Origin of the sequence: Rhodococcus sp. A14 (assembly GCF_011603105.1) — a bacterium.
GTDB lineage: Bacteria > Actinomycetota > Actinomycetes > Mycobacteriales > Mycobacteriaceae > Rhodococcus_F > Rhodococcus_F opacus.
On record NZ_JAAOQS010000047.1, the window covers coordinates 1 to 57,671 of the forward strand.

General features: G+C 64.0%; 40 protein-coding genes (1 of these 40 running past the window's edge). 22 read left to right on the forward strand and 18 right to left on the reverse strand.

Annotated elements, in window-relative coordinates:
- Positions 1 to 273: 273 nt before the first annotated feature.
- Positions 274 to 777, forward strand: coding sequence for a hypothetical protein (locus G9373_RS23330; protein ID WP_167116970.1), 504 nt, complete (start codon positions 274 to 276; stop codon positions 775 to 777).
- Here G9373_RS23330 and G9373_RS23335 read toward each other — a convergent pair.
- Positions 761 to 1,159 (reverse strand): hypothetical protein, encoded by a 399-nt coding sequence (locus tag G9373_RS23335; protein WP_167116973.1) that lies wholly within the window; start codon positions 1,157 to 1,159, stop codon positions 761 to 763. The genes G9373_RS23330 and G9373_RS23335 overlap by 17 nt on opposite strands.
- 350 nt (positions 1,160 to 1,509) lie before the next feature.
- On the opposite strand from G9373_RS23335, the gene G9373_RS23340 reads away from it, so the two are divergent.
- Positions 1,510 to 3,318: an MFS transporter gene (locus tag G9373_RS23340; protein ID WP_167116976.1), complete on the forward strand. Its 1,809-nt coding sequence runs from the start codon at positions 1,510 to 1,512 to the stop codon at positions 3,316 to 3,318.
- Positions 3,319 to 3,425: 107 nt separating this feature from the next.
- Here the strand turns inward: G9373_RS23340 and G9373_RS23345 are convergent, their stop codons facing one another.
- Genes G9373_RS23345 through G9373_RS23355 form a run of 3 tightly spaced genes read right to left on the reverse strand, consistent with a single transcriptional unit; the run spans position 3,426 to position 5,779 of the window.
- Positions 3,426 to 4,175 (reverse strand): glucose 1-dehydrogenase, encoded by a 750-nt coding sequence (locus tag G9373_RS23345; RefSeq protein ID WP_037243440.1) that lies wholly within the window; start codon positions 4,173 to 4,175, stop codon positions 3,426 to 3,428.
- A 26-nt stretch (positions 4,176 to 4,201) separates the two neighbouring features.
- On the reverse strand, positions 4,202 to 5,317 hold the full coding sequence (locus G9373_RS23350) for an LLM class flavin-dependent oxidoreductase (protein WP_011597602.1): 1,116 nt from the start codon (positions 5,315 to 5,317) through the stop codon (positions 4,202 to 4,204).
- A 60-nt stretch (positions 5,318 to 5,377) separates the two neighbouring features.
- Positions 5,378 to 5,779 carry a nuclear transport factor 2 family protein gene (locus tag G9373_RS23355; RefSeq protein ID WP_073363781.1) on the reverse strand — a complete coding sequence of 134 codons (402 nt, stop codon included), beginning with the start codon at positions 5,777 to 5,779 and terminating at the stop codon, positions 5,378 to 5,380.
- A 231-nt stretch (positions 5,780 to 6,010) separates the two neighbouring features.
- Between G9373_RS23355 and G9373_RS23360 the strand changes: the two genes are divergently transcribed.
- Positions 6,011 to 8,680 carry a LuxR C-terminal-related transcriptional regulator gene (locus G9373_RS23360; protein ID WP_167116979.1) on the forward strand — a complete coding sequence of 890 codons (2,670 nt, stop codon included), beginning with the start codon at positions 6,011 to 6,013 and terminating at the stop codon, positions 8,678 to 8,680.
- A 113-nt stretch (positions 8,681 to 8,793) separates the two neighbouring features.
- Entirely contained in the window at positions 8,794 to 10,239 is a 1,446-nt protein-coding gene (locus G9373_RS23365; RefSeq protein ID WP_277346614.1) for a 3,4-dihydroxy-2-butanone-4-phosphate synthase, read from the forward strand.
- Between the two features lie 63 nt (positions 10,240 to 10,302).
- Here the strand turns inward: G9373_RS23365 and G9373_RS23370 are convergent, their stop codons facing one another.
- Both G9373_RS23370 and G9373_RS23375 read right to left on the reverse strand, forming a co-directional pair.
- Positions 10,303 to 11,055, reverse strand: coding sequence for a carboxymuconolactone decarboxylase family protein (locus G9373_RS23370; protein WP_346842846.1), 753 nt, complete (start codon positions 11,053 to 11,055; stop codon positions 10,303 to 10,305).
- Positions 10,968 to 12,626 carry a class I adenylate-forming enzyme family protein gene (locus tag G9373_RS23375; protein ID WP_167116988.1) on the reverse strand — a complete coding sequence of 553 codons (1,659 nt, stop codon included), beginning with the start codon at positions 12,624 to 12,626 and terminating at the stop codon, positions 10,968 to 10,970. Before G9373_RS23375 ends, G9373_RS23370 begins: the two co-directional genes overlap by 88 nt.
- A gap of 411 nt (positions 12,627 to 13,037) precedes the next feature.
- On the opposite strand from G9373_RS23375, the gene G9373_RS23380 reads away from it, so the two are divergent.
- Positions 13,038 to 14,204 (forward strand): LLM class flavin-dependent oxidoreductase, encoded by a 1,167-nt coding sequence (locus G9373_RS23380; RefSeq protein ID WP_120659541.1) that lies wholly within the window; start codon positions 13,038 to 13,040, stop codon positions 14,202 to 14,204.
- A 146-nt stretch (positions 14,205 to 14,350) separates the two neighbouring features.
- Positions 14,351 to 15,028, forward strand: a complete 678-nt coding sequence (locus tag G9373_RS23385) for a TetR/AcrR family transcriptional regulator (protein WP_240960685.1) — start codon at positions 14,351 to 14,353, stop codon at positions 15,026 to 15,028.
- 60 nt (positions 15,029 to 15,088) lie between these two features.
- Here the strand turns inward: G9373_RS23385 and G9373_RS23390 are convergent, their stop codons facing one another.
- The 5 genes from G9373_RS23390 to G9373_RS23410 form a co-directional block, all read right to left on the reverse strand.
- A complete protein-coding gene (locus tag G9373_RS23390) occupies positions 15,089 to 15,865 on the reverse strand; it encodes an SDR family oxidoreductase (protein WP_164062771.1) in 777 nt (258 codons plus the stop codon).
- 154 nt (positions 15,866 to 16,019) lie between these two features.
- Positions 16,020 to 16,796, reverse strand: a complete 777-nt coding sequence (locus G9373_RS23395; RefSeq protein ID WP_167116991.1) for an enoyl-CoA hydratase-related protein — start codon at positions 16,794 to 16,796, stop codon at positions 16,020 to 16,022.
- A 13-nt stretch (positions 16,797 to 16,809) separates the two neighbouring features.
- Positions 16,810 to 17,673: an enoyl-CoA hydratase-related protein gene (locus G9373_RS23400; RefSeq protein ID WP_120659544.1), complete on the reverse strand. Its 864-nt coding sequence runs from the start codon at positions 17,671 to 17,673 to the stop codon at positions 16,810 to 16,812.
- The gene (locus tag G9373_RS23405) at positions 17,670 to 18,152 is read right to left on the reverse strand and encodes a nuclear transport factor 2 family protein (RefSeq protein ID WP_120659545.1); all 483 of its coding nucleotides are present in this window, start codon (positions 18,150 to 18,152) and stop codon (positions 17,670 to 17,672) included. Before G9373_RS23405 ends, G9373_RS23400 begins: the two co-directional genes overlap by 4 nt.
- Positions 18,153 to 18,280: 128 nt before the next feature.
- Positions 18,281 to 18,862: a nuclear transport factor 2 family protein gene (locus tag G9373_RS23410; protein WP_235214507.1), complete on the reverse strand. Its 582-nt coding sequence runs from the start codon at positions 18,860 to 18,862 to the stop codon at positions 18,281 to 18,283.
- Positions 18,863 to 19,078: 216 nt separating this feature from the next.
- Between G9373_RS23410 and G9373_RS23415 the strand changes: the two genes are divergently transcribed.
- Both G9373_RS23415 and G9373_RS23420 read left to right on the forward strand, forming a co-directional pair.
- Positions 19,079 to 19,660, forward strand: a complete 582-nt coding sequence (locus G9373_RS23415; protein WP_167116994.1) for a flavin reductase family protein — start codon at positions 19,079 to 19,081, stop codon at positions 19,658 to 19,660.
- Positions 19,657 to 22,839, forward strand: coding sequence for a carboxyl transferase domain-containing protein (locus G9373_RS23420; RefSeq protein WP_167116997.1), 3,183 nt, complete (start codon positions 19,657 to 19,659; stop codon positions 22,837 to 22,839). Before G9373_RS23415 ends, G9373_RS23420 begins: the two co-directional genes overlap by 4 nt.
- A 63-nt stretch (positions 22,840 to 22,902) precedes the next feature.
- Here the strand turns inward: G9373_RS23420 and G9373_RS23425 are convergent, their stop codons facing one another.
- The gene (locus tag G9373_RS23425; RefSeq protein WP_011597586.1) at positions 22,903 to 24,861 is read right to left on the reverse strand and encodes an NAD(P)/FAD-dependent oxidoreductase; all 1,959 of its coding nucleotides are present in this window, start codon (positions 24,859 to 24,861) and stop codon (positions 22,903 to 22,905) included.
- Positions 24,862 to 25,146: 285 nt separating this feature from the next.
- On the opposite strand from G9373_RS23425, the gene G9373_RS23430 reads away from it, so the two are divergent.
- Positions 25,147 to 26,472, forward strand: coding sequence for an MFS transporter (locus tag G9373_RS23430; protein WP_063711561.1), 1,326 nt, complete (start codon positions 25,147 to 25,149; stop codon positions 26,470 to 26,472).
- Between the two features lie 51 nt (positions 26,473 to 26,523).
- Here G9373_RS23430 and G9373_RS23435 read toward each other — a convergent pair whose 3' ends face one another.
- Positions 26,524 to 27,369 (reverse strand): SDR family oxidoreductase, encoded by an 846-nt coding sequence (locus tag G9373_RS23435; protein WP_346842847.1) that lies wholly within the window; start codon positions 27,367 to 27,369, stop codon positions 26,524 to 26,526.
- Positions 27,370 to 27,482: 113 nt separating this feature from the next.
- On the opposite strand from G9373_RS23435, the gene G9373_RS23440 reads away from it, so the two are divergent.
- From G9373_RS23440 to G9373_RS23485, 10 genes are all read left to right on the forward strand, one after another.
- The gene (locus G9373_RS23440) at positions 27,483 to 28,418 is read left to right on the forward strand and encodes a zinc-binding dehydrogenase (RefSeq protein WP_120659549.1); all 936 of its coding nucleotides are present in this window, start codon (positions 27,483 to 27,485) and stop codon (positions 28,416 to 28,418) included.
- 342 nt (positions 28,419 to 28,760) lie between these two features.
- Complete coding sequence (locus G9373_RS23445; protein ID WP_167117000.1) at positions 28,761 to 29,192, forward strand: nitroreductase/quinone reductase family protein; 432 nt, start codon at positions 28,761 to 28,763, stop codon at positions 29,190 to 29,192.
- A 123-nt stretch (positions 29,193 to 29,315) separates the two neighbouring features.
- Positions 29,316 to 30,755, forward strand: a complete 1,440-nt coding sequence (locus G9373_RS23450; protein ID WP_167117002.1) for a family 43 glycosylhydrolase — start codon at positions 29,316 to 29,318, stop codon at positions 30,753 to 30,755.
- 176 nt (positions 30,756 to 30,931) lie between these two features.
- On the forward strand, positions 30,932 to 32,356 hold the full coding sequence (locus G9373_RS23455; protein WP_167117005.1) for an FAD-dependent oxidoreductase: 1,425 nt from the start codon (positions 30,932 to 30,934) through the stop codon (positions 32,354 to 32,356).
- Positions 32,353 to 32,733 (forward strand): cupin domain-containing protein, encoded by a 381-nt coding sequence (locus G9373_RS23460; protein WP_167117007.1) that lies wholly within the window; start codon positions 32,353 to 32,355, stop codon positions 32,731 to 32,733. Before G9373_RS23455 ends, G9373_RS23460 begins: the two co-directional genes overlap by 4 nt.
- Positions 32,734 to 32,811: 78 nt before the next feature.
- Positions 32,812 to 34,347 (forward strand): APC family permease, encoded by a 1,536-nt coding sequence (locus G9373_RS23465; RefSeq protein WP_206032528.1) that lies wholly within the window; start codon positions 32,812 to 32,814, stop codon positions 34,345 to 34,347.
- An 86-nt stretch (positions 34,348 to 34,433) separates the two neighbouring features.
- The gene (locus tag G9373_RS23470; protein WP_005264039.1) at positions 34,434 to 34,895 is read left to right on the forward strand and encodes an Lrp/AsnC family transcriptional regulator; all 462 of its coding nucleotides are present in this window, start codon (positions 34,434 to 34,436) and stop codon (positions 34,893 to 34,895) included.
- Positions 34,892 to 36,277: an aspartate aminotransferase family protein gene (locus tag G9373_RS23475; protein ID WP_054245803.1), complete on the forward strand. Its 1,386-nt coding sequence runs from the start codon at positions 34,892 to 34,894 to the stop codon at positions 36,275 to 36,277. The genes G9373_RS23470 and G9373_RS23475 overlap by 4 nt, the downstream gene beginning before the upstream one ends.
- Positions 36,274 to 37,767: a gamma-aminobutyraldehyde dehydrogenase gene (locus G9373_RS23480; RefSeq protein ID WP_054245802.1), complete on the forward strand. Its 1,494-nt coding sequence runs from the start codon at positions 36,274 to 36,276 to the stop codon at positions 37,765 to 37,767. Before G9373_RS23475 ends, G9373_RS23480 begins: the two co-directional genes overlap by 4 nt.
- A gap of 124 nt (positions 37,768 to 37,891) precedes the next feature.
- Positions 37,892 to 39,082, forward strand: coding sequence for a TerC family protein (locus tag G9373_RS23485; protein ID WP_054245801.1), 1,191 nt, complete (start codon positions 37,892 to 37,894; stop codon positions 39,080 to 39,082).
- 78 nt (positions 39,083 to 39,160) lie between these two features.
- On the opposite strand, the gene G9373_RS23490 is transcribed toward G9373_RS23485, so the two are convergent.
- A complete protein-coding gene (locus G9373_RS23490; RefSeq protein ID WP_011597573.1) occupies positions 39,161 to 39,604 on the reverse strand; it encodes an SPW repeat protein in 444 nt (147 codons plus the stop codon).
- Positions 39,605 to 39,979: 375 nt separating this feature from the next.
- On the opposite strand from G9373_RS23490, the gene G9373_RS23495 reads away from it, so the two are divergent.
- Positions 39,980 to 40,291, forward strand: a complete 312-nt coding sequence (locus G9373_RS23495; RefSeq protein ID WP_005563197.1) for a hypothetical protein — start codon at positions 39,980 to 39,982, stop codon at positions 40,289 to 40,291.
- A gap of 6 nt (positions 40,292 to 40,297) precedes the next feature.
- Here the strand turns inward: G9373_RS23495 and G9373_RS23500 are convergent, their stop codons facing one another.
- Positions 40,298 to 51,082 carry a non-ribosomal peptide synthetase gene (locus G9373_RS23500; RefSeq protein ID WP_167117010.1) on the reverse strand — a complete coding sequence of 3,595 codons (10,785 nt, stop codon included), beginning with the start codon at positions 51,080 to 51,082 and terminating at the stop codon, positions 40,298 to 40,300.
- A 411-nt stretch (positions 51,083 to 51,493) separates the two neighbouring features.
- Between G9373_RS23500 and G9373_RS23505 the strand changes: the two genes are divergently transcribed.
- Together G9373_RS23505 and G9373_RS23510 are read left to right on the forward strand one after the other, a co-directional pair.
- Positions 51,494 to 53,326 carry a DUF4012 domain-containing protein gene (locus G9373_RS23505; protein WP_005561286.1) on the forward strand — a complete coding sequence of 611 codons (1,833 nt, stop codon included), beginning with the start codon at positions 51,494 to 51,496 and terminating at the stop codon, positions 53,324 to 53,326.
- A gap of 57 nt (positions 53,327 to 53,383) precedes the next feature.
- A complete protein-coding gene (locus G9373_RS23510) occupies positions 53,384 to 54,508 on the forward strand; it encodes a glycosyltransferase (protein ID WP_005561284.1) in 1,125 nt (374 codons plus the stop codon).
- Here the strand turns inward: G9373_RS23510 and G9373_RS23515 are convergent.
- The 3 genes in view from G9373_RS23515 to G9373_RS23525 are tightly spaced (at most 56 nt apart) and all read right to left on the reverse strand, a layout consistent with a single transcriptional unit that may run on beyond the window.
- Positions 54,491 to 55,711, reverse strand: coding sequence for a hypothetical protein (locus G9373_RS23515; protein ID WP_005561282.1), 1,221 nt, complete (start codon positions 55,709 to 55,711; stop codon positions 54,491 to 54,493). The two genes, G9373_RS23510 and G9373_RS23515, sit on opposite strands and share 18 nt — an antisense overlap.
- Before the next feature lie 22 nt (positions 55,712 to 55,733).
- Positions 55,734 to 56,774, reverse strand: coding sequence for a hypothetical protein (locus G9373_RS23520; protein WP_155756057.1), 1,041 nt, complete (start codon positions 56,772 to 56,774; stop codon positions 55,734 to 55,736).
- Positions 56,775 to 56,830: 56 nt separating this feature from the next.
- A protein-coding gene (locus G9373_RS23525; RefSeq protein ID WP_269591388.1) for a hypothetical protein crosses the window boundary here: on the reverse strand, positions 56,831 to 57,671 show its 3' portion. The gene runs 506 nt beyond the window's last position; the window shows 841 of its 1,347 coding nt (coding positions 507-1,347); its start codon lies off the right edge, out of view; the stop codon is at positions 56,831 to 56,833.

Sequence of the window (57,671 nt, forward strand, 5' to 3'; positions counted from 1 at the left end):
AGCTCGGTACGGACACCCGCGCAACCTGCGCTCATCCCGAACCAATCTGCCCACCCACCGCCGGCCCAATCGACTCCGGCGCACCCTGGCAACGATCCCGATTGGCAATACAGACCCACGCTCCTAGCTTCATCGCACTAGAAGTCCATCAATTTTCACGGCGCGCCGATCGTCGGCGTAGGGTGCGGCCAGAGGATGCGCGATCGTCATGGACCGAGCCCCTCCTCACCGAATTCCAGATAGACCACCCGCGTCAATGGCACGATTGACGCCGTGACCAGTCGCCCGCTCGATAGCGCAACCCACCGCAGTCGCTGGCACCGTCTGCGTGCCGCGTGGCGGAGGAAGCTCGATCCGAGTGAGCAGTCGGCGGTGGTGTCGTGGGGTGCGTTCACGCTGACGTTCGCGGGGGTGCGGGCGTTGACTCACTGGATCAGGCGTGGACACGGGCCGGCCGGGGGCGGGTTGAGTCTCCACGGCCGCCATTTCCACCATTACAACCTCGGCATCGCGGCACTGGCCGGGGTCGGGGCCGTGGCGGTACGCGGCTCCGAAAAGCAACGCCACCATCCGACCGTGCCCATCTCATACGGCGTCGGCACCGCACTCATCGTCGACGAACTGGCGTTGCTGCTGGACTTGCAAGACGTCTACTGGGCGAAGGAGGGGCGGACCAGCGTCGACGCCGCGGTGATCATCATCGGGCTCGGCGGACTGATGACCGCAGGTTTCGAATTCTGGCCCGCAGCCCAACGCGCGCTCACGGAGCCGACGTAGGCGGAAGCGCACCGGGCAACCGGGCCGTCCCCCACGGCTCGATGTCGTAAACGGGGATGCAGTCCAGGCCGCGGGCGCGCACACGCTGCACGACCGCCGCATCCGCCGACGCACCGGTCCCGTCGGCGACAGCCTCGGTGACGATCGCGCACAGCACGTCACCCTGGAGTTCGCGTACGGGTTTCAGCCCCTGCTCCACCGTCCAGTGCCGCACGGCGGCCCAGTGCGTCACTTCGGTGACGGTGGACGGGTTGCCGATGAACAGCACGCTGCGCGTGACATTACGCCCGCCCGCGACGGCCGATGACTGCACCTGAATCTCCGCCTCGGTGCACCACTCGGACGCCACCTCGGCCAACGTGGTGCTCGCAATCGTCGACATCTACCTCGTCCTGTTCCTGCGTCCGACTCGCATGAGAGTCATCCTGTCGCGAATCGGGCGCGGCGACTGTCCCCCGATCGGGCCTTGAATGGGATGATTCGGCTGCCCCCCGATCGGGCCGCAGCGCCTGGGGTGCGGGGTGGAACGAGACGTCGTATCATCACAAACCTGATCGACCGTCTCGACGGAACCGATTGAGCGACAGCGACATAACGGACAAACCAGGCATTTCCATTCAGGGGATGCCGCGGTCAGCCGATTGCCCACCACAAAAAACACGGAACAACCGAACACTTTGCCTTCCGATTACTTACTTTTGAAAACTATGAAAACCCGAGAGGTGAAATCCCTTGGTCTCCCACACGAAAGCACCTTCCGCCCCGATCGGTGACGACACCCGGACACTCGACGAACTCGGCCCCCACTACAAGTGGATTGCGTTGTCGAACACCACCCTCGGCATGTTGGTGGCGACGATCAACTCGTCGATCGTGCTGATCGCGCTCCCCGACATCTTCAAGGGCATCCACCTCAACCCACTCGAACCCGGCAACACGAGCTACCTGCTGTGGATGATGATGGGCTTCCTCGTCGTCACGGCGGTGCTGGTCGTCAGTTTCGGACGGCTCGGCGACATGTTCGGCCGCGCCCGGATGTACAACATGGGCTTCGCGGTGTTCACGATCGCCTCGATCTTCCTGGCAGTGACGTGGTTCGACGGGACCGAGGCGGCACTGTGGCTCATCGGGTGGCGGGTCGTCCAGGGGGTCGGCGGAGCCTTCCTGATGGCGAACTCGTCGGCGATCCTCACCGACGCCTTCCCCGCCGATCAGCGTGGGCTGGCGCTCGGGATCAACGGTGTCGCCGCGATCGCCGGATCGTTCCTCGGCCTGCTCATCGGCGGCATCCTCGCGCCGATCCACTGGAATCTGATCTTCCTCGTCTCGGTTCCCTTCGGCGTGGTCGGGACGATCTGGGCCTCTCTCAAACTCCGCGACACCGGCGTCCGTCGGCACGCCGACATCGACTGGTGGGGCAACATCACGTTCGCCGTCGGATTGATCGCCGTGCTGGTCGGCATCACCTACGGCATCCCGCCGTACGGCTCCTCGTCGATGGGCTGGGGCAGCCCGCTGGTGCTCTGGTGCCTCGTCGGCGGCCTCGCCGTCCTCGCAGTCTTCTGCGTCATCGAGACCAGGGTCGCGAATCCCCTCTTCAATCTGCACCTGTTTCAGATCAAGTCGTTCACCTGGGGCAACATCGCCAACCTGGTGGCATCACTCGGCCGCGGCGGACTGCAGTTCATCCTGATCATCTGGCTCCAGGGCATCTGGCTGCCGCAGCACGGTTACGACTACAGCCGCACCCCGCTGTGGGCGGGCATCTACATGCTGCCGATGACCATCGGGTTCCTGCTGTCGGCGCCGGTGTCCGGAGTCATCTCCGACCGGTTCGGCACCAAGTGGTTCACCAGCACCGGCATGTTCATCACCGCGGGCACGTTCGGTCTGCTGATCGCCCTGCCGGTCGACTTCGACTACTGGGCATTCGCGGTGACACTGTTGATCAACGGCATCGGAATGGGGATGTTCTCCGCGCCGAACCGGGCGGAGGTGATGAACAGCCTGCCCGCCGACGCGCGCGGCGTTGGCGCGGGCATGATGACGACGTTCCAGAACGCGGCGATGGTGCTGTCGATCGGATTCTTCTTCAGCCTGATGATCGCCGGCCTCAGCTCCAATCTTCCGGCCGCGATGAGCGACGGACTGATGGCGAACGGGGTGCCCGCGGCGCAGGCCACCCAGATCGCGAATCTCCCCGCCGTCGCCGTGCTGGTCGCGGCGTTCCTCGGCGTCAACCCGATCCAGGAACTGCTCGGACCCCAGCTGTCCTCGCTCACCGAGCAGCAACAGGCGCACCTCACCGGCCTGGACTTCTTCCCCCAGCTGATTTCCGGCCCGTTCGCCGACGGTCTGGCCATGGCGTTCGCCTTCGCGATCGTCGCGTGCGTGATCGGCGGAATCGCCTCGCTGCTCACCGGCCCGCAGAAGAAGGCGACCGCCGACGAGCCGCACGAGTCGGTCGGCGCGGAACTCGCCGGAATCGCCGGCGAAGCCGGAATCGGCCCGAGCGAACTCGTCCACGACCGGACGAACTGACCAGACCTGGACGTGGATTCACCGAACCTCACATGGCCGCCGAATCGGATTGCCACCAGGTTGTGGAAGGTCCCGTTGAAGACCTTCCACAACCTTGGGCTCAGCGCCTACTGAGCGAGCATGCCCGCGTCGACCAGATGCTCCGATCCGGTGATGTAGGAGGATTCGTCCGACGCGAGGAACAGAACGAGGTTGGACACCTCCTGCGGATCTGCGATGCGACCGAGGGGAATCTGAGCCAAGGCGTCGCCGCCCTCTTCGTTGGTGGCCTCCACCATCATCGGAGTCTGGATGAACCCCGGGTGCACGGAATTGACGCGAATGTTCTTGGGTCCGTATTCGACGGCTGTCGCTTTCGTCATGCCGCGGACTGCGAACTTGCTTGCGACGTACGCCAAACTGGGGAACCCGTAGTTCGCGGCCATGCCGGCGATCGACGAGATGTTGACGATGGAGCCGATACCGGCTCGTTCCATGGAGGGCAGAACGGCTTTCATCCCGAAGAACACACCGTCCTGGTTGATACTGCACACCTTCCGGTAGTCGTCCTCGGTAAGCTCTGCCGTCGTGGCCAGCGGGCCGAGAACCCCTGCATTGTTCACCAGCACATTGATCTCGCCGAACGCCTTCACACTCTGTTCGACGGCATTTGTCCATGAATCGAGTTGCGTGACGTCGTGATGCACGAATAGTGCATTCGAACCCAATTCCTTGGCGAGCAACTCCCCTGCGTGGTCCGTCACATCCGCCAGTACGACCTTCGCCCCGTGCTCGACGAATGCCTTCGCGTGCGACTCGCCCATGCCCCGAGATGCGCCGGTGATGAGGGCCACTTTGCCCTCCAACCGCTTTGTCATTTCTGTCCCTTCGTTCGATCCGAGTACTACGACGTCACCGACACAGGAAGCGAGATCTTGGGAGCCACTTCCTTCTGGATCATGGCCAGCGAATTGAACCAGGGCGCGGGATCGTCGTAGTAGTCGTGCGATTCGACCTGCAGGGTGCCCCAACCGCCGCTGGCCTCGAACAAAGTATTGATCTTGTCCACCACGGTGTCCGGTGAGCCCACACAGAACACGTTGTCGACGACCCACTCGAGGTCGACGTCGGCCCTGTCCGCGCCGGCGTCCTTGATGAATCCATCCATCATCCCGAACCGCCACCAGATGGGAATGAGGTAGCGCTCGAAGCAGTATCCGATAGGCCCCTCCATCACGAGCCGCTTCGCCTCTTTGTCCGTGTCGGCGACGAACACTGTCTGGGACACGTGGTAGCGCGCGCGATCCGCGACGTGCCCATTGGCCTCCGCAGCCGTAGAGTAGGTCTCCCAGTGCGTCTTCAGAGCGTCCAGACCGGAGAAGATCGACATCGGTCGGAATCCGCGCTCGCCCGCAAACTTCATCGACGGCGACTTGGCACTGAATCCGGTCACCGCGATCTCCGGTGCACCACCCCACGGGCTGAGGTCCGCGAGCATGTGCTGGTCGTCGCCCTCTTCGCCGTGCAACTCTTCGGGGTAGCCCGCATTCCAAAAACGGCCCTCGTAGAAGAACGGTTCACGCTTCCAGATCTTCTCCATGATCTCGAGCGATTCGCGGACCATCTCGTTGGTGAATTGCGTGTCTTCACCGTTCTTGATGCCGTGGATGTACGTGGACTGCGGGTACGCACCCGCACCGACGCCGAGGAAATACCGACCCTCGAGAATCTGCGAGAGCCAGCCGACCATGATCGCGAGCTTCGCCGGATTGTGATGGGGAAGGATGTGAGCCATCGGCGCGAACTTGATCCGCTCGGTCTGGCGTGCGGCTGCTGCGATAATCAGCTCCGGGTTGGGGATGTTCTCCCAACGCTGTGAAGCGTGTTCGGAGAACATGATCGAGTCGAAGCCGATCTTATCGGCCTCGACGGCCTGCTGCACGCACCAGTCGAATGTCTGGCGCGCGGTCCGCTCAGGGCGCATGTACGGGTGGACGATGAGTCCGGTTTCCATTGCCATCGTGAACTGCCTTTCAACTAACTTGTGGTCGATTACCCAGTGGCGGTACGAAACCCCTTGTCAGGCATAGAAGATGTCGTATGCGTGCTGGGTATCCATGTACTCCTTGACGGACAGGATCTTGCCGTCGCGAAACTCGAACAGGAAGTGGTACGCGTTCTGATAGACCTTGCCGTTCTTCAACTTCGCGTACGACGTCGCCTCGACAGCCACCTTGTCGCCTTGCGCGATTGCCGAAGTCGGGGTGATTTCGAGCGCGCCGTTCTCGTACACGGAGGTGACCCCGCCGAGCAACGCGCCGAGACCTTCCTTGTCATAGCTGCCCGACATCCCGTCGATCCGCCCCGAGACCCAGTAGGTCGCCTCGGGATGGAGAGTGTCGAGAATCTGTTCCACGTCGCCCGTGGAGAAGACCTTTGCGAAGTTGTCGGCCAAGTCGATGTTCTGTTCCGGCGTAGTCATGGATGCTCCGTTTCTTTCCTCTATGACTTGGATCACTGTCCGCTGGCGGCGCTCGAGGCGAAACCGTAGTAATACTCGATTCCCCACCCCTCCCGAATCTGCCGGCATCCGACCAGCTCAGAGCCGATATGCACGCCGAGGCACGCCGCTGCAATCGGTCAATACGCGTGTTGTCAGATCTTGACCACGCGGTCAGGGCGCGACATGATCGAACAGTGACACCGCTCACAGATGCCCGCGTGCAACAGAGAGGACACCGTGAACGCTGACGAGTGGCGCGAGATAGTCGAGCTTCGACAATCCGGTGAATCGATCTCGGGCATCGCGACGCGATTGAAGATTTCGCGCAACACGGTGCGCCGCGCCCTCGAATTTGAGACACCACCCCAGGACCACCGGCCACGGTCAGGATCGTCGGCCGATGCCCTCCGACCCCGGATCGCCGCGGCGCTCGACGCAGACCCCGACGTCACGGTGGCCCAGCTGCATCGGGAACTGGAATGGAGCGGATCGCGGAATACTCTGGCGAGCGCGGTCCGCCGCATCAAGGAGGAGCGTTCGCCGCGAACGTCCGGCACGCGCACGTCGAGCACCCGCATGTCCAGTGCAACCGATATTCCACTCTTCTCGACGAGTTTCGTCGGCCGCAGCGAAGAACTCCACAGAATCCGGGTGCTGCTCGGCGACAGCCGCCTCGTCACCGTCACCGGCCCCGGTGGCATCGGCAAGACCCGACTCGCAGCAGAGGCCGCAACCGCGTACCGGCGGGCATTTGCCGATGGAATCCGCTTCGTGGAGCTGGCGTCACTGCGAAGCGAAACCCTGCTCCCCCAGACCATTCTGGACGTCCTGGGGTTCGACGAGCGGGACGCACCGGAACGAAGTGCAACCGAATCGCTCCTCGAATCGCTCCGCGACAAGCACCTGTTGCTGGTGCTGGACAATTGCGAGCATCTCGTCAGGGCATGCGCCGAATTGGTCGCGCTGATTCTACGAAACACCGAACACGTGAAGATCCTGGTCACGAGTCGTGAAGTGCTGTCGATTCCGGACGAGCACGTGCACGTCCTCGAGCCGCTGTCCACGACGGACCCCCGCGACCCGGACATGCCCGGTGCCGCCATCGAGTTGTTCGAGAACCGCGCATCGGCGGCACTGTCCGGATTCTCGATCACGGATTCGAGCCGGGACGCTGTGCGCCGGGTGTGCACGCAGCTGGATGGCATGCCGCTGGCCATCGAACTGGCGTGTGCGCGTTTGACCGCGCTGTCCGTAGACGATCTCGCAGAACGTCTCGACGACCGGCTGGCGTTGTTGACGACGGGTAATCGTGGCGGGCCGAGCAGACATCGAAGCCTGCATGCGACGGTCGAGTGGAGCTACGACCTCTGCACTACTCAGGAGCAGGTGCTGTGGGCGAGATTGTCCATCTTCTCCGAAGGCTTCGATCTCGCCATGGCCGAGAGCATCTGCGCTGGAGCCCCTGTCGACGCCGCGAGCATTCTGGATACCATCGCCGGTCTGATCGGGAAGTCGGTCTTACAACGCACCACCGGCGAAGGACATGTCCGGTTCAAGATGCTCGAAACGATCCGGCACTTCGGTGCGAGCAAACTGTCCGACAACGAGAAGGCCGAGCTACGGGTGGCACACCTCCGTTGGTGCGCCGAGCTGGTACGTACCGCCCGTCGGTCATGGACCGGGGCCGAGCAGGAGAGTGCGAGCAACCGGCTTCGGGAGAACCGCGCCAACCTGCGGTCCGCACTGCAGACGGCGCTGACGGGCCAGAACCACGAGATGCTGCACCTTGCCTCTGGCCTCGTCGCGACGTGGTTTCTGTGGTCGTCGGCCTTTTCGGTACGAGAACACCGCATGTGGGTGACGGAGTTCCTCGCGCTCTCCGACCTGGCCGAAGACGTCGTACCCCAGCTCTACGCCACCCTGGGCGTGCTGCAGACGATGCAGGGTGACCGGGTCGAGGCAGTTCGGACACTCGACACTGCCGCGCATGGCGCACGCGAACTCGGTGACGATGCGACCCTCGCGTTCGCTCTGCAGACGCAAGGCCTCAACACCTATCTCGGCGGTGATTTCGAGGCCGGCGAACACAACCTGTCGGAGGCGTTGGCACTATACGAGCGCCTGCCCGGCATCACCGATCTCATGTGGACCGCCCACATCGAGATGGGAATGCTGTGCAGCTCGAACGGAGAGAGCGACCGCGCTGCCGAACATTTCGAGTTCGTTCACACCCAGGCATCGGCCACGGGAGAGAAATGGATGTTGTCGTATGCCGTGTACGGACTGGGCTTGGTAGCGCTGATGCGCGGCCGTCACGACGAGGCGATCACCCTTGCGATCGACGCCCTCGCACTCAAACGCGCCTTCGACGACACGGTCGGAGCCACACTGGTCACAGACCTTCTCGCGTGGGCCGAAGCCGCGGCCGGTTCCGGCGAACGTGCAGCCGTACTTCTCGGCGCAGCATCGTCCATGTGGGATTCGTTCGGCATGCAATTATACGGATCCCAGCACTGGGTCCAACGACGAGAAGTGTACGAATCGCGCGCGCGGACTTCGCTCGGCGACACGGTCTACTCCGCATCCCATCGTCGCGGCTCCACGTTGTCGATGGCCGAACTCATCGCCTACGCCCTGGACGAGGAGTTCTCCGACAGCCCCGTGCCGTCGTCGTACCCAGCAGTCGGGCTCTCCCCTCGCGAGTTGGACATTGCACAGTGCGTTGCGGACGGGCTCACCAACAAGGAGATCGCGGATCGGCTGGTCCTGTCGGTCAGAACCGTCGAGGGGCACGTCGCGCACGTGCTCCGAAAGCTGGGTGTCCCCCGCCGCCACCAGGTGGCTGCCGCGCTCGCAAATCCTTCATCCCGCAGGGTGTAGAGCGTCGAAGGCCGTTTTCAATGTCTACGTTGATGTTGACACGGTGAGCACAATTTGCGACGCTCGTCACAGTGCAGACGTCAGTCGTCCATATCGAAGCGAGGTTCCCCACAATGGATGGTCCAACAACCCGCGTGCAACGAGCGCTCTCGGACATGAGCGCCGGACGTCCAGTCGTGCTGACCGGCAACTCCCCCACCAGCGACGCCCACATCCTGATCCCGGCCGAGAAGGCAACCGTGGAATCGATCGCATTTCTTGTTCGCCACAGTTCGGGGCTGGTCTGCGCCGCCATGGTCGGCGCGGACTGCGACCGCCTCGGGCTCCCGAACATGGTCGGCGCGGACAGAGATCATGCCGGAACGGAGTTCACGGTCAGCATCGATGCAATCGGACCCGGCACCGGAATTTCGGCGTCCGACAGGGCGGACACACTGCGCTTACTCGCCGACTCGGCGAGCACCCCCGACGCGTTCACCCGGCCCGGGCACGTGCTTCCGGCACGGTCCGTACCCGGCGGCGTGCTCGAGTTCCGCGGACCAGCGGAAGCTGCCGTGGATCTCATGTCCGTCGCAGGTTTGCATCGGACCTGCGCCTACAGCGCCCTCGTCTCCGAGCTGGATCCGACAGCTATCGCCAACTCCGCTGAAGCCGAAACATTCGCTCGTGCACACGAACTCGGACACCTGTCCATCGATGACGTCGCGACGTATCGGCGAATGGCCGAACCGCACATGCTGACGCAGTTCACCTTCGAGCGCGACAGCGTCCACGGCCCAGTTCGCTGCGTCGGCTACCGCAGTGACGTCACGGGCTCGGAGTATCTCACCTACTCCATCGGACCGGCAGTCGCCGGCACAACCCCGCTCGTCTGCTTCCAGCAAGAGAGCGATCCCGCACCGCATCTGTGTCAGGACGGCCCGATCGGCGTGGCACTGGCGCAGGTGGCCGAACACGGCTACGGAGCCGTGGTGGTGGCGAGATACGCCCCGAACAACTACATCTCGGCCGACACGCACGGCGACCTCGCCGAGGTGGTGCGCGAGTGCGGCTACCACTCCCCCTCGCTGAGCAATTTTCCACCCGAGTCGCGGACGATGATGTGGCACATCGGATTGAGCATCAGCGCCGGAGGCTCTGCGTCGCTCGCTCGTGGTAACGCTCCGGCGCCGTTCGGATTCGAGAATCCTTCCATCGTCGGCACGGTCGTTCACGGCGATCAACGCGGACGAGAGCTTGGCTTCCGAACTGCGAATCTGGAGCTGGAAGATTCGAATTCGGTCGCCGACGGTGTGTGGGCAGGCCGGTGCACACTCCCCGACGGCTCGACCGCGATCGCTGCGGTATCGATAGGCCGGCGCCCGACGTTCTACGGCAGGTCCGGAGTTCGACTGCTCGAGGCACACTTGCTTGACTTCGATGGTGATCTTTACGACGCAACTCTCGAGGTGAGCCTCCACCAGTGGATGCGCGGACAGGTGACCTTTGCGTCGAAGGAAGAACTGGTCGCCGCCCTCGCCGCCGACGTGGTGCGGACACGATCGCTGATCGCCGGCTGAACGATACGGATCGGCCCCGATACGAAAGTTCGTATCGGGGCCGATCCTGTGCAAAGAGAAAAGTCAGCAGACACCGTGGTGCTCAGGAGCAGCTGCCGCGATATCGAGAACTTCGCGGATGCTGCGGGCGCCTGCTCCGAGGTCGAGGGCGTTCTTCAGGTGTAACAGGAACCCGGGCTTGTATCGGTGGGTGGGAGTGGAATCGGCAGCGAGAGAGATCAATTCCTTGGTCACGGCCCGTAATGCCCGACTCTTCCACGGCACCGCGCAGTAGTCGAAGAACGCGACGAACGTTTCTGGTGACATCCGCAGCAGTGCATCGAAGAATCCCGGAAGCTCGTCCTCCATCCGCTGCCAGTACGGATCGGTACCGATGTGGCGGTCCCACAAGTCCTGCTGCGAAGCATCGAGCGGTTCGGCCTCGCCACCGCCTCTGCGCAGAACGGCACTCGACAACTGCCTGGACGCCTCGAACAGCGTGTGCACACCGAGGCCCGAGACCACCGTCAACGCCTCCTGGATCTGCGTGGCGTCGAGACCCAGATCGAGCGCCTCCTCGATATAGCGGCCGGTACCCGCCACATCCATCGTCGTGGCCGCTGAACACACCGCGATGTGGGTGAGCACACGCGTCTGCTCATCGAGGGCTGGGCCCTCGTCCACGTCTTTCAAAATCCCTTCGGCCAACACACGAAGATCTCCGATGTCGAACTCGACTGTCATGGAGGTCATCCGGCTGCACTCAGCGAGCTGGCCAGCGTCGCCAGTTGCGCTTTGAGTCCGCGCTTGTTTATCTTCGTCGCCGACATCGGCCACTCGCCGGGCTCGACGAAGAACACTGCGCGCGGGACCTTGTACCGGCCGATCTTGCCGTCACAGAATTCGATCAGTTCCGCTTCTGTCAGCTGATGTCCTTCTCGGACCTCGACGAATGCCACGGGCACTTCGTCGAGCCGGTCGTCCGGGCGGCCGATGACGGCGGCCGTCAACACAGCAGGGTGCTCACAAAGGAAGGACTCGACTTCGATGGCCGCGACGTTCTCACCACCGACCTTGAGCATGTCCTTGAGCCGTCCGTGGAACACCAGGCACCCCGACTCGGTTCGGCTGTAGAGGTCGCCGGTCCGCAACCAGCCGTCGGAATCGATCGTCTCGGCGGTCTTTGCGGGATCCTTGTAGTACCCCTCGGTCACGCAGTAACCGCGAATCAAGATCTCACCGGGAACTCCGGCCGGCTGCTCGGCACCGCTGAACGGATCGACGATTCGAATCTCGATGCCGGGTACGGCCTTTCCTTGGGCACCGCTTCGATCCTCGAACGACTCATCCGGCTCGCTGAGGGCATAGATGCCGGTCGTTTCCGTCATTCCGCATGCGGCCATGAGCTCGGCGGCCGGGAACAGATTCTGAACCTCTTCGATGAGGACGCGGGGACCGATCAGGAACACGTACCGAATCGAGTCGAACTCCGCTGCGTCGAAGTTCGGGTGCGCCATCATCATCTGCATCGGTGCGGGGAACCAGGGCCAGACGCAGGTGGGCCGTTCGGCCCTGATCAGCTCGATGGCGCGGCCAGGTTCGAAGAACGTGTCGGTCAGGAACGTTCCCCCGGCACCGATTGCGCCGATGAGGGGGGCCAGCGCAGCGATGTGGAACAGTGGTCCGCCGGCCCAGCTGATGTGGCGCTCTCCTGCCGAGAGGCGGCCGGTCGCGCGCTCCACCGGGCCACGCGTCATCGATTCGTGGGTGAGCAGGCACCCACGGGGGTTGGCGGTGGTCCCCGACGTGTACAGGATCGCGGCGATGTCCCTCGTCCGCACCCGGCGGCGATGACGATGCACGAGAGTCGCGTCGACGGTCTCTGCTGCCGCATCCAGGTCCGCCCTGGACGTGAAACCGGGCCGTTCGGTTCCTTTCAGCAATACGGCTCGACGCAGCCGCGGTGCTTCGGGAAGATCGAGATCACCTGAGCCCGCCGCGGCCAAGGAGGGCAGCGCTTCGTGCAGCACCTGCACGAAGTCCACGTAGTCGTCGGGACCGGACACCGTCAGCAACGCGGTGATGTCCGCGTTCTCGATGATGTAGCCGAGCTCCTTCGCTTTGTGCCGCGCGTTGAGCGGTACGACTACCGCCCCGATCAAGGCCGATCCGAAGAGCCCCTCGACGAACTCGATACCGTTCGGCGCCAGGAGCGCGACGTGATCACCGGACCCGACGCCCATGGCCAATAGACCTCGCGCGACCGCGACCGCGCCGTCGAGCACCTGGGCATACGTGAACCGCGCCTCGGGAAATACGATCAAGTCGCGGTCAGGGCACAGGTGCGCACCGCGCACCAGCAGGTCGCCGAGTGGGGTTACGTTGCACCAGTCGCCGATGTCAGTCATCTCGTCCTCAATCATCGATCGTCGGCAGCGGATGCGCCACCGAAGTTGTCTTGATCAGCGGCGCTTGATCCGCGCGCACCAGGGGAACGTGTCGACGTAGACGCTAAGCGACTCACGTCACACTGTCAACGCTGAAGTTGATTTACATGAGTGTTGATTAAGCCCCACTTCAACGTCAACGTTGCAGTTGACAAAGTGATCCGGATCACCCTACGTTGGGAATGCGCCAATGCGAGCATTCGCCTGGCGGACCGCCACGACATGTGACGGATCGATCGGACAGAACAGCTCTGCACGCACGTTCCACGCACCCACCCTCGCTTTCCAGGGGCTGTCCACCACCACCGTCAGGCTCGTGCCGGACACCGCAGCAGAGTGCATTCACAACGACCAGAAGCTGGAGATTCACAAATGGAATGCGGCGTTTTCCACACCCCGTACATGCGTCCCGGTCGCAAGGACAAGGACACCTTCGAATACTCACTCTTGCTTGCAGCAGCATGTGACAAGTTCGGCTACCGCGATTTCATGGTCGGCGAGCACGGCATGCAGGCCTGGGAGAATATTCCGAATCCCGAGTTGCTGATCGTCGCGGCAGCACAGATCACCGAGCGCATGCGCTTCGCGCCCATGGCGCACATCGTGCCCCTGCACAACCCTTCCACGCTCGCCATTCAGATCGGCTACACCTCGCAGTTGCTCGAGGACAGGTACTTCCTCGGGGTCGGAGCCGGATCGTGGGAGAACGAGGCAGTGCTTCGCGGCCAGCCCGGCGACCTGTCCGAAGCTCACCCCCGCCTGATGGAGGGACTGGAGGTGATGGACAAAGTGTGGCGCCAGGAGCCATTCGACTTCGAAGGCAAGTACTACAAGGCCGCCCGCCTCGACGGACAGATCGATCCCGGTAGTGTCGCGTCCCATGGAGAGTTCAAGGTCAAGGAAGGCGAGGAGTACCACCTGACCGCGGATCACTCACCCCATGGTGGCGCGGACGGCCTCGAAATCGCTGTCACAGGCCTGAGCAAGAACTCGCCGTCGCATCGCCTCGCAGGCGAACGAGGCTGGACCCCGATCTCGTTCTACGGTGGTTCGGCCTTGCTGAGATCGCAGTGGGACACATATTCGGAGGCGGTCAAGTCCATCGGCGGAACCCCGCAGGGATCTCGATTCAAGATCGCACGAGATGTGTTCGTGGCGAAGACCGACGAAGAGGCCAAGGAGAAGGCAAAGAACGGTGCACTGGGACTCGCCTGGCAGAAGTACCTGATGCCGGTCTACCAGAAGTACCGGATCCTTCAGGGCTTCATCGACGACGCCGACCACAAGGTCGACATCGACGACGTCGATCTCGACTACCTGGCCGACAACGTGTGGCTTTGCGGAAGCCCGGACACCGTCATCGAGAAGATCGAGAAGACCTTCGACCTGGCCGGCTTCAGGTACGGACAGCTTGCCGTCAACACTCACGACGCCATGGACGATCCCGAGCCGTGGATCGAATCCCTCCGCCTTTTCGCCACCGAGGTCGTACCGAACGTTCCGGTCGAAGGAACACACGAAACCGTCGCAGTGGGCTGACCCCACCGATAACAGGGCCCCGGGAAGTTGTCGACAAACAGCGACTTCCCGGGGCCTTACCCGTCCCCACCTCGACCTCGATCGACGCCGAGGTCGATCGACGTCAACGTTGATCAATGCCCTCGATCCGGAGGTATCATCCGACAATGCCAACTTCGACCGCAGCCAACAGCGGCATGAGCCGACGCCGTCGCAGCGCTCAGAACGACAGCAGCCCCAACTACCAGGCCAAGCGCCAGGAACTGTTGCGGACAGCAGCTGATGTCTTCAAGGAGAAGGGCTTCGAAGGAGCGACCCTCAACGATATCGCCGAGCGGTTCGGGACCGACCGAGCGTCGATCTATTACTACTTCGCGAGCAAGAAGGAACTGTTCCAGGCTCTTTTCCACGACGTTCTCGTCGATGTTCTGGATCAGAACATCGCCGTCGCAGAGGAGATCCTCGCCGGCGACGACGACGCACCCGCGAAGCTTCGCCGCCTCGTCGAGCAACAGATGAACTCATACGAGAAGAACTACCCCTTCGTCTACCTCTACATCCAGGAAGACATGGCGCAGCTACAGCTGGACACCACGTCCTGGGGCAAGGACATGGCACGAAAGACCAAACGCTTCGAAACCATTGTCCTCGACGTGCTGCAGCAGGGAGTCGACGACGGAACTCTACGCAGCGACGTGTCGGTGCAGTTGATGTCCAAGGCACTGTTCGGCATGGTCAACTGGACGCATCGGTGGCTCAAGCCGGGAATGCGCAGCGTGGACGCCAAGCAGACCACCGAAGCCTTCTGCACTCTGTTCTTCGACGGTGCGCGGACGCAGAACTGACAGTGTGCTGGGCCGCGACGCGAGGTCGGACCCAGCACACAGCGCCCTGTCACCGCACTTTTACCGTCCCGAGATCAGCCCTCCGTCGACAGGGAACATTTGTCCAGTGATGAAGTGTGAAGCATCGCTGGCGAGGAAAACCATGACCGGAGCCAAGTCCCGGTCGGCTCGACCGAAAGCCCCACCGAGAGGTATGTCTGCAGCGGTTTGGTCGTCGTGCGCTTTCAGCTCTTCGGGAGACAAGGCGGCGCGAAACTCGTCGTACATCTTTGTCCACATGTACGGGAGTACGTAATTTACCCGAATCCCATCCGGCCCCCATTGACGGGCGACGTTCCGGCTCCATGTATGGACCGCACCCTTCGACGCGGCGTACAGAGCATTGTTGATCTCACCCGTCAGTCCCGACTCGGAACCGAAGTTGATGATGTTCCCGACACGATTCGATTTCATCAGGCGATGTGCGGCACCGTTGGTGTTGATTGTCCCTAACACATTGACATCGAAAATGAATCTGTAGATTTCAGTGGAGATTCCAGCGGGATCGCAGTGCTTGTGTACACCAGCCACGTTCACGACTACGTCGAGGCCTCCCAGTTGGTCAGCAGCGGTCTCGAAGACTTTCTCAACCTGGTCGCGATCACGCACGTCGCACGAGTGAAAGGTTGCTTTGCCAGGTCCGCATCGGCTCGCTTCTTGCGCTACCGCAACACCCAGCTCGTCAGCGAGATCCAGAGAGGCGACGTCAGCACCCTCCGATGTGTAGGCCCGGACGACCGACTCGCCGATGCCCATGGATCCGCCTGTGACAATGATCTTCTTTCCGTCCAGCTGCATAGCCAAGTGCTCCTTACAATCTCAGGTTGTCGGCGCCCAGGTCGGATGCTCGCCGGGGAATCACGCGGCCATCCGTTCACGGCGCCGGGTGCAAGTGCTGTGCGCTGGAACCGCGACGCGGACGCCGGGCCCAGCGCCCAGACAACAAGCAGTGTCAGCGACCGCTCCATCGCGCAGCACGCTTGTCTGCGAACGCCGCACGTCCCTCGATGCGGTCCGCGCTGTTCGCGTACGCCTCGATGGGCTCGTAGCGAGTTGCCAACGCGATATCCAGCGGCCATCCTGCACGCGACAGAACTGCGTCCTTTGCTGCTTGGACAGCAAGCGGTGACGCCGACGCGATTCGATCCGCCCACGACCACGCGGTCTCGAGCAGTTTCTCGTACGGCACGACCTCGTTGACCAGTCCGTAGCGCTCTGCCTGCTGGGCGTCGATGCGCTCTCCGGTGAGGATCAAGGCCATCGCGATGTGATGAGGCAGCTGCCGTATCGCGCGATGCATGATGCCGGCCTCGCCGATGATGCCGACCTTCGTCTCCGGAATGCCGAACTGAGCGTTGTCGGCTGCGACGATGATGTCGGCGCACATCGCCAGTTCGAATCCACCACCGATTGCGTATCCCTGCACCGCCGCGATCAAAGGCTTGCGGAGGGTCAGCATGGGGCCGCCGACGCCGGTGAGGCCGCCGCCGAGCGCCATCCTGCGGCCGTCGCCTTCGGTCCCGCCGCTCACGTTCGCACCGGCGCAGAACGCCTTCTCCCCTGCCGCACCGAGCACGGCCACCCAGATGTCCGGATTCGAGTTGATCTCGGTCCAGGCTTCGAACAGTGCCGCGTCCATCTCGGGATCGATGGAGTTCAACGCCTTGGGGCGGTCGAGTGTCACCCGCGCGATATGGTTGTCGACCTCGAACAAGATTCCGCTGCTCACGGTAGGTCCTCTCTCATAGTTGTTCTGCGACCGCATGATCGGGTAACGCCACGGGTTCGCGGTAGGCAGCGATCGCCGCCTTCAGTCCCACGTCGGCAACGAACTTGCGCACCTCGGCCACCGACGGCGACAGATGGAGCAGGGCATCCATTTCTGCACCGCCTTGGGCTGCGGTACGCACGCCCATTGCTTCCATCGTCTTGTTGATGGACAACTTCTTGATCCGCAGGATGTCCGACGGCGTGCGTGCCATACGAGCGGCAAGCGCCTCGGTCTCGGCGATCAGATCTTCCTCGGCCACCGCGTGATTGGCCCAGCCCCACTCGACCGCGGTCGTGCCGTCGATCGAGTTGCCAGGAACGAACGCCAGTTCCTTGGCACGTTTCGGGCCGACGAGGGGCGCCCACAACGGCGCGATGTACCCACCACCGAGCGGTATCGCCGGCTCACCGATTTTCGCATTGCGCGCCACAAGAGTCACGTCGGTAAAGACACACATCTGGGTGGCTCCCGCGATGCAGTATCCGTGTACTGCAGCAAGCACCGGTTTCGGGTGATCCCAGATCGCGAGAAATCGGTTGACGTTGCGAGCCAATCGCTCTCGGTCTGCAACCGGGTCCGGCTGGGCGACGACCTTTCCGACCTGACCGATGTCGTAGCCTGCCGAGAATCCCTTGCCTGCTCCACGAATTCCGATGATCGGCCCGCCGTCGGTCGCCAGGGCGGCCAACGCCGCACTGAACTCGTCCAGCATCTCGTTCGAGAGCGAGTTGGCCTTGTCCGGCCGGTTCAGCACTATCCAACTGATCGGTCCCCGGTGCTCAATGCGTAGATTTTCGTAGCGGGTCTCGGCAGGCGTGTCCGCGATCGCCGTCATGACCGCCCGATCGGGATCTGCTTCTTGACATGGAAGTCCACGACACCGGACGCGCGCAACTCGCGGCGCGAGAAGCGCCAACCGTGCTCGTCGTCCCGCACGAAATCGTCGTGATACTGGCCGAAGAAGTACCCGTCGGCCTTGCCTTCCTTGCTATAGCGATGCCATGCATACAGGACCGAACGGACCTTGGCCGACGTCAGATCATCGGAGAAGTCGACGACCATGTTGGACACGTGGTGACTGGTTGCCGTGAAAAACGTACCGATGCCGTCCAGTGTCTCGCGATAGGCGGCGCGACCCTCGGCACCGAAGTTGGGTCCATATGCGACGTAGCAGTCCTCGGTGAACAATTCGACGAGATCGTCGGGACGGTTCATGTCGAGGTTGTAGGCGTACTCGAACAGGACGCGCTCGATCTTGCCGGCCTCCACGAGCTCGGCGAGCTCTCTGGTGGATACCTCATGGGTTGTAGTCATATCGATCTCCTCCGGGTGTGAATTTCTTGATGTACGGTTCGATCACCCGCCTCGGTCACGAGACGGGAAATCAACATTGATGTAGATTCTGAGGACAGAGTGCACCCGTCGGCGACGGGCGCATTCCGTCAGACGCGCACCGCGTAGTCGGAGGACGCAGGTTCGGCACCCGGCCACCGAACAGGCAGGTCCGAGGTGAGCGACGTAGCCACTTCGTCCCACGGACCGAGATGCACGGTACGCATGTTGCGAGACGCAAATTTCCAACGTCCATCTTCGCGGACGTACTCGTCTTCGTAACGCACGGCGCCGAACACCGTCGTCCCTCCAGTTGCGATCTCGAGGTGCGCGCCCACCAACCCTGTCGCGTGATCGTCGTCCACGAAATCGATCAGGACGTAGTGCGGGGTGTGAATGGTGGTTCCGAACGCGGCACGCGCTTGGCGGATCATGTCCGCGATCCCGCTGCCGGTAATCGCGCCGGGAAATCCCCCAGCCGAGAACGTCCCGTTCTCCGCGAAGGCATCGGCAATGGCGTCGAAATCGTCGAAATCCGAAGCAAGGAAGTAGCGGACCGCAAGGTCTTCCAACTCCGCCCTGTCCTCCAGTCGACGCACCCTGCTCTCGATGTCGGACATGTGCACTCCTTTGCGCAGTGAAGGAAATCCGGTGACTCGACCAAAGGGCTGAACCCCGAAGTCCTCGATCAACGTCAGTGTAGATCGGTGTTCTCGATCATTGTGCCCTGCGCCACAGATGTCAACCTTCGACCCCGCGGCCACAACTACTGAATCTACGCCATCGTAGATTGCATCAACGACATAGTTGACAGATTTCCGGCTCCGGAGGAGGCTGCAATCAGTCTCCGCGTCGGGAGTCATATGTCCTCGATGCACGGCTCGGCTTCACGGACGAAAGGAATCACCATGGGCTTCACAATGGAGGGCAAGGTCGAGACACACGAATCCGACTCGCGCACCGCTGTCCCCGACGGCGTGATCGTCGACGACTTTCACGCGATAGACCCCTTGCGCTTCCGAAACGTTCTCGGCCACTTCCCCACCGGCGTCGTAGCTGTGACCACCATGGACGCCGAGAACAACCCGACCGGCATGGCCGTCGGGTCCTTCACCTCGGTGTCGCTCGATCCGCCACTGGTCGCGTTCCTGCCCGACAAGTCGTCGTCCACTTTTCCCAAGATCCGCACGGCCGGACGCTTCTGCGCCAACGTGCTCGGCTCCGAGCAACAACAGATCTGCCGCAGCCTCGCCCGAAAGGGAACCGGCAAGTTCGCGGACGTCGAGTGGGCCCCCACCCCCTCCGGTATGCCTCGCATCGAGGGTGCGCTGGCGTGGATCGATTGCGAGATCGATGCCGTGCACGACGCCGGCGATCACCACATCGTCGTCGGCCGTGTGCGACACCTCGAACTCGACACACCCGAGTCGCCGCTGATCTTCTTCCAGGGCGGTTACGGCGGGTTCGCCGCCGACCGGCAAGCGGTATGACGTCCATTCTGATCGCCAATCGCGGTGAAGTAGCGCTTCGAATCATCCGCACCGCCACAGCACGCGGAATCAAGACGATTGCGGTGTACAGCGAGGATGAGCACGATGCCCCGCACGTCGCTGCTGCCGACCATGCACGTCCGCTTCGAGAAGCGGGCCCCGCCGCGTATCTGGATGTCGCGGCCATTCGCGACGCGGCTCTGGCGTCGGGGGCATCGACGGTCCACCCCGGATACGGATTCCTCAGCGAGAGCGCCGAGTTGGCTGAGGCCTGCGCCGAGGCGGGGCTGACCTTCGTCGGACCCGACGCTCACACGCTGAGAACTCTCGGGGACAAGTCCGCCACACGTGAACTCGCGACCGGCTGCGGAGTACCCGTACTCACTGCCACCGCAGGTCCCACATCGAAAACCGACGCGCGTCAGTTCGCGCAGTCACTTCCTGCCGGCGCGGTAATCGTGAAGGCCACCGCAGGCGGCGGGGGTCGTGGTATGCGAATAGTAGAGGATCTCACCGAACTCGATCGTGCCATCGACAGATGCCGTTCCGAGGCGGAACGCAGTTTCGGCCTGTCCGATGTCTACGTCGAGGCCTACCTACCGCGCGCACGGCACATCGAAGTCCAGGTCGTGGGCGATGGCGTGAGCACACCGATGCATCTCTTCGACCGCGACTGCACGGCGCAACGCCGCCACCAGAAAGTCGTGGAGATCGCACCCGCGCAGAACCTTCCCGATTCCACTCGCAAGGAACTCCACTCCGCAGCACTGACGTTGGCGTCCTCAGTCGGGCTGAGGGGACTTGCCACATTCGAGTTCCTCGTGGAGTCCGACCATCTCGATCGGTGGTACTTCATCGAGGCCAATCCACGCCTCCAGGTGGAACACGGAATTACCGAGGCGATCACCGGCCTCGACCTGGTCGGTCTGCAACTCGACGTCGCACAGGGACGCACGCTCGAGGACGTACAACTCTCACCGGCAACGCTCGGCGAACCGAACGGTGTCGCGATCGAGGCGCGGGTCACCGGCAGCCCGAGACCCGATGGCTCCGACGTACTCACCGACGTTCGGTTTCCGTCCGGTTCTTCGATCCGCGTCGACTCTCACGCACACGTAGGAATGCGAGTGGGAACCGGATACGACCCACTGCTGGCAAAGGTCATCGTGCACCGGGACGACGGCCACTTCGACTCAGCCGCAGCAGAACTGATCCATGCACTCTCGGATCTGACCCTGGACGACATGGATACCGACGTCACGACGTCGGCGTGGCTGCTGGGCAGTCACGAGTTCCGGTCCGGCACGGTGACGACACGAACGATCGACGATCATCTGGCAACACTCTCGATACCCGATGCACCGGCGGAGCCGGTGACACAACTCGATCTGCGGGCCCCGTCGCCGGGCACCGTCGTCGCGACGGCCGCGGTGCCGGGACAGGTCGTGCAAAACGGCGACGCGCTGATCACGCTCGAAGCCATGAAGATGGAGACCGACGTCAGCGCGACAACAGCAGGGCGCGTCGCCGACGTGTGGATTGCGGTCGGCGATACCGTGACAGCCGGCCAGTTGCTCGTGACCCTGAGGCTCGATGTAAGTCAGGACGACGCATCGACCGAGCCCATCGGCGTGAACGTCACGGCCGAGCGCACGGACCTTGCCGAGATCGAAGCACGGCAGCGCCGAACACTGGACGAGTCGCGTCCGGCGGCGATCGAACGTCGGCACGATCGCGGCAAACGCACCGCGCGCGAAAACGTCGACCATCTCGTCGACGAAGGGAGCTTTCACGAGCACGGATCTCTGGTCGTGGCTGCGCAGCGACGACGGAGGTCTCTGGACGAACTCGAATCCGAAACGCCGGCAGACGGCCTGGTCACGGGCTTCGGAAGGGTCGCCGGACGGCCGGTGGCAGTGCTCGCGTACGACTACACGGTGCTCGCCGGAACCCAGGGCCTTCAGAGCCACAAGAAGGCCGAGCGAATGTTCGAGCTGGCAGGCCGCAGAGGAACGCCGGTAGTTCTGTTCGCCGAAGGTGGCGGGGGCCGCCCCGGCGACACCGACGACATGTCTCGGGCGACGAGGATGGATCTCGGGACATTCGTCGCACTCGGACGGCTCAACGGTTCGGTTCCGACCGTGGGGATCGCGTCCGGTCGCTGTTTCGCCGGAAATGCTGCGCTGCTGGGATCGTGCGATGTCATCGTCGCGACTCGTGATTCGTCGATCGGCCTCGGCGGGCCCGCCATGATCGAAGGGGGCGGCCTCGGAGTGTTCGCCGCGGACGACATCGGGCCGGTGTCCGTCCAGGAGGCCAACGGGGTCATCGACATCGTCGTGGCCGACGAATCGGAGGCAGTCGACGTCGCACGGCGATATCTCGGATACTTCGCCGGCCCGAAGATCGAGTGGACCGCCGCGGACCAGCGAATCTTGCGCCACATCGTCCCCGAACGACGCAATCGGCCGTTCGACATCCGCACGTTGATCGACACCATTGCAGACGAGGGATCCGTTCTCGAACTCCGACGCGGATTCGCCGCCGGCTTGATCACTGCGCTGGTCCGGATCGAGGGACATCCCATTGGGCTCGTTGCCAACGACGGCAGCCGTGCAGGCGGCACGATCGGCAGCGCCGAAGCCGACAAGATGACCAGGTTCCTGCAACTGTGCGAGGCGTACGGCCTCGCTGTTCTCTCGCTCTGTGACACAGCCGGTTTCCTGGTCGGACCCGACGCCGAACGCACCGCCTCGGTACGTCATGTGAGCCGGCTTTTCGTCACAGCGCCTGCTCTCACCGTTCCGTTCTGTACGGTGATCGTCCGCAAGGCATTCGGACTGGGCGGCCAGGCCATGGCAGGCGGAAGCTTCCGCGTCCCGGACACCATCGTGGCATGGCCGTCGGCAGAACTCGGTGCCATGGGCCCGGAGGGGGCCGTCAGTCTCGGCTATCGTCGTGAGCTGGCTGCGATCGAGGACGCCGAGGAACGGGAGCGCATCTACCAACAGCACCTCGAGGACTACGTGGCGCAGGGCAAGGCCGTCAATGCGGCGTCCGTGTTCGAGATCGACGACGTCATCGATCCCGCCGCGACTCGCTCACGGATCGTCGATGTCCTCGCCGCTCCGCGTCCCGACCGCCCGACTCAGGTTCGCAGGCGCATCGACGCGTGGTAACGGTCATCCTCGAACGAATTTGCCCCGGAACCGATTCGGTTCCGGGGCAATGTCCTCGGTGCGCTATCGCGCGGTGTAGTTCTCCAGATCAGGGCGCCGCGTCATCTGCCAGTACTCGACGTTGAGGAACGGCATCACGAACACCACCCGTCCGTGCGAGTTCCGGTAGTACGTCGACATTCCACGATGCGTCCAGACCGTGCGTGCATGAGTCGAGTCCACCAGCTCGTTGTACTCCTCGTTCGCCTCGGGGCGCGCATCGATCGCCTTGATTCCCTTCTTGAACATCTCGGTCAGTAGCCCACGGATGTAGCGCATCTGGACCTCCATGAAGAACATGAAGCTGCCGCTACCCGGGAACGAGTTGGGACCACCAAGCATGAAGAAGTTGGGGAACCCTGGAACCGACACACCGAGGTAGGCCTTGGGGTCGTCGTCGTTCCAGACCTCACGGAGCGTTCGGCCGTCCATTCCCACGACGTCCATGGAACTCACGAATCGTGCTGCTTCGAATCCGGTGGCCCACACGATCACGTCCACGTCGTTCTCAGCGCCCTGATCGTCGACCAGGCCCTCGGGGCGGACAGCGGTGACGGACCTGTCGACGAGGTCGACGTTGTCCTTGCGCAGAGTCGAGTACCAGCCGTTGTCGAGCAGAATCCGCTTGCCGAACGGCGGGTAGTCGGGCATCACCTTGTCGAGCAGATCCGTTCGATCTCCGACCTGCGACGTGATGTACCGCGTGAAGTACTCTCGATGGGCATCGTTGCGGGCGTTCACCGAGCGTTCGGGATGCTCCCATTCCGGGTCGACGCGCAGCGACTCGATCACCTTGTCGCCGAACTGCCAGAACAAGCGAATCCAGTACCAGCTGTGGTAGATCGGGCAAGTTTGCATGAGGCGGCGCAGTTCCATGGGTATCGGGGCGCGGAACTTCTCGAACGGCGCGACCCATTGCGGCGAGCGCTGGTAGATACTGAGATGGGCGACGCGGTCCGCGATGGCCGGTGCGATCTGCATGGAGCTGGCACCCGTGCCCACGATAGCAACACGCTTGCCATCCAGATCGAGATCGTCGGGCCACGCAGCCGAATGGAAACTCGTTCCGGTGAAGCTGTCCATCCCAGGGACGTTCGGCGTCTTCGGGCGATTCAACACTCCCACCGCACTGATCACCACATCGGCCCTCAGCGTCGACGACGAGCCATCGGGATTGATCATGTCGACTGACCACTGCGCGGCGGCTTCGTCATACCGCGTCGACCGCACCTCGGTTCCATAACGAACACGCTCGCCGGCACCGAGGTCCTTCAGCACGGCTCCGAAGTAGGCCTGCAGTTCGTTGCGGAGTTCGAAGTGTGTCGTCCAGTCGTTCTTCGCGAATGAGAACGAGTACAGGTGACTGGGGGTATCGACACCCGCGCCGGGATACGTATTCTGCCACCAGTTTCCGCCGGCCTCCGGCTGCTTCTCCAGAATGACATAGTCGATGCCCATGTCCTCGAGCTGTTGCGCCGCAGCTATTCCCGCAACGCCTGTACCGATGACGACCACCGAGTATCCTTCCGGTGCATCGACAGGCTCCAGTGCGAGGCTCGGAGCGTCGGGCGCGGCACGGCGAGCGAGCTCGAGAGATAGCATGGGTCCGTACTCCTCCCCGACTTCTTCGCCCGTGCAGACACTGATCATCCGCACCGTCAGTTCCGGAGAGGGAGTCTCCACCGCAGGAAGAGCGCCGTTCTGCAAGTCGAGGATGGCCTTGACCGCGGCCTCCCTGATCTCATCCTGAATCGGCTCCTCGAGACCGCCCGAGTCGTGGTCGCCGAGACCTTTGCCTCTCGTCGGCCTGTATGGCGCTGCCAGCCACTTCTCGTCACCCGTCGTCTGGAACACGACCATGAGCAGCGAGGGCACATTTGCCCGTGCAACCGCGGTTCGAATCTCGGATTCGGTGAGCCGATCGGGATTGATTCGATCGTCGGTTGCTGCGCCTGCCTCCTGGACCTGCTGCGCTGCCTTCATCTGAGCACCTCTCGCGTCGAGTGCGGCGTCCGGAGCTGTGAGTCGCTCCTCGCCGAGATCACGAACTTTCAACATGGACGTTGAAAAGCCTTCGACTCATGGTGGCAGCCGTCGCGGAGAGTTGTCAACGCCCGCGTTGCAAAAGATGCGCCCATCTACACAAACGTTGACAACGTCAGCCCAGGCGGGCAACATTCGTGTTGATTTCCGTGTGTCAGTCGTCACATACATACGTCGGACCCGGGGCACAGGCCTCTGGCGACACTCACCCGAATGGACATCACCATGCCGAACACAGTCCGCTCCACGCCGCGCACCGAGGTGGTGCTCGACGTCCAGAAGTCGCGAAAGGCACTTGTCGCAGGTTCACTCGGCAATCTCATCGAGTGGTACGAATTCGCGATCTACGCCTACATGGCGCCGATCATCGCGCCCTTGTTCTTCCCGTCGGACAACCCGACTGCGTCGATACTCTCGACGTTCCTGCTCTTCGCCCTCGCCTTCTTCCTGCGCCCTGTCGGGGCAGTGATCTTCGGGCGGATGACGGACAGATTGGGACGTAAGCCCGTACTCGCGCTGATCATTGTGCTGATGACCATTGCCACGACGTGCATCGGCCTTCTGCCTACGCACTCCTCGATCGGAATCCTCGCGCCCCTGCTGCTGACGCTGTGCCGCATCGCCCAGGGATTGTCCGCGGGCGGCGAGATGGGCGGAGCGGTGTCCCTGATGGTCGAGTCCGCTCCCTCCGGCAAACGCGGGCTCTACGGCTCCTGGTCGTTCGTCGGAACCACCTTGGGCTTCGTGCTCGGCGGCGGCGTCGCGACACTTCTGGCAGTCCTTCTCTCCGACGATGCCATGGCTTCCTATGGCTGGCGGGTCGGGTTCCTCATTGCGGCTCCCATGGGCCTCATCGTCCTCTACCTTCGGCTCAAGGTCGACGAGACGCCGCACTTCAAGCAGATCCAGGTCGAGGTCGACTCAGGCAAACCTGCCGTCGGGGAACCCATCGAGCGACGACCACTGACGTTTCTCGCGGCAACCATGGGCGTCGTGGTCGTGTACAACGCAGTCGGCAACACCTTCATGGTCGGAATGCCGACTTTCCTGTCGACCAGCTACGACATGACCTTCGAGCGGTCCTACTTCCTTGCACTCGTCACCGGACTCATCGCCGGGCTGTCGATGCCGGTGTTCGGTGCACTGTCCGACCGCGTGGGACGACGCCCGGTGCTGATGTTCGGATCGGTTGCGGTGGTGGTCCTTTCCTATCCCCTCTATTTCATGCTGAATCTCGGCTTCGGCGGTGGACTGGTGGCACTCGTGATCGCCGGTCTGCTCATCGGCGTCGTCGGCGGCCCGATGCCGGCATTCCTGTCCGAACGTTTCCGTACCCGCAACCGTGCTACCGGCGTATCCGTGACCTACGCGTTGTCGGTGGCGATCTTCGGCGGCACGGCGCCGTACATCATCACTTGGCTTGCATCCACCACAGGTGATCCGCTGTCGGCGGCCTACTACACGCTTGGATGTGCAGCAATCAGTGTTGTTGCGCTATTGACGATTCGTGGCGCACAACGCTCGCAACACCGCGAGGAACTCGAGCTCTGACGAAGGTCGCACCCCCTGGTCCACTGGACCAGGGGGTACAGAGCTTTTCCGCTACCGTACGGCTGCAAATCCTCCGTCGACCGGAAGCAGCTGACCGGTGATGAAGTGCGACGCGTCGCTCGCCAGGAATACGAGCACCGGAGCCAGATCGCGTTCGGCGTTTCCGAACGTTCCACCGAGCGGAATGTCCTTGCGGAGCTGTTCCTGATAGGCGGCAAGCTCCTCTGGCCCCAGCGAGTTGGTGTATTTGTCGAACATCGGTGTGTTTACATAGGGCAGAACAGCATTGACGCGGATTCCGGATGGACCCCACTCACGGGCGACAGTCCTGGTCCACGTATGCACGGCACCCTTGGACGAGCCGTAGGTGGCGTTGGCCAATTCCCCGGTAAATCCGGACATCGACCCGAAGTTGATGATCGCCCCCGTGCCTGCCGACTGCATGATCCGGTACGCGGATTGGTTGGTATGAATCGTTCCCAGCACATTCACACGGTAGATGCTCTCGAACAAGTCATCGGTGATCTCCTCGGCCATCGCGGAGCGCTGCAGACCGGCGATGTTCACCAGGACATCGATTCCACCAAGTTCTCTTGCAGCACTGCGGAACAACGACTCGGTAGCATCACCGTCGGTGATATCGAGACGCGAGAACTCGACCACTCCGGGCCCAGCGTCGCTCGCTTCCTCCGCGACGACCCTACCGCCCTCCTCGTTCAGGTCGTACGAACGCACGGTCGCACCCTCCATGGCGTATGCCTTTACGATGGCAGCACCGATACCTTGGGCGCCACCGGTGACCAGGATGCGTTTTCCTTCGAGTTGCATGTTGACTTCTTTCAGATTGAATTCGGCTCCCGGCAAGCGTGATAACGAATGCTGCCCGAGGCGGATCACGGACCGAGTCGTCCACTTCGTTGATGATAGTTGCACAGCTGTAGTTAACTGCAACAACACTTTTCGATATACCACAAGCCGCCATCGACGGCATAGCGTAAAGGATCGAAGCAATGAAGGCATGGCGATTTACCGCGGTCAACGAAAAACTGCGACACGAAGAAGTCGGCGAACTGGTGCCCGGCCCCGAAGACATCGTCATCGACACCGGTGCGGTCGGCCTGTGCCACTCCGACATCGGGTTCATGAACGGAACTATCACGCACCTACTCGGACACGTCCCCATCACACTCGGCCATGAGATAGTCGGCACCGTCTCTGCTGTCGGATCGAACGTCTCTGAGTTCGTCCTCGGTGACCGTGTCGGGATACCTGCAACCACGGACGGCCCAGGGACCGCGATGGACGGCGGCTACGCCGAGAAGGTCAGGGTTCCGTCCCACCTCCCCGTAGCCTTACCCGATGGGTTGTCGTTTCGCGACGCGGCGTCGGCGACTTGTTCGGGTCGCACCGCGTACAGGGCAGTGCACACAGCTGGACAGATCGAATCCGGGATGAAGGTCGGTATAGTCGGATTCGGCGGCCTCGGCTACTTTGGTGTCCAGATCGCCAAGGCCGCAGGAGCTTCCGTGTTCGTCGCTGACGTCAATGAGGCACGGTGGCCACTCGCATGCCATCTGGGTGTCGAGTCGTGCTCGAAGGACATCCGTGTCTTCGAATCCGAGGATCTCGACGTGATCATCGACTTCGCGGGCGCGGACGGAACCCTCGACTCCGCAATCGGAGCCATTCGGCATGGCGGCCGCATCGTCGAGGTTGGGCTGGGCGTCGAAGCCACATCCGTTTCGATCCCCAGCATCACTATGAAAGAAGTACATATCGTCGGTGCATCGAACGGCACCAAAGCCGAAGCGAGCGCAATACTCGCGCTGATAGCCAAAGGGGCAGTACAGCCGAAGACCGAGCAGATCTCCTTCGGCGAGATTCCCGAAGGCCTGCACCGCCTCGAGCAGGGCGCACCTGACGGACGCCTCATCGCCGTACTCTAGGTCCGACCTCCGCTTGCCGCCGATAGGCGACGGTTGCCCGATGCTACTGCCGCCCCGCCCAACTGACCCCCGAAAGGGGCCCACTGAGTGGGACACCAGCGCATTGTGAACCTACCTGCGGTGATCCGGCACTGTTGACTTCGTGAGATCCGCGCCAGAGTCTGAATGGGCCTGCACAGCAACCCCCGTGCGGCCCCGACACGTTCGTTTGTAGTCAGACCGCCCGCGACGGTTCGGTCAGGAGGGTTTCCCGTTCAATTGTCACACTTTGATCTTGGAAACCCTCCGTGTGCCCGCCCTGTAGCGACACCCTTCGAGGAATCAACCGTTACGCTGAAAACCATGCCGACGGACCGCGGACTCAAGTTCATGAACGCCGCCCACCGCGCCCTGCTGCGCATTACCGGCGGGCGGGTCGGGCGGAGTTTCGGCAAGATGCCGGCGGTGGAGTTGACCACCGTCGGCCGCAAGACCGGGAAGGTGCACAGCGTCATGCTGACCGTCCCGGTGCGGGAAGGCGACACCCTCGTCGTGGTGGCGTCACGTGGTGGCGACGACCGCAACCCCGCGTGGTTCCTGAACCTGCAGGCCAACCCGGTGGTCCAACTGTCGCTCCAGGGAAACCCCGCGCAGTCCATGCGCGCTCACGTGGCCACCGCCGAGGAGCGGGCCCGTCTGTGGCCGAGGGTGACTGCCGCCTACAAGGGATACGCCGGTTACCAGAAGAAAACGGACCGCGAGATTCCTCTGGTTCTGCTCGACCCCACGACCTGACCGCGGTCACCGCCGGCAGAACACGGTTCGGTTGCAGTCCGGCGCAGTGAGCCGGTTCCACTCTTAACCTCGACCTCACCCTTATAGATTTGCGGGTTCCGGGCGGGCGAGGTTGGGAGTGACGTGGACACTGAAGATGCTGCGCTGCACAAGTCCGGCACCCGACACCGTCCGCGGCGCGGGTGGATCGTAACGACGCTGATGCTTCTCGTCTTCATGGGTGCGCCTGCCCCGTCGGCGACGGCCGAAGCGATCGTGCAACCGGTGGCAGCGGACCCGAGCGTCGTCCGCGCATCCGACGGCATGTTCTACATGTACACAACCGCCGACGACTGGGGCGACGGCCAGGGCATGCACAACATGTCGATCTTCAAGTCCGCCGACCTCATGGACTGGATGTACCTCGGCGACGTCTTCCCCGACCGGCCCGCGTGGCATCCCGACGGCAAGCTCGCGTGGGCGCCGAACGTGCTCGAGTCCGACGGTCAGTTCAGCCTGTACTACTCGCTTTACGACGAGTCGAACCCGTGCATCGGTCTCGCCACCGCCGATCGGCCCACCGGACCGTGGACCGATCTCGGCCGGCCCGTGTTCTGCGCCCACGACGTCGGCGTCGGCGGCACCATCGATCCGTTCGTGTGGGACGACGGCACGACGAAGACCATGTTCGTCGGCAACTTTCAGGGCGTCCACGCCATCCCGCTCAGCCCGGACGGGACCGCTGCGGCCGGCGAACCCGTACGCGTCGCGGACGAGCGCTTCGAGGGCCCCTACGTCGAATTCCACGACGGCTACTACTACCTGTTCCTCTCGGCCGGCAACTGCTGCAACGGCGCCGACACCGCCTACCGCGTCCTCGTCGGCCGGTCGGAGACGCTGACGGGGCCGTACCTCGACCGGAAGGGCCAGGACCTAAACGACGGCGGAGGGGCCCTCATCCTCGCCGGCAGCGAACCGTGGGCAGGGCCGGGCCACAACACGGTGGTCTCCGACGACGCGGGCTCGGATTGGATCGTGTACCACGCCATTCCGCGCGACAACCGGGATCTGCCCAGCGGAGCCCGCCGGCGCGAAGGGATGATCGACCGGATCGTGTGGGCGAACGGCTGGCCCGAGGTGGGTGACGGTTCGCCCGCGTCGACTGGGCCGGCGAACCCCGACACGGATCTGCCGGTGCGGGTCACGTTGCGCGCCGATTCCGACACCACGCTGCCTCCGGGCGGCGGGACCGTCGACACCACCATGCTCGTCGAGGCCCCCGATGATCGGCCCTACGCGGGGCAGGTGTGGGTGAGCGCCGTGTCGCCGGACGGCCAGACCAGCGATCCGTTCTTCGGGCCGGTCGATGTAGACCTGCAACCCGGCGAGGTGTTCGAGGAGGCCATCGCCTACACGGTCCCGGGAGATGCGGTCGCGGGTACCTACTACGCCTACGCGTTCGCGGGCACCTACCCCGACGAGACCGTCGAGTTCGGCACCGTTCACGCCGTGAAGTCCGGCGACGAGGCCAGGATCAGCCCGGTCCGCTCGGTGTCGCTGCACCTCGGCACGGTCGCGCGCTGACGAGGCACTCCGGCAAGGAACAACCGATTCGGTTTCCGATTCTCACTTTGACAACTGAATCCGCAACATTTCTCGCCTATCGCTATTGAAATAGTGGCAGGCGTAGGTCAGGATGGGTGCCACGGTGACGTGCCTCACACGTCACCTTTCGGTCATTCCACCAACAAAGGTGCTCCATGCTGCAGACAGTGTTCGAGAAGAATCAACCGAACGCGAAGGTCGTCGACCATGCGCTCCGGCGCACCCGGTTGGCACCGTTCTGGATCGAGGACGTCGCCGACACCCCCACCTACCCGGCCGCCTCGGCCGACGCCGCGTACGACCTGGTGGTCGTCGGCGGCGGATACACCGGACTCTGGAGTGCTCTGCTCGCGAAACAGCGCCACCCCGAACTGTCCGTCGCGCTCGTGGAGGGCGAGACCATCGGATGGGCGGCATCCGGCCGTAACGGCGGGTTCGTCGAAGCCAGCCTGACCCACGGCAGCGAGAACGGACGACGACGCTGGCCGGGGGAGATCGACGCCCTCGAAGCGCTCGGGCTCGAGAACCTCGACGCCATCGAGAAGACCGTCCACACTCTGGGGTTGGACTGCGATTTCGAACGGAACGGCGCGATCTCGGTCGCGATCGCCGATTACCAGGCAAAGGACGTGTTCCACACTCCGCCGAGCGCTACCACCACGGTGCTCGACGGGCCCGCGATGCGCGCGCAGGTGAACTCGCCGACGTATCTGGCCGGTCTGTGGGACAAGCAGTCCACCGCGCTGGTGCATCCGGCCAAGCTCGCCACCGAACTCGGCCGGGCGTGCGCGGAGCACGGTGTCGAGATGTTCGAGCACACCAAGGTTCTCGATCTCGTCCGCTCCCGATCGTCGTCCCGGGTCGGCGTTCGGACGGCGTCCGCGACCCTGTCGGCCGGACGAGTGATCCTGGCAACCAATGCGTTTCCGTCCCTGCTGAAGAGGTACCGGCTGCACACGGTTCCGGTGTACGACTACGTGCTCATGACCGAACCGCTGTCCGACGCACAGCTCGCGGAGGTCGGATGGTCTGCGCGACAGGGCGTCGCCGACATGTCCAACCAATTCCACTACTACCGGCTCACCCGCGACAACCGAATCCTCTGGGGCGGATACGACGCGATCTACCATTTCGGGCGGGGAATGCACCACGACCTCGAAGACCGCCCCGAATCCCACGCGAGGCTCGCGAGCCACTTCTTCACGACGTTTCCTCAGCTCGAGGGCCTCGAGTTCACCCACAAGTGGGGCGGCGTCATCGATACGTCGACACGCTTCTGCTCGTTCTTCGGTTCCGCGGCGAAGGGGCGGATCGCGTACGCGGCCGGCTTCACCGGTCTCGGTGTCGGCGCCTCCCGCTTCGCGGCGAACGTCATGCTCGACAAGGTGTCCGGCGAGACGACGGCGTTGACGGAATTGGACTTGGTGAAGTCCATGCCCCTCCCCTTCCCGCCCGAACCGTTGGCGGCGGCCGGCATCAACGCCACCCGGTGGTCCCTCGATCGCGCCGATCATCAGGAAGGCCGACGGAACCTGTTCCTCAAGGCTCTCGACGCGGTGGGATTGGGGTTCGACTCGTGATCGACCCCGCGATCGGGGTCGTCGCCTGGGAATCCGGACCGCACATCGAGGCTCGAACCGCCGATCTCGACTACCACCGTCTCCCGGACGAGCAGGTGATCGGCGACAGCGTGCCGATGGTCGGCGAACGAGTGCTCGGCGACTTCGCCGGTGTCACCGTCGGCGTGTGGGAGATCGAGCCCAGCACCTCGTGCGACGTCGAGATCGACGAGGTGTTCGTGGTGCTCAGCGGCGACGCGACCGTGCAGTTCGAGGATGGCACCCCGGATCTCGAGCTCAGTCCCGGAAGTGTCGTCCACGTGCGGTCCGGCCAGAAAACCAGGTGGATCGTGCGTGACACGCTGCGGAAGGTCTTCATCGCCGCACCGGCAACATAACCGCGAAAACCACTGCACCCCTGTACTACACCTGCACGGGCACGTCTGCCCGCATCCGCACACCTCGAGGGAGAATTGATGAGCATTGCCGAACCTCCACCCTTGAAGACCCAGCCCTCGAAGACCCAGAACCCGCTCGGCTCCGCGAAGGGCCTCAACAGCGGCGCACTGGGGTTGATCGGCAACACGGTGATCGGGCTGTCCTCGGTCGCGCCCGCCTACAGCCTCGCCGCGACGCTGGGTTACGTCGTTCTGGCAGTCGGCGACAAGGCACCGTCGATGTTCCTCGTCGCGTTCATCCCCATGTTGCTCACGGCGTTCGCCTACCGCGAGCTCAATCGCGACACGCCGGACTGCGGGACCTCGTTCACCTGGGGCACCAAGGCGTTCGGTCCGTGGATCGGATGGATGGCGGGGTGGGGACTCGCCGTGTCCGCGATCATCGTCCTCGCCAACACCGCGGAGATTGCGGCAATCTACCTGTTCGAGGTTCTCGGGTTGCACGCGGCAGCCGAGTCGCTCGCCGCGAAGGTGCTGCTGGGGTGCTTCTTCATCGCGGCCATGACGTACGTCAGCTTTCGCGGCATTCTCATCAGCGAACGGCTGCAGAATGTCCTGATCGCGGTGCAGTTCACCGTCCTCATCGGGGTCAGCGTCATCGCACTGTCGAAGGTGTTCGGCGGCACCGCCGGCCCGCAGGCGATCACCCCGAAACTCGACTGGATCATTCCCACCGGCATCTCGATGTCCAGTGCCGCACAGGCCATCATCCTGTGCATCTTCATCTACTGGGGGTGGGATGCCTGCCTGGCAGTCGGTGAGGAAACAAAGGATTCCGAGCGGACCCCCGGCCGCGCCGCGGTCTTGACCACGGTCATTCTCGTCGCCACGTACGTCCTCGTCGGATACGCGGTCCTGTCGTTCGCCGGGTTCGGCGACACCGGCATCGGCCTGAACAATCCCGAAAACGTCGACGACGTGCTGACCACCCTGGGCGGGCCGGTCGCCGGACCGGTCGCCGCCTCGCTGCTGCTGCTGACCGTCTCGATCTCCGCGCTCTCCTCGACCCAGACCACCATCCTGCCGACGGCCCGCGGAACATTGTCGATGGCGGTCTACGAAGCACTGCCGCGAAAATTCTCCACCGTGCACCCCCGATACATGACCCCCGGTTTCGGAACCCTGGTCATGGGAGCGTCGGCGCTCCTGTTCTACCTGGTCCTGTCGTTCGCGAGCGCCAACGCCCTGCAAGATTCGGTGGCGTCGCTCGGACTCGCGGTCGCCTTCTACTACGGCATCACCGCCTACGCGTGCGTCTGGTACTTCCGTCGGACACTCCTCGACTCGGCCCGGAATCTGTTCATGCGCGGCATCTTTCCGCTGCTCGGTGCCCTCTGCATGACGTGGGCTTTCGTTCAGAGCGCCGTCGACATGCTGCGTCCCGACTACGGATTCACCGCGTTCGGTCCGTTCGGGGGCGTGTTCGTTCTCGGCGTCGGAATGCTGGTGGTCGGAATCCCCCTGATGTTGCTGTGTTTCGCGACCGGCTCCCGGGACTTCTTCCGCGGACGCACCCTCACCGCCGACACGGAAGTGAAGGTGCCCGAGTCGTGAGTGCCGACGTCACCGGGAAGAGGCGATAGTTTCCGAAATGTCCGAGCCGATTGTCTTCGACACCACGAGCAAGGGAGGATTCGAGCATGTCTGAGCAGCCTGCCTCTCTCGATCCCGTGTCCAAGCAGATCATCGAGCAACTTCAGGAGGATGGACGGCGGTCGTACTCGGCCATCGGCAAGGTCGTCGGATTGTCGGAAGCGGCTGTACGCCAACGCGTGCAGAAGCTGATCGACACCGGCGTCACGCAGATCGTCGCGGTCACCGACCCCGTTCAAGTGGGATTCTCACGTCAGGCCATGGTCGGAATCCGCTGCTCCGGGGACGTCACCGACATCGCCGCCCGGCTCGCCGACGTCGACGCCATCGACTACGTCGTGTTGACGGCAGGCGCCTACGACATTCTGGCCGAGATCGTATGCGAGAACGACGACCACCTCCTGACCGTGCTCAACAAAGAAATTCGCACTATTCCCGGTGTGCTCGGCACCGAGACGATGGTGTACCTGAAACTTGTCAAACAGCAATATGATTGGGGAACCCGATGACCACGGTTACCACCTCTTCGCCCACGACGCCGCAACTCGAAGCGGCAGCCCGCCGCCACCTGTGGGGGCATTTCTCCCGGCACGGGCAGAACATCACCCCGCCGATCATCACCCGCGGTGAGGGTGCCCGGATCTGGGACGCGGCCGGCAAGAGCTACCTCGACGGGCTGTCCGGGTTGTTCGTGGTTCAGGCCGGTCACGGCCGGACCGAGCTCGCCGAGGCCGCCGCCAAGCAGGCCGAACAGCTCGCGTTCTTCCCGCTCTGGTCCTACGCCACCCCACCGGCGATCGAACTCGCCGAACGCCTCGCCGGCTACGCCCCCGGCGATCTGAACCGGGTCTTCTTCACCACCGGCGGCGGCGAGGCCGTCGAAAGCGCCTGGAAACTGGCCAAGCAGTACTTCAAGAAGGTCGGCAAACCCGGCAAGCACAAGGTGATCTCCCGCTCCATCGCCTACCACGGCACCCCGCAGGGCGCCCTCGCCATCACCGGCATCCCCGCCCTGAAGGCCCCGTTCGAACCGCTCACCCCCGGCGCGTTCCGGGTCCCCAACACCAACATCTACCGGGCCCCCGAACCCCTCGGCTCGGACCCGAAGGCGTTCGGGATCTGGGCCGCCGACCGGATCGCCGAGGCCATCGAATTCGAGGGCCCGGACACCGTCGCCGCCGTCTTCCTCGAACCGGTGCAGAACGCCGGCGGCTGCTTCCCGCCCCCGCCCGGCTACTTCGAGCGGGTCAGGCAGATCTGCGACGAGTACGACGTGCTGCTGGTCTCGGACGAGGTGATCTGCGCGTTCGGCCGGATCGGGTCGATGTTCGCGTGCGACGACTTCGGGTACGTCCCCGACATCATCACCTGCGCCAAGGGCCTCACGTCCGGGTACTCCCCGATCGGGGCGATGATCGCCTCGGACCGATTGTTCGAACCGTTCGCCGACGGGACGTCGATGTTCGCGCACGGCTACACCTTCGGCGGGCACCCCGTCTCGGCGGCGGTGGCATTGGCGAACCTGGACATCTTCGAACGCGAGGGCCTCAACGCCCACGTCGCCGAGCAGGCGCCGGCGTTCCGGGCCACCCTCGACAAGCTCACCGATCTGCCGATGGTCGGGGACGTGCGCGGCGAGGGCTTCTTCTACGGCATCGAGCTGGTCAAGGACAAAACCACGAAGGAGTCGTTCACCGATGACGAGGCCGAACGGATCCTGCACGGGTTCCTCTCCACCGCCCTGTTCGACGCCGGCCTGTACTGCCGGGCCGACGACCGCGGCGACCCGGTCATCCAACTCGCCCCGCCCCTGATCTGCGGACAGACCGAATTCGACGAAATCGAAAACATCCTCCGCAGCGTCCTCACCGAAGCCTGGACCCTGCTGTGAACCACCAGGACCTTCCCGGGCTGTACGTCGGCGGCCGCTACCGGGACGGCCGGGCGGCCGAACGGTACGAGGTGCTCGATCCGGCCACGGGCGAGGTGATCTCCTCCCGCACCGAAGCATCGGTGGACGACGTCGACGACGCGGTCGCCACCGCGAAGACCGCCTACGCGGACTGGTCGACGACGAGCCCGGGCGAGCGTTCCGCCGTCCTGACTCGATGGGCTGCCGAGCTCACGGAGATGTCCGACGACATCGCACGCACCGAAACCCGGCAGACGGGCAAACCGATCAAACTCTCGACCGAGTTCGACGTTCCCGGGTCGATCGACAACGTGTCGTTCTTCGCCGGCGCGGCCCGCAATCTGGAGGGCAAGGCGTCGGGCGAGTACTCCCCCGACCACACGTCCAGCATCCGCCGCGAACCGGTCGGGGTGATCGGCTCGATCGCGCCGTGGAACTATCCACTGCAGATGGCCGCGTGGAAGGTCCTGCCCGCGGTCGCCGCGGGCAACACCATCGTGCTCAAACCGGCGGAGATCACTCCCCTGACGTCGCTGCTGTTCGCGGAGGCCGCGTCCCGAGCCGGAATGCCGGACGGCGTCGTCAACGTGATCACCGGCCGCGGCGTGACGACGGGGTCGTCGCTGGTGTCGCATCGGGACGTGAGCATGGTGAGTTTCACCGGATCGACGCCCGTGGGACGGCAGATCGCGGCCGCCGCGGCGGGCAAGCGACTTCATCTGGAACTGGGCGGGAAGGCCCCCTTCGTGGTGTTCGACGACGCCGATCTCGAGGCGGCGATCAACGGAGCCGTCGCCGGTGCCCTCATCAACTCGGGCCAGGACTGCACCGCGGCCACCCGCGCCTACGTGCAGCGTCCGCTGTACGACGACTTCGTCGCCGGGGTGGCCTCACTCATGGATACCGTCCGCCTGGGCGACCCGTCCGATCCCGAGACCGACATGGGGCCGTTGGTGTCGCGGCGACAGCAGCAGCACGTCGCCGGATTCATCGATCGCGCCCGCGACACCGGGGCGAAGATCGTCCGCGGCGGATCCGTCCCCGGGGGCGACCTCGCATCCGGCTTCTACTACGAGCCGACGCTCGTCGTGGGTGCCGACCAGTCGAGTGAGATCGTGCAGCGGGAGATCTTCGGCCCGGTTCTCGTCGTCCTGCCGTTCGACAACGATCCGGACGGAATCGCGCTCGCCAACGACACCGACTTCGGGCTGGCGGCGTCCGCGTGGACACGGGACCTGTACCGGGCTCAAACCGCCTCCCGCGACATCGCCGCGGGCTGCGTGTGGATCAACGACCACATCCCGATCATCAGCGAGATGCCCCACGGCGGGTACAAGGCGTCCGGTTACGGCAAGGACATGTCGACGTACTCGCTCGACGAATACACCAACGTCAAGCACGTCATGTCCGACATCACCGGAACCGCCAGGAAGGACTGGCACCGGACGGTGTTCGGCGACCGAGGATAAGCCCGATCGCCGGGACGGCAGCGTGTGTGCCGTCCCGGCGACCGCGGCGGTTCTGCCGAGTCCCGCCCTGTGCGCGACTACGCTGACGAACAGGCGCGTTCGCTTCAGCTGAAAGGCAGAGACGATGCATGTGACTCCGTTCGCCTGGATTGTGACGATCATCGTGATCGTCGCGCTGCTCGCGTTCGACTACTTCTTCCACGTCCGCCACGCGCACATCCCGACGCTGAGGGAAGCGGCGATCTGGTCGTCGATCTACGTCGGACTCGCGTTGCTCTTCGGAGTCGCGGTCCTGATCTTCGGCGGCGTCGACATGGGCTCGGAGTACTTCGCCGGCTACGTCACGGAGAAGGCGCTGTCCGTCGACAACCTCTTCGTCTTCCTCATCATCATGTCCAGCTTCCGGGTGCCGCGCGAAGACCAGCAGAAGGTCCTGCTGTTCGGCATCGTGTTCTCGATCTTCGCCCGGACCGCGTTCATCTTCCTCGGTGCCGCGCTGATCAACTCGTTCGCGTGGGTGTTCTACTTCTTCGGCCTGATCCTGCTGATCACCGCCGGCAACATGCTGCGACCCGAGACCGAGGATTCGCACTCGGCGGACAACTTCATCATCCGGATCGCGAAGAAGTTCATGCACACCACCGAGCACTACGACGGCGACAAACTCTTCACCATCGAGAACGGCAAGCGGGCGATGACGCCCATGCTGCTGGTGATGGTTGCGATCGGCGGCACCGACATCCTGTTCGCGCTCGACTCCATTCCCGCGATCTTCGGCCTCACCCAGAACGTCTTCGTCGTCTTCACGGCCACCGTGTTCTCGCTGATGGGTCTGCGGCAGCTGTACTTCCTGCTCGACGGTCTCCTCGACCGCCTCATCTACCTGTCGTACGGACTGTCCGCGATCCTCGCGTTCATCGGGGTCAAGCTGATCCTGCATGCGCTGCACGAGAACAACCTGCCGTTCGTCAACGACGGCGAACCGGTGAACGTCATCGAGATCAGCACGTTCGCGTCGCTGGCCGTCATCATCGGCATCCTCGTCATCACCGTGATCGCGTCGCTCACCAGCAAGCGGGGCAGGGCACAATCCGCCATCGCCGGTGCCCGGCGGCACGCGATCAACTACCTCGACCTCGACTACACCGCCGACCTGGCCGAGCGCGAACGCATGTATGACAAGTTGCGGGGCGAGGAGGAACAGCTCAAGAAGCTCGACCCGAAGTTCAAGAAGATGGTCCGCGAGGAAACCGCACTCATGGACCTCATCAAGCGCGCCCACCAGGAGCACGACGCGTTTCTCAAACAGAATTAGACGAACAACGAAGCGCCCACCGAATCGGCGGGCGCTCCTGTGACTCGTGCCCCATCCCCATGAAGGCACGCGCCGCGACTACCTCCTCCTCATCCGCATTCCGCCGTCCGCCATGCCCATGGCGGTGATACCGAGACCCAGCAGACAGACGACGATGCCGCAGATCACGTTCGACCAGATCATTCCCGCCGTGGTGGTAACTCCGACGACCAGCCACGGGCTGACGATCATCCACAGACCCAGCAGCGGCGCGACGAACGCCATGCCGTGCGTGCGTGAGTAGGCCGACGTGAAACCGACGGCAAGCAGTGCCACCGCAACACCCGACAACAGATTGCACATCGCCAGGCCCGACTGGCTCGCGAACCCGACAATCCACGGCGACGCCGCCATGTAGAGGCCCGCCATGAACATCAGGCCCTCGGTGACCTGCGTCATCGGCTGTTCCGAGACTCGGTCGTAGCGAGCCCGCAACTCGGCGATATCAGGGTGTCTCTCGATCGACATACCTGGTGTCGTCATCACCCACCTCCTTGAAAAAGAGAACCAATCCCTACCGAAGGGGGTGCCCCGAACTTGGCAGGGCAAACCAGCGATAACCAGGTAATTTTTGCGAATTTGTGCTACCGACCAGTCCCCTCGGACCGCGGCGCCCTTGGGCAAGCGTCCAGGGGCGGGCATACTCGAATTGTGTGGTGGATTGCCTGGGTCGCGCTCGTGTGGGTAGCACTGTCGGTGCCGCTCGCGATCCTCATCGGGAGAGCGATACGGCAGAAAGACCTGCGCGAACTACCCGCCAGGGAAGACACGACAAGAAAGAACGACCCGCCCGACCGAACGGTTGCGTGACCGCGCCCCAGCGCGCGCAGTCCCGGCGCAGCTTGGAAGGATAGCGGGATGGCGCTGCCCTTCTATCCACTCGTGTTCATGAACCTGTTGTTTGCGGCGACCACACTGTGCCTTGCACGCCCCTCCCGCCTGTCCGCCGCAGCCACCGTCGCTGCCGCCGTTCTGTGGCTGTTCGGCAACGGACCGCTCGAGGGTCAAGTCCTCTGGGAGTTCGACGCCACGCACGGCCTCACGGTGTCCGACCTGCTGTCCGTTGCGGCCGTCGCCATCGCCGCGTGGACGTTCGCGACTACCGAGGACCGACCGTGGGCTCGGCGAACCGGGCGACGCCGCCGAACGCCGTTCCGGATTCGGTACTGAGCGGGCTCAGCGTCTCGAGGACGCCCCGACCACCCTCAACACCGCAGCTGACGTCATATGCCAATGCGTACTGTCGACGATCCGGTTTCGGACAGCGCCCGCCACGTAGGGCTCCCAGCTCGCTGCCGCCGCCGATCCCGTCGGATCGTCCCGTCCGGCAGTGAAGAACGCGACATCACCGCGAAAGACACCCGGGGTGTGGTGATCGAGCAGCGCGCAGTTGTGTGCGGCACCCTCGATCAGCCTGTGGAGTTGGTCGCGGCTGAGAACGGCCGTGGGGCCGCCCGTCGCAGCCAGTAGGTCCACCGCCGATTCGGGTGTCATGTCCGCAACGGCCGCAGGCACGTCCGCATCGACGCCGATTCCCGAGAGCAGGTCGCTCACACTCACCGGCATCTCCGTGTCCCTCGGGTCCGGTTGATGCGCGTAACTGTCGAGCATCACGACGGTCGCCACCTCGTGACCCGCAGCTTGCAGTTGCACTGCGACTGCATGCGCGAGGACGCCGCCGAGCGACCAGCCCAGAAGTTCGTACGGACCGCGAGGCTGGATCCGGCGGATCTCCCCCACGTACCTCGCCGCGAAATCGTCGATCGATGCCGGCAGCGGGTCCTCGCCGTTGATCGCCGGCGACTGGAGGCCGTAAATCGGCCGATCGGGATCGATCCTGGACGTCAAACCCGTGTAGCACCAGGCGAGACCCACGATCGGGTGGAAGCAGAACAGTGGGCGCCCCTCCCCCGCGGTCCTGATGGGGAAGACCACGTCGAGCGCCCCGTCACGTTGTCGATCGGCCGAACTCAGCCGTTCCGCTATCGAACTCGGGGTCGGATCCGTCATCACCATCTGCAGTGGAACCACAACGCCGATGGACGCCTCGAGGGCACTCACCACGCGCACCGCCATCAGGGAGTTTCCGCCCAGCTCGAAGAAATTGTCGTCCGCACCCACCGTCTCGAGACCGAGCAGCTCCGCGAAGGCGATTGCCACCGCAACCTCGATGTCCGTCACCGGGGCGCGGAACGGCCGTGGTTCGAACCGCGGCTTCGGAAGTGCACGCCTGTCGAGCTTCCCCGCCGACCCCAGGGGCAGTTCCTCCAGGATCATGATCTGCGACGGCACCATGTACGCGGGTAACCGTTCTCGCGCAGACGCCGCCAATTCACGAGTGTCGATCCGCTGACCCTGTTCGGCCACGACGTAACCGACGAGGTGGTCACCGCCACGCTCGTCCGAGACCAGCGCCACGGCGGCCTGGGACACCCGCACCGCCGCCTCCAGCACCGACTCGATCTCCCGCAGTTCGATGCGCAAGCCGCGCAGCTTGACCTGGAGGTCCGTTCGGCCCAGGTACACCAGCTGACCGGTTCGGGTCCACTTCACGAGATCGCCTGTGCGGTACAGGCGTTCTCCCCGCCGACCGAAGGGATCGGCCACGAATCGTTCCGCAGTGAGCTCGCTCCGTCCCACATACCCGCGGGCCAATTGGTCGCCGCCGAGATAGAGCTCGCCGGCTACACCCACCGGAACCGGATTCAGCCGTGCGTCCAGCACGTACGCCTGGGTGTTCCACACCGGCGCACCGATCGGCACTCGCGCATCCACGGATTCGCCCAGCCTGAACGCTGTCGCGCTGATCGCCGCCTCGGTGGGACCATACGTATTGTGGAACGCGCCCGGACGGAGCGCGATCACGTCCTCCGCGAGTTCCGACGACACCTCCTCGCCGCCCACATGGAGGTGTCGTAGCGAGGACAGGGTCTCCCCCTCAACAATTGCGAGGAACGCGGCCAGTACCGACGGCACGAAATGCATCATGGTGATCCGGCGATCGCGGATGACGGCCGCCAGATAGTCGAGGTCGCGATGCCCGCCGGGCCGCGTCACCACCAGTTGGGCACCCACGATCAGGGGCAGGAAGATTTCCCACACCGAGACATCGAACGTGTACGGAGCCTTGAGCACTCCGCGGTCGTCGGCAGTGACCTCGTATTCTTCGGCGAGCCAGCGCAGCTGATTCACGATCGCGGCGTGGCTGACGGCCACGCCCTTGGGTCGTCCCGTCGATCCCGACGTGAACAGCACATAGGCCGTGTTCTGCGGCCGCAGCGGGCGCATCCGCTCGGCGTCGCAGATCGGCCGCGAACTGAACCCGGACAGATCGACGGTGTCGATGTCGACGTGCGCGATACCGGCAGGCAAGGACGCGCGGGTCCACGAAGTGGTCAACACCAGTTCCGCCGCCGCGGAGCCCAGCACGTCCTCGATACGCTCTGCCGGGTGGTCGGGGTCGAGAGGCACGTACCCACCGCCGGCCCGGAGGACCGCGCACATTCCGACGATCATGTCTGGTGAGCGCTCGAATGCAAGCGCGACAAGGGATTCCGGGCCTATCCCGCGCTCGAGGAGCAGCCTCGCCAGGCGGTTGACACGCGAGTTCAGCTCGCCGTATGTCAACGAATCGCCCTCGAAGACGACGGCAACGGCATCGGGGGTGTCGGCCACCTGAGCATCGAGAAGATCGACCAGCGTCGATGCGCGCAGCTCCACGTCCGTCGAATTCCACGTGTCCAGCATCTGGACCGTCTCGTCGTCCGTCAGCAAGGACAGATCGCGGACCCGATGACCCGGTTGCGTTGCGAAGACCTCGGCGACGCGCACCATACCCCGGACGAACCGATCCGCCGTCTCCGAATCGAACAGCTCGGTGGAGTACGTGAGCGTCCCGGCGACACCGGCAGGGTCACCGTTCTCGTCGTAACTGTCCGAGAGCGAGAAGTCGAGGTCGAACTTGGTGACATGCGCGTCGATCTCGAGCGGCGCAATGGTCAGTCCCGGCAGTTCCAGCTTCGCCTCGGCCTGGTTCTGAAACGCGAGCATGACCTGAAACAGCGACGAATACGATTGCGAACGAACCGGGTTCAGAATCTCGACCAGCCGCTCGAACGGAACCTCCGCGTGGGCCATCGCCCCGAGATCGGTCTCCCGGACCTGGTCCAGCACGTCGAGGAGGGAGGCGTCGGGATCCACCGTGGTACGCAGCACCAGCGTGTTGACGAACATTCCGACCACGTCGTCGAGCACCCGCTCACCGCGGCCCGCGACCGGAGTGCCGATCACGATGTCCGAGGTGCCCGTCACGCGCGCCAGCAACACCGCCAGAGCGGCATGCATCACCATGAACAGGGTCGTATTGTGTTGTTGTGCAACATCGCCGAGACGTCGATGCGTGTCGGCCCCGATGGTCACGGGTACCACGGCACCCCGATGGGTGCGTGCCGCGGGTCGGGGGCGATCGGTCGGTAGCTCGAGGAACTCGGGAATACCCGCGAGTGTGCGCGTCCAGTAGGCGAACTGCTTCGCGGCCGGCGACTCCGGATCACCTTCATCGCCCAGCACCTCGCGCTGCCACAGCGCGAAATCGGCATACTGAACCGCGAGCGGTGTCCACCCGGGACGGTCGCCCCTCGCCCGCGCCAGGTACGCCGCCGCCACATCCCGCGCCAGCGGTGCCATGGAGAAGCCGTCCGCACTGATGTGGTGGACCACCACGACCAGGATCAGTTCGTTGTCGCTCACCCGCAGGAGCCGCCCACGGATCGGGACCGATGCCGAGACGTCGAATCCCCGTGCGACGACCGAGAGTACGTGGGCGTCCACGGCATCTGCTGTCACGACTGTCGGCGACAAATCCAATTCCACAGTTTCAGCGGGCACCACGATCTGCACCGGCTCGCCGTCGTCTTCGGGGAACACCGTGCGGAGAGATTCGTGCCGTTCCAGCACGTCGCGCACCGCCTGTTGCAGTGCGGGCACGTTCAGGTCTCCGGTCAACCGCACGGCCAGGGGGATGTTGTAGGCCGGGGAAGCGGGGTCGAAGCGGCTCAGGAACCACATCCGCTGCTGCGCCGGCGACAGGGGAACACGTTCCGGTCGAGGCCGCCGCGACAGGACCGGCCGGTTACCCGTGCCCAGCACCGAAGACACCTGCTCGGCCAGTGCCTCTACCGTCGACGCCTCGAACAGCATCCGGACCGGCACGTGCGCATTCAACGCCTCCCCCAATCGGGCGGCCGCCTGCGTCGCGATCAGCGAGTTACCGCCCAGTGCGAAGAATTCGTCGTCGAGCCCGACCTGCTCCACTGCGAGCACCTCGGCGAAGACGGCGACGACCGCCTCCTGCACCGCCGACACCGGTGCCCGGAAGACCCTCGACTCGAGTACCGGCGCCGGCAACGCCTTCACGTCGATCTTGCCCGACGGGTTGAGAGGAAACGCGTCGAGCACCACGACCGCGGCAGGCACCAGGTACGACGGCAACATGTCTTCGAGTCTCTTGCGCAACAACTCCACATCGAGAGAACCGCGGGGCACGACATACGACACCAACGCGTCGGCGCCGGCCGCGTTGGGCCGGGCCACCGTGATCGCACCGTCGACGTCGGCGACCCGGGTGATCACCGCGTCGACCTCCCCCGGTTCGATGCGGACGCCACGAATCTTCACCTGCCGGTCCACTCGCGCGATGAACTGCAGATTGTCGTCGGCACGGCGATGCACGAGGTCGCCGGTCCGGTACATCCGAGTACCGCCCGCACCCGCGACGAAACGCACCGAGGTTCGCCCCGGATCACCGACGTACCCGCGAGCCAGTCCGGACCCGGATAGATACAGCTCGCCGATCGCACCCACGGGAACCGGGCGCAATCGGTCGTCGAGCACCCGACCGGTGGTGCCGGGAATCGGTCCGCCGATGGTCACGTGGTCGTCGACCGCGGCGAGGGTGGCGACGACGGTCGACTCCGTCGGCCCGTACGCATTGAGCATTCGCCGGCCGTCGCTCCATGCCGCGGCGAGGTCGGGATGCAGAGCCTCACCGCCGACCGCGACGACTTCGATGTGCTCGAGCCCGTCCGTGTTCAAGGACGCCAGCACCGCCGGCGTCGACAGATAGTGGCTCACCTGATGCTCGACGAGCACACGATGCAAATCCGGTCCCGCATACACCTCGGCGGGGGCGACCACCAGGCAGGCACCTGAACCGAACGCGAGCAGCGCCTCGAGGAGCGCGGCGTCGAAGGTGGGGTTGTAGGCGTGGAGCACCCGTGAGGCCGACGTGACCCGGTACCGACGCACCGCTTCCTCGGTCAGCGAGGACACACCGCGGTGCGGCACCATCACCCCCTTGGGCGTGCCAGTGGAACCCGACGTGTAGATGACGTACGCCACCTCGTCCGGATGCACCGGAACATGCACCGGAGCAACATCTTTCAGACAGTCACCCGCGGTGACCGGCAGCCACGCGATCCGGGAACCGCCCACCGACATCGCCCCGACCCCGACACACACGTCGGCCTCGGTCAGCACCCGTTCCAGACGCTCCGCCGGATGTGTCGGATCCACCGGGACGAGGGCCGCACCGGTCTTGGTGATGGCCCACAGCGCAATCATGAAATCCACCGACCGCGGCAGGGCGAGCGCGATCACGCGGCCCGGACGGGCACCTGCGTCGATCAGGACACGCGCCAGCGAATCGGACCGCGCATCGAGGTCACGGTAGGTGAGGGTCACGGCACCGTCGGAGAGCGCCTGTGCATTCGGGAAGGCGCGGGCAGTGCCGGTCAGAATCCCGGAAAGGGTTCTCGGTTCCGACGGTTCGCCGCCGTCGAGGACTGCGCCGGCAGCGAGGCCGATGCTGCCGACGTCGATCTCGGGGCGGTCGGTGACGACGGCCAGCACGTCCACGAACAACTCGGCCAGCGATCGAACGGTCGCGGTGTCGAACAGCGACGGCGTATAGGTGACGACACCGTCCACTCCCACCGGATCGTGATCCGACCAGCGCTCCGAGTACGTGAACGCCAGATCGAACGGCGTCGGCGTGGTGCGCTTCTCCGAGGTCGGCGCGAGCACGAGCGACACCTGCGGTCGCTCGCCGCCGAGCAGGTCGGCGAGCGCCTCGAACGGCACGTCCGCGTCCTGGAAAGCCGCGACATCGAAGCTCCGGACCTGCTCGAGGACCTCGAGAAACGACATGGAGGGGGTGACGCGGGCCCGCAACGCCACCGTCTTGGCTCGATCTCCCGCCAGCCCGGCATTGCCACCGATGACGATGTCGCGGTGAACACCGATGCGTGCGAGCAGGATCGCGAGAGTCGCCCGTAAGACCGTGAACAGCGTCACGCCCTGTTCGCGCGCCAACCGCAGGGCGGCCTCGTGGCGATCGGAGCCGATCGCGAACTCGTGCACGCAGTCCGAGCGGGAGGCAGCTCCCCCGACTCTCCGGTCGGTCGGCACCGGCGACGACGAACCGACGCCGCGCAACGCCCGCTGCCACCGTGCGAGGCTGCTGTCTCCGGATGTCCTCGGTAGCCGCTCCAGTTGCCCGTCGAGATACCGCCCTCGGTCCCCGGTTCGGTACATCCGTACTCCCCCGGCTCCCTCCGTGCTCTCGGGCACGAACGGGTCGGCCACGAACCTTTCGGCAGTACCCCGGGGCCGACGGTGAAACCCTCGGGCAACCTGCTGCCCTCCCACATACAGTTCCCCGACCGTGCCGGGCGGGACGGGCCGCAACGCCCGGTCCAGCACATAGATGCGGGACCCGGCATCCAGGTAGGTGGGTTCTGCAGGCTCGCGCTCTGTTCGATCGTGCCCCACCGTCCCGCCGTCGACGAGCGGCCCCCAGATATCCGCCACCACACCGGCGCAGTCGTTGCCCGACCGTGCCAGCACATTCGCGTGGGTCACTGCGACCGGTTCCGAGCCCACGGGGCAGAGCACATAGGCAACGCGGTCCGGATGAATCGGTTCCGACTCCCACGCCGTGACGTCGTTGTCGCCGGCGCTGTTCATCTCGACGTCGTCGAGCAGCACGGTCGGGTATCCGCCGTGAGGAATCGCTCCGGCGTCGGCCCGACTGAGGAGCAGCAGTGTCGGCACCACGTCGGCCAGCATGTACCGGATGCGTTCGGTGGGATGGTCGGGGCTCAGCGGGAGGCAGGTCGCGCCTGCCCGCATGACGGCAATATGCGCAACCACCCGGTCGGCCGGGTTCGACAGTCCGACAGCGACAATGCTCGAATCTTCGATTCCGGACGCCGTCAGCGCCCGCGCCAAACGGTCGGAGCGACGGTCGACCTCGGCATAGGAGAGCACCTCCCCACCGCAGCTGACGGCGACGGCGCCCGGGCGGTCGGCAACTCGCTGCAGGAATACCTCGGACAACGACGTGTCGTGGTCCGCCGATTCCGTCATCCCTCCGACGGCTCTGGCGCGCTCGTCCGGCGTCAGCAGGTCGATCGAGCTCAGCGCAACACCGGGGTTCTCGGCCACCACCACGAAGAGCCGGTGCAGCCGCCGCGTCCAGCGCTCCACCGTCTCCCGCTCGAAACGATGTTCCGCGTAACGAAATACGCCCTCGACCCCGCCGTCGTCACCGCCGACCCGATCACGCAGCGACACCACCAGGTCCAGACCGTCGAACTCCCGCTCCGTCTCCGCTTCCACCGACAGCATCACCTGGAAGAGCGGGTGCCGTCCCGGCGAAAGCTCTTGCCCGACAGCATCGACCACGCGCGCGAACGGAACCGCGCCGTGTGCGCGTGCGGCCTGCTCGACGCGATGGGTTTCGACCAGGAACTTCTCGAACGTCAGACGTGGATCCGGCCTGCTGCGCAGCACCAGGGGCTCGGAATCGTGGTCGTCCCCGCCGTCGGGGCAGTCCGACAGGACCGCTCCGATGGCGAGGTCGTCCTCACCGCTCACGACGGACAACAACACCGCCACGGCCGCGTGAACGACCGTGAAGAGCGAGACCTCGTGCCGGGCCGCCAGGTGGTGCACATCCCGACTCAGGGCGGGATCCAGGGCGAACGGAACCACACCGGTGAGCGCCCCGGAGTTCACCGAGACCTCGTGGTCCATCGGCAACGGCAAGGAACTCAGCATACCCCTGAGCTGCCTTGTCCAGTAGCGCAATTCGCGTTCGTACGGCGCAGGAATCGGCAACGCGGAACGATCGACCTTGCCGCTCGGGGTGAGCGGCACCGCATCGAGAACTGTGACCGTGGAGGGCACCATATACGCCGGCAGCCGCTCGGCCACACCGGCGAAAACGTCGTCGGGATCCAGGCCGGCGCCGTGAACGTAACCGTCCACCACCAACTCGCCGTTCCGGTCGTGTGCCACGGCGATGGCGGTGTCGACACCCGGATGCCGACCGAGGACCGCGGTGATCTCGCCCAGTTCGACCCGGAATCCGCGGATCTTCACCTGATCGTCGGCCCGGTCCACGAATTCCAACTCGTGGTCCTCAGTCCACCGGACGAGATCGCCCGTCCGATACATGCGTCGCAGATCGGTCGCGAACGGATTGGCGACGAAACGAGTCGCGCTCGCACCCGGCCGCTCCAGGTATCCGCGGCCCACCCCCGGACCGGACAGGTACAACTCGCCCACCACTCCGGCCGGCACCGGCTGCAGGAAACGGTCCAACACCACGGCCGACACACCTTCGATCGGTCGCCCGATCGTGGTGCGGGAACCGGGGACCAGCGCTTCGGTGGCCGTGGCCCACACGGTGACTTCCGTCGGCCCGTACAGGTTCAGCACGGTGCGGCCCACGCCCCAGCGCGCCACCAGTTCCGGCGGGCAGACCTCACCGGCGACGGCGAGTACCTCAAGGTCGGTCAATCCAGCCGGATCCATCTGCGCCGGGACCGCCGGTGTCGTGGTCCAGTGGGTGATCCGCTCACGCCGCAGCAGGTCGGCCAGCGCCTTCCCCCCGCGCACCGGCGGCGGCGCGATCACCAGCGTCGCCCCCGCTGTGACCGCGACCAGCAACTCGTGAATCGAGGCGTCATAGGAGGGCGACGCGCACATCAGCACCCGCGAGCGGGAATCTGCCGCGTAGAGACGACGCAGTGCGGCGGCGTGATTCGCAAGTCCCCGATGGGGCATGGTGATACCGCGTGGCGCCCCGACCGAGCCGGACGTGTAGATGACATAGGCCGCGTTGTCCAGCCTGATCGGGTGTGCCAGTTCCGCATCGGCTATAGGCGCGCCGTTTCCCGGCGCATCGGCGACATCCACCCACTCGACACCAGGAGGCACCACCTCCGGTTCCGTTGCGACAGCGATGGTGACGCCTGATTCGTCGATCATGTGCGCGATGCGTTCGGCCGGATAGTCCGGGTCCACCGGAACGAACGCCGCACCGCAACGCGCAACGGCCCACACCGCGACCACCTGTTCGATCGAGCGGGGCAGCATCAACGCAACGCGGTTTCCGACGCCTACGCCCTGCGCAAGCAGTCTGCGCGCGAGCCGATTCGATCGCTCGTGCAGAGCGCGGTAGGTCATCTCGACATCGCCACAGCGGACGGCAACCGTGTCGGAATCCGCTGTCTTGTCGAACATGTCCGGAAGGGTGAGCGGAGATACCGAGGGGGGACCGGTGAGAGGCACAAGCGTCTCGAGTTCGTCGTCGGTGAGCAATGGCAGGCTGCCGACCGCTGCCTCGGCATCCGCGCCGACGAATCCGCCCAGATACTCCAGAAATCTCTCGTGGTGTCCCGCAAGTTCGTCTCGTTCGTACACCGCCGGGTTGCCCTCGAAGTCCACGCGGACGTTCTGGCCAGCGGCACCCGGATAGATCGCCACCGCGAGGTCGTCGACCGGGCCGGCGGTGAGAACGTTCAATTCACCGAGTACCTCACCCCACCACGTCTCGGTGTGGAACATCATGATGTTGACCATCGGCCCGAAGCCGCGGCCGACGCGGGAGGTCGACCGCATGTCGTGGAGGATGTCTTCGTACCGGAAACGCTGATGTCGCAGCGCACCGGTCAGTTCCAGCTGGACACGGCGCACCAGGTCGTGTGTAGTCCCGTGCGCATCCACCGCGATCCGGAGCGGAACGATGTTGGCCACACTGCCACCCGAACGGCGCGCGCCCGCGGTGGTGCGGGCTGACACCGGGAGACTCAGCACGACATCCGAATTGCCCGTCATCCGTGCGAGAAATGCGGCGAACGCCGCGACCACGATCGGTACCTCGAACGAATTCCAGTCTCGAGCGAGTGCTTCCAGCTCGTCGACGACAGCGGGATCCATCACCTTGCCGGCGAGCAACGACACTGCCGACGGGGCGCTCTGCCGGTCGGTCAACCGGGAAGGCTCGGGCAGGTGCGCTGTGCGTTCGGCCCAGTACTCTCGGTCGATCTCGAACCGGCGGGACTGCGGGTACGCATCCTCGGCCTCATACAGTTCGCGTAGTGGCAGCGCCTTCGACGCGGGAGCCTCCGTGCGCGCGACTGCGTGCGTGTAGAGCTCGGCCACCCGATTCATCAGCACCATGGCGCCGTAGCCGTCGAGGATCAGGTGGTGCGCGAAGGTGGTGAGAAAGTAGTGGTCACGGCCGACGTGCAGCAGTGTCGCGGAAATCAGCCGGTCCCGATACACCGACATGGGGCGGCGCCGCCGCTCGTCCATCCACCGGTGCGCCTCGGCCACAGGATCTTCACGGGACCGTAGGTCGACGTAGGCGAGTTCGTCGTCGATCGTCTCGTCGGCCAACTGGTACGGCTCACCCGCGTAGTCGACGATCCGTACCCCGGGTGACTCGATGTCGAACGAGCCCTGCTCGGATGCCCACTTCAACGCCCCGACGTCCACAGGCCCACGGAGTTCGACGTACTGCGCGACGAGAATGGGGACGTTCGGTTCCAACTGCTGCGCAAACCACAGCCCCTTTTGGGCATGCGAGAGCGGGAAGGCACGTGAATCCACTTCACCTGCAGTCTTGCGCGGGAACCCCGAGCCCACTATCTGTCCCCCGATCTACAACTTGACGAACTGCCCGGACGGGGCCGTATACGTATGGGTGTTGCAGAGGAAATCGTTACGGTGACCCTACTCGCAGTCCCAACTCGTTCGCAGCGCTCGTCCGGCGGGTGCCCGTGCCACCACCGAACAGGAACATGCCTGCGCTTACCCTTACTCTTTGTTGACCGGAACAGACACGGACAGAGGAGGATACGACAGGTGGCGCAGGTCTACTAACTTCGCAGAAAACGGGAATGCGACAGCAGAAACCGGCGCGGTGACATAACCCGCAGTAGTCCTGCGCATTCCTCCCGCGACTAGCAGTTCGGCTACGCGACCAAAAACCTCATCCTCGATAGCTAGGAGCAGACCTGAATGGACGCGAAGTCGCCCAACAACTCCCACAGCGACGGTTCGATACCCGCTGAGGCGCCGACGGCACCGCGCCGATGGACCGTACGCCGGCGCGTACTGACCGGTGTGGGCGTTGCCGCCGTCGCCGTCGTCGCATGGTTCGGCTTCTCGGCCTGGCAGGTCCAGCACAACCTCACCGGCGCGCGGGACAACGCGCAGCTCGCGAAGGATTCACTGCTCGACGGCGACACGGAGGGCGCCCAGCGTGCGGCGGCCGAAGCCCGGGAGCGGGCGGAGGGCGCACAGGACAACCTGCATTCGGTCCCGTGGAGTTCCCTGGCAGCCGTGCCCGGCCTCGGAGCCCCGTTCGAATCGGCGCAGCAGATGTCCGACGTCGTGGTCGGGCTCACTCGCGACGTTCTCACACCCGCGGTCGACGTCGGCGTCGCGTTGTCACCCCGGGATCTGATCGGCGAGGGCGGCAGCGTGCAACTCCAGCCGCTGCGCGATGCGGCCCCGGCGTTGCAGGAGACGTCAATTGCGGCGCGGAACCTGGCAACTCAGGCACAGGGCATTCGAGGCGCGGGATACGTCGGCCTGGTGGACGATGCGCGGACCGAGTTACAGAATCAGACCGACGACGTGGCAAAACTTCTGGAAAACACGACGATCGGCGCCAAAGTACTTCCGGCCATGCTGGGCCTCGACGGACCGCGGAGCTACTTCCTCGCGTTTCAGACCAACGCGGAGGCACGCGCCACCGGCGGACTCGTCGGCGGCTACAGCGTCATCCGCGCCAGCGACGGAAAGCTGGGCATCGAGAAGCTCGGCAAGAACACCGAAGTGTCCTACGACAAGCGACCTCTCGATCTCGGCCCCGACTACAAGAGCATGTACGGCAACTACAATCCCTCGGTCGACATCCGAAACAGCAACCTGAGCTCCCACTTCCCGTACGCCGGCCGGATCTGGCAGTCGATGTGGGCGCAGGAGTCGGGTGAGCAGGTGGACGGAGCAATCGCGACGGATCCTGTGGCACTGAGCTACGTCCTGGCCGCCGTCGGCCCGGTCACCCTGCCCGACGGGGAGGTTGTCGACGCCGACAACGTCGTGGAACTCACCGAGTCCACCGCATACACCCGATTCATCACCGACGAGGCCAATTACCACGCCGACAACGCCGACCGCAAGGAATACCTGCAGACCATCGCCGGGAAAGTCGTCGAGAAGATGACCGGCAAGATCGAATCACCCCAGCGACTTCTCGACGCGGTCGGGAGGGCCGCCGGAGAGCGGCGCATCGCAGTGTGGAGTGCGCACCCGGAAGAGCAGGCGATTCTCGCCGACACCACGCTGGGATACACGGTGCCCCAGGATCCCGCCCCCTACGCCGGCGTCGTGATCAACAACAACGGCGGCAACAAGCTGGACTACTACCTCGACCGCGAGATCGACTACACCGCCGGCGACTGCACAGGTGATACCCGTACGACCGCCGTCACCGTGCGGCTGACCAACAACACCCCGGACACCAACTTTCCGCGCATCGTCGCAGGAACCTTCAAGGACAAGCCCCTGCCATATGGCACCAACGTCGCCATGGTGTCGCTGCTGTCGACCAACGGCGCGACCCTGACGAAGGCAAGCATCGACGGCAAGCAGTCGTTCGCCATCCAGGGAAAAGAGCTGGGTCACCCGGTCTTCACGGTCCCCGTCACCATCCCGAAGGGCGCGACGGTCGAGTTGCGATACGAACTGAGCGAGCCAACTGCACCGGGCGACGCGCGGATTCCCGTGCAACCCTTGGTGGATGAACCGAAGGTCACCGTGAACGCTCCCGTGTGCAGAGACTGATTTCCTTCGCGGTCCCCGATCGCGCTGCACCAGCCGTCGTCAATTGGAAAGGACGTTATGAGTAAGTCGGTCGCAATCGTGGGCACCAGGGGATATCCGAGCTACTACGGCGGATTCGAAACCCTTGTTCGCGAACTTTCTCCGTACCTCGTGGAACGCGGATGGAACGTCACGGTCTACAGCCGCAAGGGTGCGGTCGAGGTCGACGATCCACATCGCGACCCACGTGTCGAGACTGTCGTGACCCGGGGCGTCGAATCCAAGTCGCTCAGCACACTCACCTACGGCCTCACCTCTGCAGCGCACGCGGCACGGAAGCGCCCCGATGTCGCACTGGTCATGAACGTGGCAAACGGCTTCTGGCTGCCGATCTTGAAAGCCCGCGGAATCCCTACCATCGTCAACGTCGATGGAATCGAATGGGAACGCGCGAAGTGGGGACGTGCAGCCAAGACCGTGTTCAAACGTGGCGCGCAGCTGACAGCAAGGTTCGGTGACCAACTCATCTACGATTCTCACGAAATCGGTCGGCGCTGGTCCAAGGAGTTCAAGCGTGACGGCAATTTCATCCCCTACGGCGGAACGATACCTCCACAACTCGACCCCGTCGAAGGACTTGCACCACGCTCGTACGTCCTGATGGTCTCCCGGTTCGTTCCAGAGAACACAGTTGAAGAATTCTTCTCTGCCGCCGAAGCTTTGAGCCGAGACTGGGATGTAGTCATCGTCGGATCGTCTGGCTACGGCGGCGAGCTCGACCAACGGGCGCAAGACCTAGCCGAAGGTTCGGCGCGCATTCATTGGCTGGGGCACGTGAGCGACGACGAAAAGCTGTTCTCACTGTGGCAGAACGCCGGCGCCTACTTCCACGGTCACAGCGTGGGTGGAACCAACCCAGCATTGATCCAAGCCATGGCCTGCGGTGCGCCTATCGTCGCTCGCAATACCGTGTACAACCGCGAAGTGCTCAGCGACGCCGCTCAGTTTGTCGAACCGCAGAGCGACGCAATCGCGAAGGCAGTGGACGAGGTTCTCTCGGACCGTCGGTTGCAAATGGAACTTAGCGCCGGCGCGATCGAACGCCAAGGTGATCAGTACACCTGGGAGGGTGTCTGCGACCTCTACGAACAACTCCTCGTCAGCGCGTGTGCAGGTACGGCGGAATCAACTCGCAGTCGATGACGAAATCGCCGACACGTCCATCCTGTTCAACGTCCGCTGCGCCGGAAGCAACTGCACGGCCGCCACCACGATCTCACTGGCGGCGAAAGCCCACGCGACTCCGGTAGCACCGAACGTCACCCCGCACGCGATCATCAGCGGCAGCCCGACAATCGCACCTGCGCACGTACTCAGGAGCACTGCCCGACTGTCCCCGGCAGGAATGAGAATCAGCCGTCCCGACGCCGAGTTGGCTGCCACCGCCACAAACGCGACTGCGAACGCAATTGCCACGCCCGGTGTGGTTGCCAGGTCAGGTCCGAATATCAATCGAGATGCCGGAACACCCAAGACCGCGATACCCAGGCCCCCGATGATCCCGAGCAGTCCGGTGAGCATCAATGCCAGATGGAGTCGGCGCCTGTCCTTCCCATTTCCGTGCTCGGAGACCCATGACTGTAAAGCATTCACCGATGCGCCGAGCACCATCGTGGCGGGGCGATACATCTTGTCGGCCGAGGAGAATCGTGCGACGACAGCGGGTGACGTAATAGCGGCGACGATCGTGACGGGACCCGATGCGTATGCGCTCGCCAATATTTGACTGGCCGCAAGACCCTTCTCCGTACGATGCAGGCGCATCGCACGAGAAACGCTGAATGCGCCGAACCCGTGGCCGCGATTGAGCAGCACTGCCAACCACGACACTGACACCAATCGAACACTCATGAGAAGTAGGGGATACACCCATAGCGGTGCACCAAGCACCAGCAGTGACGCGCTGACTGCGGTGACGGCAATGGTCGGCAGGGTTTCGTACGCGACGAGCCCGCGAGGCCGATTCATCCCGATGAAGTACCACGAAGGCGTGAGACCAGCATTGACTGCGATCGCCACCGCCACCAAGATTGCAATACCCGCATCCTGCGGAACAAGTAGCGCTGCGGCCAAGCCGGCGCAAGAGCAGGAGACCACCGAGATGACCAGGCGGCCCACAAGGCTGTCGTTGTACAACTCGACGAGTCGTACTCCACGCATGCGCGCGGCGAGTGTCGGGCCTGAAAATCCCCAAGAGTAGAGAATGGCCGAGCCGCCCATGGAGCCAATCGACTGTCCGACGACAAATGCAGACCATTCATCGATCGACGAAGTTCTCGCGACGACCGGAAGCAGCATGAAGGGAGACAGCATCGCGATAACCGAGATCGAACTCAGGCTCGCCATACGCCGGATGGCGTTCCAGACCTCAGATCTCGGTCGCTGCATCGAACCCACGAAGCCCGTCGACGAAGATTGCGGCGACCTCTCGCGAGAATCGGTCCCGCTCGCGCGAAATCATGTCTCGGTATTCGTCTTGACGAGCACTGTGCTTTGCTTGCGCGCCGAGCACTTCGCGAAGCCGTTCAACAGTGTCGTCGACCAATTGTGGTGAAGGAACAATCTTGTGCTCGGTCGGGATGGGTACGTCCACCCCGTTTGCTGCGGACCCACGCGCAGCGGCCACCACAATGGCTCCGGCCGTTGCCGCCTCCCTGGGCATTCGATCCTTCCCAGGATGTGGGCCGAGATCGAGATAGACCGCACTTCGGCCGAATAGTCGATACACCTCGTGCGGCAGCATGTTCGAGGCGGGAAGGAAATCAACCTCCGGCAGACGACTGGCCACCTTGCTTGCCAACAGTCCACCCTTCATGGGGTTGTAGACCACAGTGTTCGAACGCCGATCCTCAGGGTGCCGGTGCTTCTGAATTTCCTCGACATCCGGAGTGAAATCGGATAGACACGACGCGACAATCCGGCAATTCGCGTGCAGGAACCCGTGCGCATACTGCGACTGAGCCAGGTGAACCACGCTCGACGGTAGCGTTCGATGCCGGTCACGCAGCGTGATGGCCACCTTTCCGTATCTCCTCGCCAGCGCTAGGAGACCCGCGCGCTCGCCAAAGCCATTCCTGTGGGCAATCAGGTCGAGGCGAGGTCCGAAGGCGCGAGAATTGTCAATGCTCAGCCACCAACAGAACTTTTTCGAACGTGGGTACCGACGCAGATGCTCAACGCTGACTTCGGGAGAAATGATGGCATTGCTTTCATTGTCTGTTATCTGCGTCCGTTCAGGGGCTTCGTAGCAATGGTATTGGGGAACACGCGGAGAGTCCTCGGTTCCCGGCAGTGGAACAAGATAAGCATCCTGACCTTGTTCGCGCAGAGTATGAACCAACTGATGTAGCGCCTCGGGCCCGCCGGTCCGAGCACCTCGCGGGTACAGCACGTAGAGCTGATCGAACACAGATTACCCTCTCGCCAATGCGACACCACAACTGAATTTACTCGGCCGCAACCGGATCAAGAATATAGTTGCGGACTCTCTACTCGTTCGTCATCAGTCACTGGACGTAACAAGGCGGCGAACACGATCCAGATAGCGCTGAACCAGAACATACTGGTCAATGTCGCCGCCGTCAGGAATGACACCGCCACCGCTGCCGCAATCGGTCGCCGTCGCCATGGCACGTGGTACAGCACCACAGCACCGAAAACCAAGATAAGGGAGAGCCCGACGATCCCGACGTCGTAGAGAATTTGAACCGGAAGCATGATGAGATGCCCCGGAACGCCGGGGGAACCGGGCTGCTCATGACGCACACCAAAGGTGTTGGTGCCGTTACCCAGCCATAGGTTGACTCCGTTCATGTCCTCGGCCGCGACCTTGGCGACCGTTACGCGAAAACCGATCGTGCCCCCCTGAAGGTTGACGTCACCCAGCTTGTCCTGGGTTTGCGGAACGGTCGTGTCCTGTACTGCGGGTGCCGTTTCAGCCACACCGAATTCAGGTAGGTTCGACGAGGCGCCATACGCTACCAACACTCCCACGATAATTGCGGCAGGCCCAAACCAGAATTCTCCCCGCCATCGCGTATGGCGCCGTCTGCGCGCGAACTCGTACCCCACATAGACCGCGAGACCCAGAATCATGCAGAACACTGCAGTGCGGGTTTGCGAACCGACGAGCCCCAATGGGACCGTCACAGCCGCCACGATCATCCATCGACGTTTGTATCCCTTTCCGGCGACCAACAGTAGAGTCCACAAGACGAGAATCGACGCGTAGATGTTGGCCTCGCCCGCCGTCAACCGGGCTACGTATACCTGGTACAGAGAGTCGAGATCAGTGCCCCAGGCCACA

Excerpts from the sequence above, each read along its gene's own strand:
- G9373_RS23335 (WP_167116973.1), bottom strand. The coding sequence starts at position 1,159 with ATGTCGACGATTGCGAGCACCACGTTGGCCGAGGTGGCGTCCGAGTGG.
- G9373_RS23345 (WP_037243440.1), bottom strand. The coding sequence starts at position 4,175 with ATGACAAAGCGGTTGGAGGGCAAAGTGGCCCTCATCACCGGCGCATCT.
- G9373_RS23350 (WP_011597602.1), bottom strand. The coding sequence starts at position 5,317 with ATGGCAATGGAAACCGGACTCATCGTCCACCCGTACATGCGCCCTGAG.
- G9373_RS23355 (WP_073363781.1), bottom strand. The coding sequence starts at position 5,779 with ATGACTACGCCGGAACAGAACATCGACTTGGCCGACAACTTCGCAAAG.
- G9373_RS23360 (WP_167116979.1), top strand. The coding sequence starts at position 6,011 with ATGCCCGCGTGCAACAGAGAGGACACCGTGAACGCTGACGAGTGGCGC.
- G9373_RS23365 (WP_277346614.1), top strand. The coding sequence starts at position 8,794 with ATGGATGGTCCAACAACCCGCGTGCAACGAGCGCTCTCGGACATGAGC.
- G9373_RS23375 (WP_167116988.1), bottom strand. The coding sequence starts at position 12,626 with ATGACTGACATCGGCGACTGGTGCAACGTAACCCCACTCGGCGACCTG.
- G9373_RS23380 (WP_120659541.1), top strand. The coding sequence starts at position 13,038 with ATGGAATGCGGCGTTTTCCACACCCCGTACATGCGTCCCGGTCGCAAG.
- G9373_RS23385 (WP_240960685.1), top strand. The coding sequence starts at position 14,351 with ATGCCAACTTCGACCGCAGCCAACAGCGGCATGAGCCGACGCCGTCGC.
- G9373_RS23390 (WP_164062771.1), bottom strand. The coding sequence starts at position 15,865 with ATGCAGCTGGACGGAAAGAAGATCATTGTCACAGGCGGATCCATGGGC.
- G9373_RS23400 (WP_120659544.1), bottom strand. The coding sequence starts at position 17,673 with ATGACGGCGATCGCGGACACGCCTGCCGAGACCCGCTACGAAAATCTA.
- G9373_RS23405 (WP_120659545.1), bottom strand. The coding sequence starts at position 18,152 with ATGACTACAACCCATGAGGTATCCACCAGAGAGCTCGCCGAGCTCGTG.
- G9373_RS23415 (WP_167116994.1), top strand. The coding sequence starts at position 19,079 with ATGGGCTTCACAATGGAGGGCAAGGTCGAGACACACGAATCCGACTCG.
- G9373_RS23420 (WP_167116997.1), top strand. The coding sequence starts at position 19,657 with ATGACGTCCATTCTGATCGCCAATCGCGGTGAAGTAGCGCTTCGAATC.
- G9373_RS23425 (WP_011597586.1), bottom strand. The coding sequence starts at position 24,861 with ATGAAGGCAGCGCAGCAGGTCCAGGAGGCAGGCGCAGCAACCGACGAT.
- G9373_RS23430 (WP_063711561.1), top strand. The coding sequence starts at position 25,147 with ATGCCGAACACAGTCCGCTCCACGCCGCGCACCGAGGTGGTGCTCGAC.
- G9373_RS23440 (WP_120659549.1), top strand. The coding sequence starts at position 27,483 with ATGAAGGCATGGCGATTTACCGCGGTCAACGAAAAACTGCGACACGAA.
- G9373_RS23445 (WP_167117000.1), top strand. The coding sequence starts at position 28,761 with ATGCCGACGGACCGCGGACTCAAGTTCATGAACGCCGCCCACCGCGCC.
- G9373_RS23455 (WP_167117005.1), top strand. The coding sequence starts at position 30,932 with ATGCTGCAGACAGTGTTCGAGAAGAATCAACCGAACGCGAAGGTCGTC.
- G9373_RS23465 (WP_206032528.1), top strand. The coding sequence starts at position 32,812 with ATGAGCATTGCCGAACCTCCACCCTTGAAGACCCAGCCCTCGAAGACC.
- G9373_RS23470 (WP_005264039.1), top strand. The coding sequence starts at position 34,434 with ATGTCTGAGCAGCCTGCCTCTCTCGATCCCGTGTCCAAGCAGATCATC.
- G9373_RS23475 (WP_054245803.1), top strand. The coding sequence starts at position 34,892 with ATGACCACGGTTACCACCTCTTCGCCCACGACGCCGCAACTCGAAGCG.
- G9373_RS23485 (WP_054245801.1), top strand. The coding sequence starts at position 37,892 with ATGCATGTGACTCCGTTCGCCTGGATTGTGACGATCATCGTGATCGTC.
- G9373_RS23490 (WP_011597573.1), bottom strand. The coding sequence starts at position 39,604 with ATGACGACACCAGGTATGTCGATCGAGAGACACCCTGATATCGCCGAG.
- G9373_RS23495 (WP_005563197.1), top strand. The coding sequence starts at position 39,980 with ATGGCGCTGCCCTTCTATCCACTCGTGTTCATGAACCTGTTGTTTGCG.
- G9373_RS23505 (WP_005561286.1), top strand. The coding sequence starts at position 51,494 with ATGGACGCGAAGTCGCCCAACAACTCCCACAGCGACGGTTCGATACCC.
- G9373_RS23510 (WP_005561284.1), top strand. The coding sequence starts at position 53,384 with ATGAGTAAGTCGGTCGCAATCGTGGGCACCAGGGGATATCCGAGCTAC.
- G9373_RS23515 (WP_005561282.1), bottom strand. The coding sequence starts at position 55,711 with ATGGCGAGCCTGAGTTCGATCTCGGTTATCGCGATGCTGTCTCCCTTC.